53 protein-coding genes (2 of these 53 running past the window's edge) are annotated in these 57,671 nt (G+C 36.0%); 38 read left to right on the forward strand and 15 right to left on the reverse strand.

Annotated elements, in window-relative coordinates:
- Both IEV85_RS04410 and IEV85_RS04415 read left to right on the forward strand, forming a co-directional pair.
- Nucleotides 1–176, forward strand: the 3' end of a protein-coding gene (locus tag IEV85_RS04410) for an FAD-binding oxidoreductase (RefSeq protein ID WP_188460585.1). Its footprint begins 535 nt before the window's first position; only the last 176 of its 711 coding nucleotides appear in the window; the start codon falls outside the window, past its left edge; the stop codon is at nt 174–176.
- 58 nt (nt 177–234) lie between these two features.
- Nucleotides 235–1,191: a cation diffusion facilitator family transporter gene (locus tag IEV85_RS04415; protein ID WP_188460586.1), complete on the forward strand. Its 957-nt coding sequence runs from the start codon at nt 235–237 to the stop codon at nt 1,189–1,191.
- 299 nt (nt 1,192–1,490) lie between these two features.
- On the opposite strand, the gene IEV85_RS04420 is transcribed toward IEV85_RS04415, so the two are convergent.
- The gene (locus IEV85_RS04420) at nt 1,491–2,588 is read right to left on the reverse strand and encodes an L-dopachrome tautomerase-related protein (protein ID WP_188460587.1); all 1,098 of its coding nucleotides are present in this window, start codon (nt 2,586–2,588) and stop codon (nt 1,491–1,493) included.
- A gap of 2 nt (nt 2,589–2,590) precedes the next feature.
- Nucleotides 2,591–3,190: a nitroreductase family protein gene (locus tag IEV85_RS04425; protein WP_188460588.1), complete on the reverse strand. Its 600-nt coding sequence runs from the start codon at nt 3,188–3,190 to the stop codon at nt 2,591–2,593.
- A gap of 142 nt (nt 3,191–3,332) precedes the next feature.
- Between IEV85_RS04425 and IEV85_RS04430 the strand changes: the two genes are divergently transcribed.
- The 13 genes from IEV85_RS04430 (at nt 3,333) to IEV85_RS04490 (ending at nt 15,546) form a co-directional block, all read left to right on the forward strand.
- Nucleotides 3,333–3,629, forward strand: a complete 297-nt coding sequence (locus IEV85_RS04430) for a winged helix-turn-helix transcriptional regulator (protein ID WP_229712504.1) — start codon at nt 3,333–3,335, stop codon at nt 3,627–3,629.
- 164 nt (nt 3,630–3,793) lie between these two features.
- Complete coding sequence (locus tag IEV85_RS04435; protein ID WP_188460590.1) at nt 3,794–3,970, forward strand: hypothetical protein; 177 nt, start codon at nt 3,794–3,796, stop codon at nt 3,968–3,970.
- A gap of 775 nt (nt 3,971–4,745) precedes the next feature.
- Complete coding sequence (locus tag IEV85_RS04440; protein WP_188460591.1) at nt 4,746–5,294, forward strand: hypothetical protein; 549 nt, start codon at nt 4,746–4,748, stop codon at nt 5,292–5,294.
- Nucleotides 5,295–5,527: 233 nt separating this feature from the next.
- Entirely contained in the window at nt 5,528–6,868 is a 1,341-nt protein-coding gene (locus tag IEV85_RS04445; RefSeq protein WP_188460592.1) for a T9SS type A sorting domain-containing protein, read from the forward strand.
- A 172-nt stretch (nt 6,869–7,040) separates the two neighbouring features.
- Nucleotides 7,041–7,646, forward strand: a complete 606-nt coding sequence (locus IEV85_RS04450; protein ID WP_188460593.1) for a serine hydrolase domain-containing protein — start codon at nt 7,041–7,043, stop codon at nt 7,644–7,646.
- A gap of 229 nt (nt 7,647–7,875) precedes the next feature.
- Nucleotides 7,876–8,577 (forward strand): formylglycine-generating enzyme family protein, encoded by a 702-nt coding sequence (locus IEV85_RS04455; RefSeq protein ID WP_229712505.1) that lies wholly within the window; start codon nt 7,876–7,878, stop codon nt 8,575–8,577.
- 90 nt (nt 8,578–8,667) lie between these two features.
- A complete protein-coding gene (locus IEV85_RS04460) occupies nt 8,668–9,243 on the forward strand; it encodes a Crp/Fnr family transcriptional regulator (protein ID WP_188460594.1) in 576 nt (191 codons plus the stop codon).
- A gap of 87 nt (nt 9,244–9,330) precedes the next feature.
- Entirely contained in the window at nt 9,331–9,837 is a 507-nt protein-coding gene (locus tag IEV85_RS04465; RefSeq protein ID WP_188460595.1) for a cupin domain-containing protein, read from the forward strand.
- 193 nt (nt 9,838–10,030) lie between these two features.
- Nucleotides 10,031–10,456, forward strand: a complete 426-nt coding sequence (locus IEV85_RS04470; protein WP_188460596.1) for a darcynin family protein — start codon at nt 10,031–10,033, stop codon at nt 10,454–10,456.
- Nucleotides 10,453–11,190: an SDR family oxidoreductase gene (locus IEV85_RS04475; RefSeq protein ID WP_188460597.1), complete on the forward strand. Its 738-nt coding sequence runs from the start codon at nt 10,453–10,455 to the stop codon at nt 11,188–11,190. Before IEV85_RS04470 ends, IEV85_RS04475 begins: the two co-directional genes overlap by 4 nt.
- Before the next feature lie 19 nt (nt 11,191–11,209).
- Complete coding sequence (locus IEV85_RS04480; protein ID WP_188460598.1) at nt 11,210–11,662, forward strand: DoxX family protein; 453 nt, start codon at nt 11,210–11,212, stop codon at nt 11,660–11,662.
- Between the two features lie 296 nt (nt 11,663–11,958).
- Nucleotides 11,959–12,264 (forward strand): hypothetical protein, encoded by a 306-nt coding sequence (locus IEV85_RS04485; RefSeq protein ID WP_188460599.1) that lies wholly within the window; start codon nt 11,959–11,961, stop codon nt 12,262–12,264.
- Nucleotides 12,265–12,522: 258 nt separating this feature from the next.
- A complete protein-coding gene (locus tag IEV85_RS04490; RefSeq protein WP_188460600.1) occupies nt 12,523–15,546 on the forward strand; it encodes a T9SS type A sorting domain-containing protein in 3,024 nt (1,007 codons plus the stop codon).
- Between the two features lie 72 nt (nt 15,547–15,618).
- On the opposite strand, the gene IEV85_RS04495 is transcribed toward IEV85_RS04490, so the two are convergent.
- From IEV85_RS04495 to IEV85_RS04520, 6 genes are all read right to left on the reverse strand, one after another.
- A complete protein-coding gene (locus IEV85_RS04495) occupies nt 15,619–16,788 on the reverse strand; it encodes a hypothetical protein (protein ID WP_188460601.1) in 1,170 nt (389 codons plus the stop codon).
- Nucleotides 16,789–16,842: 54 nt separating this feature from the next.
- Nucleotides 16,843–18,624 carry a hypothetical protein gene (locus tag IEV85_RS04500; protein WP_188460602.1) on the reverse strand — a complete coding sequence of 594 codons (1,782 nt, stop codon included), beginning with the start codon at nt 18,622–18,624 and terminating at the stop codon, nt 16,843–16,845.
- Nucleotides 18,599–19,165, reverse strand: coding sequence for an RNA polymerase sigma factor (locus tag IEV85_RS04505; RefSeq protein ID WP_188460603.1), 567 nt, complete (start codon nt 19,163–19,165; stop codon nt 18,599–18,601). Before IEV85_RS04505 ends, IEV85_RS04500 begins: the two co-directional genes overlap by 26 nt.
- 39 nt (nt 19,166–19,204) lie before the next feature.
- Nucleotides 19,205–20,509, reverse strand: a complete 1,305-nt coding sequence (locus IEV85_RS04510; RefSeq protein ID WP_188460604.1) for an Ig-like domain-containing protein — start codon at nt 20,507–20,509, stop codon at nt 19,205–19,207.
- A 113-nt stretch (nt 20,510–20,622) separates the two neighbouring features.
- Nucleotides 20,623–21,798, reverse strand: a complete 1,176-nt coding sequence (locus IEV85_RS04515; protein WP_188460605.1) for an Ig-like domain-containing protein — start codon at nt 21,796–21,798, stop codon at nt 20,623–20,625.
- Nucleotides 21,799–22,178: 380 nt separating this feature from the next.
- Nucleotides 22,179–22,817: an NAD(P)H-dependent oxidoreductase gene (locus IEV85_RS04520; protein ID WP_188460606.1), complete on the reverse strand. Its 639-nt coding sequence runs from the start codon at nt 22,815–22,817 to the stop codon at nt 22,179–22,181.
- A gap of 81 nt (nt 22,818–22,898) precedes the next feature.
- Here IEV85_RS04520 and IEV85_RS04525 point away from each other — a divergent pair, with 81 nt between their 5' ends.
- From IEV85_RS04525 to IEV85_RS04595, 15 genes are all read left to right on the forward strand, one after another.
- Nucleotides 22,899–23,783, forward strand: coding sequence for a LysR family transcriptional regulator (locus tag IEV85_RS04525; protein WP_188460607.1), 885 nt, complete (start codon nt 22,899–22,901; stop codon nt 23,781–23,783).
- A 53-nt stretch (nt 23,784–23,836) separates the two neighbouring features.
- Nucleotides 23,837–24,694: a helix-turn-helix domain-containing protein gene (locus tag IEV85_RS04530; RefSeq protein WP_229712506.1), complete on the forward strand. Its 858-nt coding sequence runs from the start codon at nt 23,837–23,839 to the stop codon at nt 24,692–24,694.
- A gap of 99 nt (nt 24,695–24,793) precedes the next feature.
- On the forward strand, nt 24,794–25,279 hold the full coding sequence (locus tag IEV85_RS04535) for a hypothetical protein (protein ID WP_188460608.1): 486 nt from the start codon (nt 24,794–24,796) through the stop codon (nt 25,277–25,279).
- Entirely contained in the window at nt 25,276–25,812 is a 537-nt protein-coding gene (locus tag IEV85_RS04540; RefSeq protein ID WP_188460609.1) for a redoxin domain-containing protein, read from the forward strand. Before IEV85_RS04535 ends, IEV85_RS04540 begins: the two co-directional genes overlap by 4 nt.
- A gap of 194 nt (nt 25,813–26,006) precedes the next feature.
- Nucleotides 26,007–27,014 (forward strand): alpha/beta fold hydrolase, encoded by a 1,008-nt coding sequence (locus IEV85_RS04545; protein ID WP_188460610.1) that lies wholly within the window; start codon nt 26,007–26,009, stop codon nt 27,012–27,014.
- Between the two features lie 116 nt (nt 27,015–27,130).
- Nucleotides 27,131–27,760 (forward strand): nitroreductase family protein, encoded by a 630-nt coding sequence (locus tag IEV85_RS04550; RefSeq protein WP_188460611.1) that lies wholly within the window; start codon nt 27,131–27,133, stop codon nt 27,758–27,760.
- 134 nt (nt 27,761–27,894) lie between these two features.
- On the forward strand, nt 27,895–28,254 hold the full coding sequence (locus IEV85_RS04555; RefSeq protein WP_188460612.1) for a VOC family protein: 360 nt from the start codon (nt 27,895–27,897) through the stop codon (nt 28,252–28,254).
- A gap of 2 nt (nt 28,255–28,256) precedes the next feature.
- The gene (locus tag IEV85_RS04560) at nt 28,257–28,703 is read left to right on the forward strand and encodes an EVE domain-containing protein (RefSeq protein ID WP_188460613.1); all 447 of its coding nucleotides are present in this window, start codon (nt 28,257–28,259) and stop codon (nt 28,701–28,703) included.
- Nucleotides 28,688–29,170, forward strand: a complete 483-nt coding sequence (locus IEV85_RS04565) for a MarR family winged helix-turn-helix transcriptional regulator (RefSeq protein ID WP_188460615.1) — start codon at nt 28,688–28,690, stop codon at nt 29,168–29,170. Before IEV85_RS04560 ends, IEV85_RS04565 begins: the two co-directional genes overlap by 16 nt.
- 180 nt (nt 29,171–29,350) lie before the next feature.
- Nucleotides 29,351–29,953 (forward strand): Crp/Fnr family transcriptional regulator, encoded by a 603-nt coding sequence (locus IEV85_RS04570; protein WP_188460617.1) that lies wholly within the window; start codon nt 29,351–29,353, stop codon nt 29,951–29,953.
- Nucleotides 29,954–30,010: 57 nt separating this feature from the next.
- Complete coding sequence (locus IEV85_RS04575; protein ID WP_188460619.1) at nt 30,011–30,262, forward strand: amidohydrolase family protein; 252 nt, start codon at nt 30,011–30,013, stop codon at nt 30,260–30,262.
- Nucleotides 30,263–30,497: 235 nt separating this feature from the next.
- Complete coding sequence (locus IEV85_RS25200; protein ID WP_425562878.1) at nt 30,498–30,728, forward strand: amidohydrolase family protein; 231 nt, start codon at nt 30,498–30,500, stop codon at nt 30,726–30,728.
- Nucleotides 30,729–30,810: 82 nt separating this feature from the next.
- The gene (locus tag IEV85_RS04585; protein ID WP_188460621.1) at nt 30,811–31,569 is read left to right on the forward strand and encodes a matrixin family metalloprotease; all 759 of its coding nucleotides are present in this window, start codon (nt 30,811–30,813) and stop codon (nt 31,567–31,569) included.
- Nucleotides 31,570–31,841: 272 nt separating this feature from the next.
- Nucleotides 31,842–33,011: a C45 family peptidase gene (locus IEV85_RS04590; RefSeq protein ID WP_188460623.1), complete on the forward strand. Its 1,170-nt coding sequence runs from the start codon at nt 31,842–31,844 to the stop codon at nt 33,009–33,011.
- An 11-nt stretch (nt 33,012–33,022) separates the two neighbouring features.
- On the forward strand, nt 33,023–33,862 hold the full coding sequence (locus IEV85_RS04595) for a helix-turn-helix domain-containing protein (RefSeq protein WP_188460625.1): 840 nt from the start codon (nt 33,023–33,025) through the stop codon (nt 33,860–33,862).
- A 231-nt stretch (nt 33,863–34,093) separates the two neighbouring features.
- Here the strand turns inward: IEV85_RS04595 and IEV85_RS04600 are convergent, their stop codons facing one another.
- Entirely contained in the window at nt 34,094–34,645 is a 552-nt protein-coding gene (locus IEV85_RS04600) for an EF-hand domain-containing protein (RefSeq protein WP_188460627.1), read from the reverse strand.
- 244 nt (nt 34,646–34,889) lie between these two features.
- On the opposite strand from IEV85_RS04600, the gene IEV85_RS04605 reads away from it, so the two are divergent.
- The 5 genes from IEV85_RS04605 to IEV85_RS04625 all read left to right on the forward strand — a co-directional run bounded on the left by IEV85_RS04605 (nt 34,890) and on the right by IEV85_RS04625 (nt 41,726).
- The gene (locus tag IEV85_RS04605) at nt 34,890–36,056 is read left to right on the forward strand and encodes a PepSY-associated TM helix domain-containing protein (RefSeq protein ID WP_188460629.1); all 1,167 of its coding nucleotides are present in this window, start codon (nt 34,890–34,892) and stop codon (nt 36,054–36,056) included.
- Between the two features lie 239 nt (nt 36,057–36,295).
- Nucleotides 36,296–38,689: a TonB-dependent receptor gene (locus IEV85_RS04610; RefSeq protein ID WP_188460631.1), complete on the forward strand. Its 2,394-nt coding sequence runs from the start codon at nt 36,296–36,298 to the stop codon at nt 38,687–38,689.
- 13 nt (nt 38,690–38,702) lie between these two features.
- Entirely contained in the window at nt 38,703–40,043 is a 1,341-nt protein-coding gene (locus tag IEV85_RS04615; protein ID WP_188460633.1) for a DUF4374 domain-containing protein, read from the forward strand.
- A gap of 244 nt (nt 40,044–40,287) precedes the next feature.
- Nucleotides 40,288–40,869 carry a TetR/AcrR family transcriptional regulator gene (locus IEV85_RS04620; RefSeq protein ID WP_188460635.1) on the forward strand — a complete coding sequence of 194 codons (582 nt, stop codon included), beginning with the start codon at nt 40,288–40,290 and terminating at the stop codon, nt 40,867–40,869.
- Nucleotides 40,870–40,931: 62 nt separating this feature from the next.
- Nucleotides 40,932–41,726, forward strand: a complete 795-nt coding sequence (locus tag IEV85_RS04625; protein ID WP_188460637.1) for an SDR family NAD(P)-dependent oxidoreductase — start codon at nt 40,932–40,934, stop codon at nt 41,724–41,726.
- A 97-nt stretch (nt 41,727–41,823) separates the two neighbouring features.
- Here the strand turns inward: IEV85_RS04625 and IEV85_RS04630 are convergent, their stop codons facing one another.
- The 4 genes from IEV85_RS04630 to IEV85_RS04645 all read right to left on the reverse strand — a co-directional run bounded on the left by IEV85_RS04630 (nt 41,824) and on the right by IEV85_RS04645 (nt 48,894).
- Complete coding sequence (locus IEV85_RS04630) at nt 41,824–43,689, reverse strand: cellulase family glycosylhydrolase (protein ID WP_188460639.1); 1,866 nt, start codon at nt 43,687–43,689, stop codon at nt 41,824–41,826.
- Between the two features lie 252 nt (nt 43,690–43,941).
- Complete coding sequence (locus IEV85_RS04635) at nt 43,942–45,180, reverse strand: PepSY-associated TM helix domain-containing protein (RefSeq protein ID WP_188460641.1); 1,239 nt, start codon at nt 45,178–45,180, stop codon at nt 43,942–43,944.
- A 67-nt stretch (nt 45,181–45,247) separates the two neighbouring features.
- On the reverse strand, nt 45,248–46,456 hold the full coding sequence (locus tag IEV85_RS04640; protein ID WP_188460643.1) for a DUF4374 domain-containing protein: 1,209 nt from the start codon (nt 46,454–46,456) through the stop codon (nt 45,248–45,250).
- 38 nt (nt 46,457–46,494) lie between these two features.
- Nucleotides 46,495–48,894 carry a TonB-dependent receptor gene (locus IEV85_RS04645; RefSeq protein WP_229712507.1) on the reverse strand — a complete coding sequence of 800 codons (2,400 nt, stop codon included), beginning with the start codon at nt 48,892–48,894 and terminating at the stop codon, nt 46,495–46,497.
- A gap of 417 nt (nt 48,895–49,311) precedes the next feature.
- Here IEV85_RS04645 and IEV85_RS04650 point away from each other — a divergent pair, with 417 nt between their 5' ends.
- A complete protein-coding gene (locus IEV85_RS04650) occupies nt 49,312–51,408 on the forward strand; it encodes an amino acid carrier protein (protein WP_188460645.1) in 2,097 nt (698 codons plus the stop codon).
- Nucleotides 51,409–51,549: 141 nt separating this feature from the next.
- Nucleotides 51,550–52,122 (forward strand): PH domain-containing protein, encoded by a 573-nt coding sequence (locus IEV85_RS04655; RefSeq protein WP_188460647.1) that lies wholly within the window; start codon nt 51,550–51,552, stop codon nt 52,120–52,122.
- 15 nt (nt 52,123–52,137) lie between these two features.
- On the opposite strand, the gene IEV85_RS04660 is transcribed toward IEV85_RS04655, so the two are convergent.
- Both IEV85_RS04660 and IEV85_RS04665 read right to left on the reverse strand, forming a co-directional pair.
- The gene (locus IEV85_RS04660) at nt 52,138–53,130 is read right to left on the reverse strand and encodes an isoaspartyl peptidase/L-asparaginase family protein (RefSeq protein ID WP_188460649.1); all 993 of its coding nucleotides are present in this window, start codon (nt 53,128–53,130) and stop codon (nt 52,138–52,140) included.
- Between the two features lie 84 nt (nt 53,131–53,214).
- Complete coding sequence (locus IEV85_RS04665; protein WP_229712508.1) at nt 53,215–55,170, reverse strand: OmpA family protein; 1,956 nt, start codon at nt 55,168–55,170, stop codon at nt 53,215–53,217.
- Nucleotides 55,171–55,372: 202 nt separating this feature from the next.
- Here IEV85_RS04665 and lon point away from each other — a divergent pair, with 202 nt between their 5' ends.
- Nucleotides 55,373–57,671, forward strand: partial view of an endopeptidase La gene (gene lon / locus IEV85_RS04670; RefSeq protein ID WP_188460651.1) — the 5' portion only. Its footprint extends 188 nt past the window's final position; the window shows 2,299 of its 2,487 coding nt (coding positions 1–2,299); it begins with the start codon at nt 55,373–55,375; its stop codon lies off the right edge, out of view.

Raw genomic sequence — 57,671 nt, forward strand, 5'->3', positions numbered from 1 at the left:
ATGAAAAGAAAGTCAATGAGTTACCTATTTGTAAGACCACTGACTGGCTATCGGCCAATTATATTTTAACAGGAAATGTAAAGTCGGTTCAAACTTTTAGAAAGGTTTTAAAACACAAAGTAACGGGAAGAATATTTCACCAGGGGTATTGGCTTGAGGGAAAGAAGGGACTGTAATCACTGTTGTTTATGCCTTTAAATTTTACATCACAAAAAAACATTAAAACAAATTAAGATGAAACATAATCACGAACATCAACACAAGCATAATCACAAAGAACATCAGCATTCAGAAACCAAAAATGGACTCACATTAGCCTTTTGGTTGAACTTAATTTTTGCTATAATCGAAGTTGTTGGCGGGATATTTACCAATTCCACAGCGATTATTGCAGATGCTTTTCACGACTTTATAGATGCCATTGCTATAGGAATAGCGGTTTTGTTTGAAAAAATATCAGGAAAGAAACGTTCTACCAGTTATTCTTACGGATATAAACGATTTTCATTACTATCTGCGCTAGGCTTATCTTTATTTCTATTGATCGGAGCTGTTTTTATGATTAAAAGTGGAATAGAATCATTTATTCAGCCAAAAGAAGTCAATAGTGTAGGTATGCTCTGGTTAGCTGTGTTAGGGGTTAGCATCAACGGATTTGCATTTCTTAGAATAAAAAATGGAAACGGAAAACACCATCATCACCATCATCATGCTCATGGACATTCCCACAATCAAAACAGCAAAGCCATTATGCTTCACCTTTTGGAAGATGTGTTGGGTTGGGTAGCTGTTTTAATGGGTGCTGTGGTTATTTATTTCACCGGTTGGAATTGGATAGATGGGTTACTTACCCTAGCCATTGCTGCTTTTATTTCGTACAATGCCACCAAAAATTTAATTAGCACATTAAAAATAATGTTGCAGGCTGTTCCTGAACATGTGAATCTGAAAAACTTAACAACAGAACTGAATAATATTGAAGGCGTTGCCGATATTCACGATTTTCATATCTGGAGTTTAGACGGAAATTACCATGTGGCTTCGCTACACGCTGTGTTGGACAGCCCCGATAATCCTTCTGAAAATAAAGTCTATACCACTATTTTAGAACGCTTGAATAAATACAATATTCAACATCCAACGGTACAAATTGAAACAAATACAAAACATTGCAAATTCGTCAATTGTTGAAAACCAGAATCTAGCAGCGGCTAATGCAGGGCTATCCGAAGCCATACGTTATAAATCAATAGTATTGAAAAACTAAATGAAGAAAACCATATTTGAATAACCAAAATGGACTGTCCTTCGGCAGAAAGCTTAATCTGAATGAAACCGGACTGAATTTCAAGTATTGAGAATTTGGACTTTGATATTCCAAACCAAAAACTGACTGTTTTTTCACGGCAGAGAAACCGGCCAAATAGAAAAATCTGTGCTCAATCTGAATTTAGGCTGAAAAAATCTGCTATCAAAAAAGATTCGAAAAACTATCTAAACGGGACTCCTTTTGCCAGCGGTTTGAACCTGAAAATATAGAACGGAGCTTTTGCCTGGCTTTTGCCATTATGAAAGACGGCACCCAAATGTACTTGTGCTGCCGAAACATACATATAACCATCAGCAACGTTGTAGCTCACACCATCAGGCCAGAGCAAATTTTCATCAGAGAAAATGTGGTGCACGCTTTTGTCTTTGGCAAGAATTACTGCTACACTATTGGTTTCCATGGCTGTCAAATACAAATTACCTTCGGTATCGATACTCAAACCACCATTGTTAGGTTTTTCAGCGTAAGTTTCAATTCTTTTGTCCAATGCTGTTTCGTTTAAACTTTCATCCAATAAATCAACTAATCGTACACGGTAAACTTTGTTCCCATTCAAAGGTGCGTAATATAACCATTCAAAATCCTTGTCTGCCGTAATACCATCACAACCCACCAGTAAATTTTTACCGTTTACTGCTAAAGGTTTTCCACTGACAACCGTTGGCCGATTTTCGGGTAGAGTGGTGCGATGCCCTTCCAGTAATCTTCTCGTCTTGCCTGTTTTCATATCGACAGTAATCAAGCTTGCCGCACTGCCATCACCACCCTTGCCTATGCCTTCGTTTGCAATAACAAACACACCGTGTTGGGTATCTACAACCATATCGTTGGGTTGTGAAGTCGGCACAACCGCAGTTTCGGGCAAATAATAAATGTGTTCCAAGGTATCAGTAATGGTATTCCAGCCTACAATTTTTGGCGTAACCGGATTGCGCTGACCCATGTCGAGCATCCAGACAATACCATTTTCATCATTTCTGATACCTAATACATTGCTTAAATAATGGTCATCCGTTTCTCGTGGCGTGTTCCATGCTTTGTTTGGAAATGGTGCAGTTGTTTTGGTTTTGCTATCATATTTGACTACCCGAAAATTAGGATTGAAAAACGGATGATGGCTGTATACCAAATCGCCCTGATGCGTAAAAGCAATATTGCCTACCGACTGATCAACAGTTGCAAAAACTTCATTATTGACCTTTTGAGAATAAGCGTTAATACCTATTATTAAACTAAAAGCTAAAAGAGATTTTTTCATAGTTATATGGATTGAATAATGGTTGCTAAGGGCAAACGGGATTTGGGCTTAACGGACGGTTGATTCGTGTCTTCGGGATTTCTGTACCCAATAGCCACAGCAAAAAGAGAGGTGTAATGCTCCAATTTTAGGGTTTTATCGTATACTTCTTTCTCAATACCTTCCATAGGTGAGCTGTCAATCTCAAGACTTGCACAGGCAGAAAGGAAAAAACCAAGTGAAAGATACACCTGATGCGCTAACCAGGATTTGATTTCCGTTTCGGGTAGCGGTTTTAGGAAATTGTTATAATAACCAACTGCCCCTTCCGGCAAATTTTGACGAATTTGTTCTTCAAATTTTTCAATGTTGTCAATGACACTAAACACCACCAAATGACTTGCGTCATTGATTTTTTGTTTGTTGAAGAAAGAAGCACTTGCTAAGTCCTGTTTGGTTTTCTCGTCCGAAACGAAAATAAATTGCCAGGGTTGGCTGTTGATAGATGATGGACTCAACCGCAAGATTTCTTTTAACTGCTGTATTTTCTCAGCGGAAATTTTCTTGTTTGCGTTGTAACTTTTTGTTGTATATCTGCCTTTGGCCAGGTCTAAAAAACTCATTTTTATATCATTTTAATTAACTATACTTTTTATAGTTACAATATTAACTACAGTATGTTATCTTTGCAATAACGGTCAAAAAGGATAGTATCAGATGTATTGTATAGACAACAAGCAATTTCCTTGCAGCACGAGCCTGACAATGAAATACATAGGTGGAAAATGGAAAGCGGTCATCCTCATTCATTTAATCGAAAAAAAACGATACAATGAATTGAGAAAGGAACTTTCAATGGTAACGGAGCGGACTATAAGTTTGCAACTGAAACAACTTGAAGCGGATGGGTTGATCAAGCGCACTGTATACACCACCAAACCGCCATTAAAAGTAGAATATGAACTCACGGAATTTGGAAAAACACTCATTCCGTTGCTTAAAGGGATTGCCCAATGGGGAAAAGAAACGGCCAAAAGCAATAAGCGCATTAAAACGGAATGATAGGCAGCACTAACATTGCCTGCCTAATGCGGGATAAAATGCTATTTTGGAAAGACGCAAATAGGAACAAACATTTCGTCAACCGAAATTTAAATACTTCAAAGCCTGCACCAGGCGTATACTTAACCGTTGTGCACAATCCTTAGAAAAAAAATTAGCTCCGAATGAGCATTAAGTTAAGGGAACATATTGAAGAGATAACATCAATTACGGATTCGGAATTTGATTACGTGCTCTCTCATTTCACAATGAATAAATTGAAGAAACATCCATTTCTCGTTCAGAGTGGTGATTGGGTCAAAAACGACCATTTTGCTCCTAAAAGCTTACTATACCAATGATAGGGAAAAGAACACATCTTACAATTTGCCATGGAAAATTGGTAGTTACCAATTATCAGGCATATTGACATCGAGAAATATAACCCTATCAGTTCTCGCAAATGGGAATTAACTTCAGATGGAAAAAGGATTTATTTCTTAAACAGGTTTTTAGAAAATGAAGGATCATGGAAGCTACTTGATTTATCGGATTCCTCAATGACAGTTAGAATAAATAGACAATCAGGACTTAAACAAGAAATAATAAGATTTGAAAAAACAAAAAAAGAAAGGTAAAAGCATGTAGCCTCTGGGATTAATGTGTTTCAGACAGGTTTTTGTTTCCTTATCAGCTACAGTTAGTTAGCTGTCAATCTGTCGTTTGATTAAAAAGCGTTGATATAATTTTATATCATAGCAATCAATTGCTAACTCACTGGCTTCCTATAATTTTACACTTGTCAACTGGGTAAACTTATTTTACTCATATCCCTTTACAGCACTGTAAATGACCGGCTTTGTGGATATCTATTCCTACATCAATATTCATTGAAAAATCATTAACTTGTATTTCCATAAGTCCTTGCTCCTTATTAGTTTTGTTCTCAAACCTTAACTTAAGGGGTTATCTGTTAAGTACTTATACTATTACATACGAACAATAAGTGATAAAATGGTCTGTGCTTACCTGGAAAATCCTGCGGACTTTCTAAAGCCCTTTTTATTTGGAAAGGTTACTGTTAAAATACGCCACAGCTCATATACCAACTCAATAGCACAAACTAAAAAACTGCGAATGAAAATAATTGCCACTAAAGAAAATAAGGTAAATTTTAAATTATACAGCAATTTTGAAAATAGACTCTTTTTGCCGATTGGCAAATATGTAAATTGGAAATTAGTAAATAATTGGGATGATTATAATGAACTCTATCACGCTATAAAATATATTGAAAGCCTTAATAAAATTGACGAAGTTTGGTATGAGATACATACTATAGAGGAAAAAGAAGAGATTAAAGGAGTAGTAACAATTGTTGGTGGAAACCTAAATAAACTCGGAATCAAATCTTTTATAAATGAAGAAGACACACTTTTACTGAAATACTTTCATATTGTTGAAAAAGGGAAAGGATATGGAAGTTATTGGCTCAAATCCATTATCATACCCTATTATTCAGAGAGAGGGTATAATAAAATTCAAGTAAGTAGTAGCCATCCAAAATCTTTTGATTTTTATAGAAAAATAGGGACTGAAATTGAAAATTATACGAAGAAAAGTGACAATAAACTTTACGAGAGGAAATGTAAATCTTTTCTAATTTCAATTGACGAACAAAAATAGTAAGTGGCTTAAATGCTGCTATAAAAGCCAAAAAAATAGCGGCCAATCATAAATAACAGGTGTCTTCTATCAATAATTTCGGCTATTAAAATTAAATAGCGTCTTTTCATATTGTCCTATAGTAACTAGGATTTTTTTTCAGAACTAAAAGCAAAAAAATGAGATAAGTTGACTTGAGGCAACTTCACTTCGAATAATATTCTACTATTTTACGAGCATATAAAAATAGTAGAATGAAAAGACAGTACTCATTTTTGATTATTATTTCTTGTTTCTGTTTATCCGCTTTAGGGCAAGAAATGCGAACTTCAGTTTTAAATGAATATTCAGTTAGAGGGTTGACAGATCCGTTCTCCGCCAATAGATTGGATCCGCAAAACTTAAAAACAAAACATGTCTACAAAGAAAAACTAGATAGCATTATAGAGTATAACTATGATGAAGTAACAGGGAGCTGGAATAAGAGATTTACAAAAAAGACCTTTACATACGATGATGATTTAAATGAAATATTATGGGTTTTCTCATCCTGGAACGCTACTGATACTATATGGGTAAATCATTTAAAAGAGGAAACGCAGTATAATGAGATAGAAAACAAAACGGTTAATACAAGATTTGTTTGGGCAAGAGAACAATGGAATAAAGAGACAAAATGGGAATTTACATATAATCAAAACGATGAATTGATTCAAAGGATCAGCTATCAATGGAAGTATGATTTGCAAGATTGGTTATTGACTGAAAGGTGGGAGTATAGTTATAATGATCAAAGAAAACCGTTAACCGACAGTTTATATTGGTGGTATCCCAGTTCAGAGGAATGGAAATTACAAGAGAAGGTTGATTACGAGTATATAAATGACAAAGAACTGCATTATATCTTTTATTCTAATTGGGATAGCAATACCAGGCATTGGATAGAGAGCAAAAAGGACTGGTATTTATATGACTTGCAATGGCGGTTATACACTTTATCAAACTACGTATGGGACGATGCACGTGAAGATAACTGGAAATTGGCAAATAGACAGTACTATAGTTATGATAGCAATGATTATTTAAAGAAATATGCTAACGTAAAGTTCAAAGCTCGTGACGATGGCTCTATTCAACATGAGCTGATGTATGAAAAATATGAATTCGATTTTTCCATGGTATTTAATGATATTTTATTACCCAATTATTTAAATCAGCAGGAGTTTAAGTATCATCATAAGCTTTTAAGTACAAGCCTAAGTCAATATAATCATGACACAAAGCAAGAAGAAAAATACAGGAATGTAGCGTTTTATTATTCCCCTATAGATGTAAAAGTAACCGATAATGATGACTTTTTATCGGAAAACATAAGCATTTATCCGAATCCGGCTATGGAAAGCATACATATAAATTATCCAAATGAATTTGCCCGGGTATTGTTTGAATTATACGATATTAACGGAAAAAAAATAATCTCGACAAGCGTCAATAAAGCTGAAAGTATTGACATAAGCACTTTAAGAAAAGGTCTTTATTTGTACCATATTAGGTCTGATAAATATAAAAGCGTAGGTCGGTTAATCAAAGAATAAGCACTTTTTCAACAAGCATTTCACTTACCTAAGAACAGCTATTAGGTATAGAAGGTAGAATTCATTCATTAAAGAAAACAGAGGAAGTAAAATTTAGGTATGGTGCTTTTTAAGCAATCAAAGATAAAAGTCAGTATTGCAATTGTCTCAACAAGATTTTATATAAATAATTGTGAATAGCACATTTTTAGATTTTACAGTTATCATTGGTAGCACAGTAGATTATTTTATTAGTATTTCATTATTAGTATCCCCCTTTTATAAAAATCGCGCAAATAAATACCTTTCTGTTTCATTATTCATATTAGCAAGTATCACTTTATTAGGTTGGTACAATGCAGAAAAAGGAATTTTTAGACTACTACAAATGATAATATATGACAAGAATACGCCTTTACCAGTTTACGGTTTAGAATCATTTCCTGATGGCGGATTAAGAACCTCTAATGAAGATATGATGAAATATATGATAGCTATGATAGCTGGCCAGAGAGGAGAAGAAAGCCTTTTGTTTAAGGAAAGCTATTATGATTTATTATTTGCAGAAACCTCTTCTAATTATTCTATATTTTGGGATATTGACCCGGGAGTAAATGCTTTCGGTCATAGTGGTGGAGATCCTGGTATTAGTTCTGAATTTCATTTTAGTGGGCCGGGAAATGCAGGTTTTTTTATATTGAGTAATTATGATGGCGTCTCTTCAGATAAACACTACGAACATTATGATGCGGTAATGGATGATATTAACGAAAGTATAAATATGTTCTTTTCCAATTAGATATTTTTTTAGGTGCAGATGAACTACTGCCAACAAAATTTAAAAGCTAGAGGGCAGCTTTAGCAATAACCTAAAAGTTCAGGTCTATTTGTAAAGTTGCTTTTTGTTTTACTTCTTAAAAATGTAAATTGTAAATCAAAAAAAGACCATTGGCTCGAGCCAATGGTATAAATTTCCTAAACCTAATGTTATTATACACCACCGTTAGCAGTTATATATAAAGACACCAGTGAATACGATAGATGTAAAAATAGATAAACAACTAATTAACAAAATGTTAGTGACCATTCCAGCAGGAACGGTAGATATGAGAGACGACAGAACTAAAGAAACCTGGTCGGTTGAGATAAATTCTTTTGAGCTCCTAAAATTCCCAATAACACAAGATTTATTCAAAGCGATAACAAACGAGAATCCTTCAACATTTAAGGGTGAAAGACTACCAGTAGAAACCATTTCCTGGATTGATGCTGTAAATTTTTGCAATAACCTATCTGAATCTTTAAGTAGAGACAAATGCTATGCGATTGACCTGGCAACAGAAAAAGTAACTTTCATTCCAAACTCTAATGGATTTCGATTGCCAACAGAAGCGGAATGGCAATATGCCTGTCAAGCAGGAGCTAAAGACATTCGGTACGGGGAATTGACAGAAGTTGCCTGGTTTAAAGACAACTCCAATAACCGGACACAAGAAGTCGGACAAAAAACACCTAACCAGTGGGGACTTTACGATATGTTGGGAAATGTTTGGGAATGGTGCTCAGATATCTATGACGAAACTGTTTACGGAACCTACCGTGTTTTCCGTGGTGGCGGCTGGTGCGATCAGGAAAGAAGCGTTATGGCGACAACCCGAAGAAGAAGTCATCCTTTCTCGTTCAAAATAGACGATCTGGGTTTTAGAATAGCAACTAACTCTAAAAAGTAAAAAACATCAGCTAATGAAAACTGCTATGAGAAGCCCTAAATGCCAAACTGGTTAACAGGCTTACTGAAACAGTGAGATATATTAAAAGTAATGATTGATTTAAAAACATTTTTCAATAGTTTATCACCAACCTCAACAGAAAGCCTGGAAAAGTTTTCGTTACTTTTCACCCCAAAGATTTTAAAAAAAGGTGACTACTTTATTACGGACGGACAAATAGCAAAGGAAATTGGTTTTTTAGAAAGTGGCATTATACGCGCCTTTTACAGAAACAATGAAGCCATTGAATACAACAAACATTTTTTCATAAACCCTTGCTTTATTGGAGGTTATGCTTCTCTCATTACTGGCACCCCCAATCAAATTATTCAACAGGCATTAACCGAATGTAAAATACAGGTGGCAAAGTTTGCAGACATACAAAACCTGTATGAAACCTCCCCTGACATTGAACGCTGTGCAAGAGTTTTAGCCGAACAGTTTTTTGTACAAAAAGAACAACGGGAAATTGAAATTGTATTATTGGATGCTGATAAGCGCTATGAAATATTTCAAAAAGCCTTTCCGCAGCTGGAACAAGAAATTCCGCAATACCATATTGCTTCTTATTTAGGCATTACACCAACTCAATTAAGCCGCATAAGAAAAAAACGTTCAGGCAAATAGCATTTATCAACCTATGTAAATGTTTAACTGCTCCCTATGTAGAATCTTTGTTTTTCAATAAAAAGGTTCTACATAAAAAAAAGCAGTATGAAAACAGATTTCTTTAACGACCAACTGGAGAATAACGCAATCCTTATTTCTCCTAATCAGGGTGAACGCTACGAAATAGGAAACAACTCTTTCACTTTTAAGCTAACCAGTGAACATTCCAATGATCAACTAGGGGTTTATGAAATTGCACTTGCACCTATGTCAATTGGAGCAAAGTTACATTATCATAGATATATGGATGAAACATTCATTGTTAAAAAAGGTATTTTGACATTTGAAACCTTCGAAAACACATTACAGGCAGAGGCCGGCTCTGTAGCCTATGCTCCACGATTTTCACCGCATGGCTTCAGAAATGATACAGAAGAGGAAGTTATTCTACTACTCATATTTAATCCCTCCTCTAAAAGAGAAGGATTTTTCAGGGGTTTACACGAAATACTTAATGATACACCTATCGATGCTGAAAAATACTTGAAACTCTATAACAAGTATGACAGCTACCCGGTGGACTGTTCTGATATGATTCCGACCAGAGAATAATTAATTTTTGATCGCCAGCATTTATCAACCTATGTAAATGCAATTGACTTTTTGTTTCCACAACTTTGATTATCAATTAAACAGAGCCTGTCAGGCAATTACGCGAGAATCAATGATATACATCTGGAAATCAGCAACAAACGATTACACCATTGTATAATCTAATTTTAGGTCCCATATAAAACAAAACAAAATGAAGAAGATAATTTTAATACTACTAGTGGCATTATCGCTAAACGCCCATGCTCAAAAAAAACATAATAATATGGAAAATCAGAAACCTTATACCATTTTGGTATTGATGAACGCAACACCACAATGGCTTACACTAAACAGAGATGAACGAAGTGATTTTGTTGAAAAAGAACTAACACCCATTTTCGTTCGAGTTAGCAAAACCGTAACTGTACAATTGTTTGACAGTGAGTATTTTCATGCGTCTGTTTCAGATTTTATGATTGTAAGTACTACCGATTTAGATGATTACAAGTTGTTCATTGAATTACTTCGTGATACTAAAGTGTATGGCGCTCCTTATTTTGAAATTAAGGACATTATTGTTGGGCAGGAGAACTTGTTTGAAGATTTTAACGAACGATTTAAAAAGGAAAAACAATGAGAACCACAGGAAACACAGTTTTAATTACAGGCGGTTCATCAGGAATTGGCTTGGTGTTGGCTAAGCGTTTTCTGGAACTCGGCAATAAAGTCATCATTACAGGAAGAGACAAAAACAAATTGGAAGAAATACATAATGATCTTCCGGAAATAAAGACATTTGCTGGCGATTTAACGGACAAAAATTCATTAGACGAGCTCGTTTTATTCATTGAGCAGCTACATGCTGAGCTGAATATTCTCATAAACAATGCAGCGGTTCAATACAACTACAGTTTTATTGATGAGCCAGAGCTGATTTACAAAATTGACTATGAGGTTTCCACAAACATATCAGCCCCCATAAAACTGACAGGTTTGTTGCTTCCATTATTGCTAAAAAACAATAATAGTGCAATAGTAAATGTTAGTAGCGGACTTTTTATTGCCCCAAAAAAATCCGCTTCGGTTTATTGTGCCAGTAAATCTGCTATTCATACTTTCAGTAAGACTTTGCGCTACCAGTTAGAAAATACGGGGACAAAAGTTTTTGAAATTATCCCTGCATTAATTGACACACCTATGACTAGTGGGCGGGGCAAATCCAAAATATCGCCTGAACAGTTAACTGATGAATTTTTCAAAAACTTTAAAAAAGACAAGGTTGAAAGTTATATCGGCAAAACGAAGCTGTTGAAATTCATCAATCGGCTTTCGCCTAAGCTTTCAGACAGCATCATGAAGAATGGATTATAAAATTTAAATACAACAAGTTATGAAACCTCTTATAGTATTACTTTCAGTGTTTGCTATTTCAATAGCAATAAACAGGATTTTTAGTGGAAACTATGAAATCGCTTTGTCGGCTAGAATCGCAATGTCCGTAATGCTTGTATTTACGGCAATAGCACACTTTGCTTTTACCAAAGGGATGTCTATGATGTTACCTGATTTTATTCCTTTCAAAACGGAAACAGTTTATGTGACGGGGATTATTGAAATTGCTGCAGCCATCGGCCTCTTTATTCCTAATCTCAGAATTATTACAGCGTGGTTATTGATTGCTTTTTTCATTCTCATTTTACCGGCCAATATATACGCAGCCCTAAAACATATTGACTACCAAAAAGGCACTTTTGAGGGTAATGGATTGGTGTATTTATGGTTCAGAGTACCCTTACAGGTTCTTTTTATTATATGGGTGTATTTTTCTACAATAAAAAGATAACAAAAGCCAGAATTGCTATAAAGACCTAATGTTAAACCGCCCTACAAGATAGCCGGCTTGTACTATCTAATCGCTACTTTAACAGTTTACAGCTATTAAAGTAGTGATTTGAACTGAGAGCTTGTTATTGTACTTACTAAGGATCAAACATTCATCATTTGTAAACCATATTTCAAAAAAAGTAAAGGCCTGCTATTTTCTGAGGCAATGACATATTAAATATTCATGTATTTTTAAAAAAACATTCCAACCTTTCTAAGGTCATTTTTGTCATCATTAAAACAAACACAAAAATTATGAAAACCAAAATCTACCTATTACTACTACCAGTAGTAATGTTTATGTCGTGCACTCAGGATGATGATTCCTCTCAGACCAAAACACTGGAATATGCCGATTTTGAATTAAAATTAAATCTAGAAATGACTTACAATTCTTTGCTAGAAGAATTTGGCGAACCTTCTAAGGATATTGGGAGCGGCATTCACATATATGTTTACCAATTAGTAGATGATACGGAAATATGGATCGGGTACACCAATAAAATTGAATATGCGAGACACATGGATAAAGATCAACAAATCATTAAAGAAATAATTTAAAGAGAAACAGCTTATACTCTAAACCATTCATTACATGATTGATAGAGTTACATCATAGAGATAACATATAGCTGAATTCATTTAGTCTTTTTATACGTTTTTCTTAACAGCTACCCCTACCTCGATTGTATTATCTTTTTTTAAACCGCAATTAAAGTTTGCTAAAAGTTAAAAGTTAAGAGTGAATTTTTAACTTTTAACTTTTAGCAAAAAAAGGGGATGGTGAAAAAAAATTTCTACAACTTTTAAAATAGAATCATGAAATTCAAAACTTTAACATTATTCCTTTTACTGGTAGCAACCAGCCGTTTATTGAGTCAAATTAGTTACGAGCCTATCCCCGGCTCATCCTCTGAAACCCTTCCCCCATTCACTGCAGTGAGTTATTCTTCTGTTGCCTGGGCCGATGTTGACAGTGATGGAGACCAGGATGTACTCATTACTGGTTTGGGTGCAGATAATAATGCGAGTGCCAGTTTGTACCTCAACGATGGCAACGGCAACTTTGCGCAAGTTAAAAATACCTCTTTTGAAGGAGTTGCATTTTCATCTATAGCCTTTGCAGATGTTGATGGTGATGGTGATCCGGACGTGTTAATCACGGGTAGAAATGTTAATAAGGTTCCTCTTGCCACATTATACAAAAATGATGGGCTTGGAAATTTTTCCAAAGTTGAAAACACACCCTTCGGAGGAGTTTACCATTCTTCCATTGCCTTTGCAGATATTGACGGTGATAAAGATCAGGATTTGCTGATTTCCGGAACCAATGACATTTCTAATACTTCCATTTTGTATTCTAATGATGGAGAGGGTAACTACACTATAGCAGATGACTCTTTTCCTGGTTTGGTCTATTCTTCCGTAGCATTTGATGACCTGGACGGAGATAATGATGCAGACCTAATTTTAACAGGTGCTGATTACTCAACTGGCCAATATATACCCAATACTATTGTCTATACCAATGATGGTAAAGGAACATTTAATGAATTGTTAAACTCAGGGTTGCATAATTTTGCCCATTCTTCACTGGCTATTGCAGATGTGGATGGAGATGATGATCTGGACGTATTTATCAGCGGACAAAATCTCAATCAGTCAATTTACTCATTTTTATATCTTAATGACGGAAATGCAAAGTTCACACATGTCACTACTAACAGTTTCATAGGTGTAATAGATCCTTCTATTGCTTTGGCGGATATCGATCTTGATGATGACGTAGATTTGATTATTTCAGGAACAGACACTGATAATATTACTCATCAACTGCTTTACACTAATGATGGTAGCGGTAATTTCACAATTGTTAACAACACTCCATTTGCAAGTGTGGGCAACTCCTCCATTGCTTTTGCAGATATAGATGGCGATAATTATCCGGATTTACTATCTACAGGTAGCCACGGACTTACAGAACCACCTAGCGCTGTGCTGTATAGAAATACTGGAAAAGGTATATTTAAACGTGTTATAGGCTCTTATTTTGCAGGCACTTCCAGCTCTGAAGCAAACTTTGTAGATGTTAATGGAGATGGCCATCAAGATGTGTTTACTAGCGGGTATAATAGCCAACTAGGTTATGAAGAGTTTTCATCAATGTTATATTTTGCCGATGGAGATGGCAATTTCACTGCTAACAGCAGTAATGATATAAAAGGTTTAATCCGTCCCTCCTCTGCATGGGGCGATGTGGATGGGGATGGAGATATGGATTTATTCATCTCGGGAGAAGGAGACTTCTCTTCTGCTTTTACTGCGTTATACATAAATGATGGAAAAGGTAATTTCACAGCGGCAAAGAACACATCCTTTGAGCAAGTACGGTATTCAAGCCTGGATTTAGCAGATATAGACGGGGATAAGGATCTGGATTTAATTGTAACCGGCATGAACTCATCTTTCCAACCAAGCACCACACTTTATACCAATGATGGAGCAGGTAGCTTTAACCGTGTTCAATTAACCACGCTTGAAAACGTTCAGTTTTCTGCTGCTGCTTTTGCTGATATAGATAATGATCAGGACAATGACCTTCTTATCAGTGGGTTGAATATCAATCAAAAACCAATTACCAGGTTATATACCAACGATGGTAAAGGCGTTTTCACTGAGCAGGAAAGTGCCGGGCTGGAAGGGTTAGTACTCTCTTCTGTGGCATTTGCGGATATAGACGGAGACCTGGATATTGACCTGCTTATAAGTGGAGATAACCGGAACAGCAAATGCAAAGCGACTCTTTACAAAAATGATGGGGCCGGACATTTCACTAAAGTAGAGAACACTCCCTTCATTGGTGTACAGCTGGGCTCCATCAAATTTGTAGATGTTGATGGAGATGCAGACCAGGATGTGCTCATCGCCGGTATGGATTATGATGAATTAGCAGTTACTGAACTGTATGCTAATGATGGCCAAGGAAACTTCACTAAAATGGAAAATACCCAATTGGAAGTAGTTAAAAATCCTTCGATTGCGTCAGCAGATATAGATGGTGATAAAATCCCTGAGCTTTTAATTACCGGACTGAGTAAGCGTGGCTCTGTGGCAATTCTTTACCGTAGTATAAACTCACCAACACCCTGTGGAGCCCCTATAGCCGATGCAGAAAATTTACCTACCCTTATGGGTGTTTGCCAGATTGAAATGCCTGAAGCCCCCACAGCAACCAACGGGTGTGGAAATATAATAACAGGAGTTGCCGATATACAGTTTCCCATTACAGATGCCAGCATTAAAGAAGTCACCTGGACTTTTGCCAATGGAAGTGGGGCACCGAGCTCGCAAACGCAAGCTGTGAAACTTGCCGGGTTATCAGCATCAATTACTTCAGATAATGGAACCCTGTCAGTAGATGTAGATAACGCTATCTACCAATGGCTAGACTGTAGTAACAACATGACTATTATTGATGGAGAAACTAATCAAACTTTCCAACCAGTTAAAGCAGGCAGTTATGCCGTAAAGGTTACGGTAGATGGTTGTTCTGTTATATCTGAGTGCGAGGAAATAGTAGTAACAAGTATAGTTGAGAACACTTTCTCAGGTGAGGCTAGTATTGCCCCTAACCCTACCCAAGGCAGGTTTAAAATTATACTGGATAAGCCATATCCATTAACTATGGTCACTGTATACAATGCTAATGGGCAAGTTGTAAGTCAAAAACAATTTAGCTTTCAAAAACAGGAGATGCTCAACTTAGAACAACCCAGTGGATTGTATCTTGTTAAGATTTCTAATGGAGAAGAACATGCACTCATTCGTGTAGTAAAAGAATGATTTGATAATGGCCGAAAAGATGAACCTGTTCGGCCATTATTTAAAAATTTGATTTGAAGCTATTTAAAAATTTCACCAGTCGTCATCACTAACAATGTTAGCAGTTATTTGAAGTTTAGCAGGTTCAAGTAAGTCATCACTATCATTATCCTGAAATATTCTAGTATAAAAAACTGCAGTGGACTTATAAATGCCTTCTGGATAATATTGAGATACTTGAACGTTTACATTCGCACTTTCACCGGGTTTTAAGCCTCCACCAGGAAGACTTCTATCTACAGTAATTGGCCATTCAGAAGGCGCAGGTGTAATTACCGGACTTACATCTTCATAGGTTGTGGCTTTTTGGAAATTTATGATATGATTCCCCTGATTAGTCCATTTTGTTATGCCTGTAAAATATGGGGAAGTACCTTGTGTAACATCTGGTGTAGTAACAGAAATAGCTTCTAATTTCACCGGATTTATCACATCTACAATTACTGCTGTTGTTTTCCGCTTATCGCCATTTCTATCCTCTACTGTCAAATTAAAAACTTTGGGGTATTTAAAATCGAAACTTGTATCCTCTGCAGGATATTCAATACCTGGCCCAGGGCTAGACGATTCCTGAGAGTAATATAGCTTAGTCCCATCAAAAGCAACAGTGGGGATCAAATCTGTAAAATCTGTTCCTGAAGGCACAAACAAGTATATCTTATCTAGCCCTGAAGCTTCTACTGTTTTTGAAATTGTTACATCATCTGGCAAATTTGGATTTTTACTCTTCTCAAAAGTAAAACTTGTTATTCTAAGTGTTTCAGGAACAAGCACTTCTTCCTTTACAATGCTCACCTCATAATGCAGAATATCTGTATTAGTAGCTATAGCACTGATTGTAAATACATGTACTTTTTCATTTTCGAAAGACAAAAGCTCGTCATTACCCGGAGCTATACTAAATTTACTTAAATCAAGTTCCTGGGATGTTATGGATGCGGCTATTTCGTCCAAAGAAGTTCTAGCAGGCACTATTATTTTGATCTCTCCAAACTTTGTTTCTTTGTTATTAATAATTTCCGGGTCAGTAATATTAATTTCAGTAACATCAACACCAAATAATGGAAAATCTGATAGTTTGGCTTCTTCAATATTGACCTCCGGTGGAGTAATATCTGTATCATCTGAAGAATGGCAACTCACTAGTAAAAATAAAGAGAAGAAAGTGATAGATAAGAATAGTGATCTGATGTTTGATATCATGCTATTTAATATTTGTGTTGATTGATTTATTGTAAATATTGTGAATGTTTGACATTACTTTTTATGACCAATTTTTAATGGTATTCCAAGGCTAATCCCAATACGCGATCCTTTCATTAAGTATACAGCCCTATCGTTGTACATTGAAGTAAAAGGTAATTCCAGGTAAGGAGACACTACCATGAGGAATCCATGAATATTCACTGGGTTTTCAACCCCCATTTGTACAGACCCCATTATTATATTTCTGTCAAAAACATGGCCTGATTGATTTAAGTTGGTTTGTGATGATATCAACTTCATGAGCCTAAAATCAGCAAAAAGGCTCCTATCAACAGAAAATAGTTTCAGTCTATGAAGAAAGCCTATATTTATTCCCACATATTGTGTACTATTTTGAACTTCATTTTGTGAGGCATTCATAAATGTGTTTACCTCAAATCCTTCGGGGGTTACATTTATTACTTCTGCACTATCGGCTATAAGTGGAGTGTAGCTATAAACAATATTATCTCTCAAATTTAACCAGCTAACTCCTCCGGAAATTGATGTCCGGTTACTTAACTTATACCTTGCGGAAAAGGAAAACTCATACCCCACATTTCCCATAGAAAACTCATTTAGGTTATCCAGTGATGATATATAAAGCAGGTCATTTTGAGGCATAATACGCTTAAAGTTATAATTAACATCAGCTGCCAGCAACAAAGACCAATTTGATTCATTTTCCTCCTTCTTGTCCTCTACTTGATATTCTTCTTTTGTTTGTTCTTCATTTGTAATGGACTTTTCAAGCGCTAATGAATCATTCGTTAAAAAAGATTTTTTGTCTTCTAATCTATAGCCCTGTTGTTCATTACTCTTACTTTCTTCACTATTGGCTGTTCTAAGATGAGAGGTATCATTAATGCCTAAAATTGCTGAATTTGTTTTATTTAATAGAATAGTTTCTGATGTACTGTCATTATATAAATCAGAGCTCTGCCTATTGATAACTTCCTTATGCTTAAATTTGATAGTATCCTCTTCAGTATAGGAAGTATCGTTCACATCTGATTTAAAATAGTCATTCGAATCGTAAATTCTATTTACTCTATTATCGTCATTCTCTAATTTTGTCATTATAATTTTATCATTGTCTTTCCTGTCAGTTATATCTCTTTCATTTATAGAAGTAGCTTGTTGTACCATTCCTTCTTCATCAACATCAGTAAATTGCTCCTTTTTTGGAACAACTTCACTTGAAGTATTCCCGGTGCTGTCATCTGAACTATTTCCACGAACCTTCTTACTTTCAGTTAGTTCATCGCTAACATTGGTTTTAGATGAAAAACTCAAAGACTTAGAAACCTGATTATACGATGACAGCGCTTGTGCCTTTTCAGGAGAATTTGCGATGCGATCATTAACCGAAGCCTCATTACTTTTTTGAGACTGAGTATCTACAAATTGACTTTTCTGAGAGTTGATTTCTCGGTAGTTACTATCAGTTAAATACGCTGCAGAATCAATGGTTCTATTATGGCTAAATTGGGATTCAGAATTATTTACCTCTTCATTTGATTGTTGATTATTACCAGCTACCTCATCTGTAAAATCGATTTTCGGTTTTTTTTCTAAATCCGTAAAACTGGCATCAATGAAATAGTAACCTGCCCCTGTTAATAATAATAGAAGCAGTGCCGATAAAGCATACCATCTTTTGTTGAAATTATCTTTAGCATCTAGACGCTGGTTTAATTTTTCCCAACCATCGGCAGGCGGAACATCTTCCCAGCTCTCAAATCTATCCCTAAAGTGATTTCCGAATTTATCCTCTTCGAGCGATCGACTCATAGCTTACTTTATTAAAATGATTAATTCTTAACTTCATAAGGTTCTTCGCCCTGGAAAGTTGGGATTTTGAAGTACCTTCAGAAACATTCAATTTCTCTGCTATTTCCTTATGACTATAACCTTCTATGGTATACAAGTTAAATACAAGCTTGCAGCCAATAGGCAGATCACTTATTAACTTTAGCAACTCCTGCATACTTAACTTGCTTAATATATTCTCATAGTCCTGATTATGACTCTCCTCGTATACATACTCAATGGACAGATTATCAGTATACTTTTTATGCTTATGATAATAATTAATGGCAGTATTAACAGTAACTCTTCTTACCCAGGCATCTAAAGATTGTATCTCATCATTTGTCTTTTTTAGTGAAGAATATATATTGATAAAAGCTTCCTGAAAAATATCATCAGCATCCTCTCTTGCTATAGCATATCTTCTACATACTCCTATAACTTTAGGGGCATATAGATGGTACAAAGACTCCTGAGATTTACGATTGTTTTTTCTGCAACCCTTTATCAGCTCCTGTTTCATGCGTAAAAAAGGTAAACCAATACCTTATTTCTTTTTTGTTTATTGTTCAACTTTAATAATTACAGTCGCTTCGCTGCATACATTATTGTAGCATATGCTATAATAAAAGGTATCAACACCGGAATTTGCGAAACTCTCGTTTGGTGTATATCTGATCATCTCTAAATCGTAGTAGGTCACATTCCCGTGTGCTGCCTGGTCATAAACTGAAATATACAGTTGATTATAATTAAGACCTTCCAGGTCATCATTACCAAAAATATCATCCATCGTAAAATCAAGGCTTAGATAGGTAGAATCCATAGCTGCGTAGAACTCCTGCCAAGTAGCAAAAGTGATCGTGTCATTAATGGCCTGAATCTGCCCATCATTATACTCTGGCACTGAAATGTTTACTATAGCTGTAGAGCAGATATTCTCATAACATATTTGGTACTCGAAACTTGCAGTGCCATTAAATTCAGATGAAGTAGTAAAATTAAAGACTCCATTTTCATAGCTTCCAGACCCATTCACAGAATTAGACATAGTTACTGATAAGTCAGCAGCAGGGATAGTAAATAATTCATCATTAGAAAGTATTTGTTCAAGCGTAAAAGTGAGAAGTGCTTGATCTCCCCAATCGTCAGTTTTAGTGATATATTCTTCATAAGTGTATTCGAATATGTCATTATTAGCTTTCAAGGCGATAACCTGCTCTTTCACAATATCTACAATGCCGTACTTTATCAGTTCCGGATTCTCGTTTGTTGCCACCCCATAGATAAACTGATCGGTTTCAACGTTTTCATTAGTGGCAGTATATAAAACTTTACCATCACTTATTTCTACAGTTCCTTGTACAGGTGATTCTTCAATTTTTAAAGAAGTAATATCAAAGGTCTCATCACAGGCTATATCATTAGCTAATACATCAATTATAATTGAGTTCTCTAACAAAGTAGATTTATCATATACAGCCCTGGTTATACAGCTACTCCCGGCATCAGCATACTTGAACTCTACTTTACTCTCATCGCATTTAGTATTGATGCAGGCAGTGTAGTTTAAGGAATCAGCTCCTGTAATGAAATCCTGATTTGGAATATATTTCAGTAACCCTGTTGAAGTAATTGAAGCAGTACCTTTTAGAGGTTGCTTTGTAATACTTATAGAAGCATTGCCTGTAAGTTGGGTGGACTGCAGCAAGTCCAAAATAACAGGAGAACCCGGTGTAAGCGACATAACCACATCACTTGTATTTTTCAACTGATCCTTATCAGGGTAAACATCATTCTCAAAGGAATCACACCCTGCGAATACTAATAGTATTAGAAGTAAACTCCAAGTAACTTTGTTCTTCATCAGCATAGAAAATGATTTAAATGAATTTAATCTCTTAGCCCTATATCTTTAGTCAGTTAGAAAGACAAAAAGGTTGGAATAGATATTAAAATAGTATTCCAACCTTTAATACTTTACCAACCACTGCCCCAGTCCTCCCTCTGAACTGTGACGATTATACTAGAGTTATAAACTTTGCCTTCATATTTTATACTGTATTCAATAGTTACCTCGTACCCGTTCTCACGCGCATCTTCATAACTATACTCTCCTACAAAATTTATAGTACCTTCGCTATCTACAGTTACTTCACCGTTAGATGGCTGCTGAACCTCTAATTCAATATCGTTAAAAGATAAGCCTCCCAGTTCATCCTGACTTACAAAATCCGAAAACTCATATGATAATGTCGCAGTTATTTCTCCCATAATTATTTGAGTATGGTTCCTGTTAAATTCATTATATCCATATTTAAAAGAATCCGGAGATAAATGGATGGTGCTCTTATCAAAATCTTCCACTCTTATAGTTATAGTACCATTATAGCACTCATCATCCTTACATATCTCGTATTCAAATGAATCTTCCCCATCAAAATCATCATTAGGATAATAGGAAATATAATAAGGGAAATCCCAGGAAGATGGATCATTGTAAATTTTAGTGCTACCAAAAGAGGGCTCAGAGATTACTCTTAGCTTTGTAATATCAATACCTTCAAATTTACTTTTATAAACATTTAATTCTTTAGGGTATATGGAAAGCTCCTCACCATTGGTTTTCTCGAACCATTCTTCATTCGTAAACTCTAAAATATCCTCAGCCACTGGTGTAGGTTCTTCATCGGGAGTTTCCTCTCCTTCAGGCTTCTGATAACCATTTACCTTAATAGTTACTTTTGCCTTACTACATTCACCATTTTTACAAATCTGATATTCAAAAGAGTCTTCTCCGTTAAAATCATCATTAGGAAAATAAAACACTAAGAGCTGCTCTGACTTGTTTACCGTGCCAAATGAAGGTTGGGTCACCAATTCAAATTGTAGGTTACTACTACCACCCTCAAGTAGCTCATCATTTTCAAGTAACTTTTGTATATCATATGTGGCATAATAGATATCCGCTTCTTCCCATTCAGTAAAATCAATCCATTCTTCATTGGAATATTCGAAGGAATCATCTACTGCTAGTATACTTTTAGATTCTGGCGTTTCAGGTTCTATTTCATCATCATCACATGAAGTAAACAAAAGAGAACTGAATATGAAGCCTAAAAAAAATATCTTATTAAGATTATCTATAATTTTCATTGTTTTTTAATTATGCTTTGGAAGATTATTATTTAATACAATGTGCGCACAATAATATAGTCAGAGGTTAGATTCAAAAGGTTGGAACAAGTTGTGATTTTATTATCTTTTTATTTTAAAAATATATCATTAATGAGTACTGATAGCCAATAAACTTCTAAAGTTATTTCCACCTAATCATAATAATTATCAGCAATAGCTGATAATTATTACCGACATTAAAATAAAAACAGTTTGAACTAAGAGGAATCGAAAACTAATTAATAAATTTCTATAAACGAATGAAGATACTGCAATGCTAAAGTTGAACTAAAGAAATATAGGTATCTATACAACAGTTTATATTACCTAAACTAAACGCTCAAAACGCATAAGTAATTTTACAAAAGCACGTTAGTATTACCGGGAAACCACCTATCAGTCAAATTTTTTATTTCCAATTTTGCATTCTCAAGAATAGAGTTTAACTGATCTCTATTTTGGTCAACCCCAAAAGCTGAAATCTGTTCCGAAGAAATACCCATAAAATCATAATTCTGTTTGAGGGTTGAGGAAGCATACTCTTTAATATTATCAGAAAGGCTATAATCAAACCCACTTACCATAATAGACAAAGCTTTTTTGTTATTGCAAAGACCTTTAAAACCTGTTTCAGGGCTAAAAGAAAATGTTTTATCTTTTACAACAATTGCGTCTATCCAAGCCTTCACTGTGGCAGGCATGGTAAAATTGTAAATAGGAAATGCTAATACAATGTTGTCCGCCTCAAGCACATCTTCAATCAGTTTGTGATGATTAGATAAAATTGAGAGCTCAGTTTCAGAAAAATCTCTTTTGCCCATATTCCATTCCATAATCAAATTCAGGTTTTTGGTCAGTAATAAATCTGGTGGAGTCTCTACTAAATTCAGGTATTTAATGGTCGTCTTATTTTTAGCTAGTTTAACAAATTCGTCAAATAAAACTTTGGTGTAAGAACCGTTACGAGGAGTGTAATTAATTACTAGTGTTTGTGTCATAATTGTATCATTTTCAACAAATATAAATCGAACCTATTAATAATATTAATTATTTTTGTTTGCTCATTAATAACATATATTATGATTAATTTGGAATGGATAAGAACTTTTAGCGCTATTTATGAATGCAATAACATTACAGAAGCGTCAAAAAAGTTAAACTTAACTCAGCCTGGTGTTAGCAAGCATTTATCTGCTTTGGAAAATCATATAGGTAAAAAATTATTTGAAAGAACTACTCGAAAGCTAATACCCACCGAATATGGAAAATTCTTATACCAGCAAATCAGCACGCCATTACATCAATTAGAAAAGGTAGAGAATTATGCAAGTCAAAGAGCCAAAAAAGTAAGAGCTGCGATAACCATTGGTTGTACCAGAGATTTTTTTAATCAAGAATTAAGGAATAAAATCTATTCTTTTGATATGTATATAGTGACTCATTTTGGCAGTGAAAAGGAGCTTATTGAGGCACTTGAGTCAGATAAAATTCAATTATTGGTTGGAATAAAAAAGCATAATATTTACGACCATCAATTCACTTTTATTAAGAATGAAGTTTTAGAGTTAATAAGCTCAACTGCTATTGATATACCCATTGAAATTAAAAATAATGACAATCAACTGATAGCATGGTTGCAGAAACAAACCTGGTTTGTGTATGATAATGATCAGGCAGATCTTAAGAAATTTTGGAAAACTCATTTTAATACCAAGCCTAAAGTAATACCAAGATATATATTACCCTCTTATATAGATATAATAGAAGTTTTAAAAAACAATGCAGGATTAGGTGTTGTACCGAGCCAATTATGTGAAGAAGAATTAAAAAACAACCTGATTAAGAGAGTTATTAAATCTGCTAAAATCACTGAGCAAAATTTGTTTTATTCTTACAAACTTAAAAATAGTAATTTACGTGAAATCAATCAATTTATGGAAGGACTTAATAAAACTAATAAATAATAGAATTGTTCAAAAAAAATCGTTTTAAATTTATTCTTTGAGGAATAAATACAATGATAAAAAACAGATTTCATATTGACTTAAAGGGAAGAACAGTTATTGAGAAACTAAAAGTTATTCCTCCTTTGCGTCAAAATCCGGTTTTTCAAAATGAAGCTTGTTTCCTGTATTTTAATGAAGGTGGTTCTCATGTCTCTGCCCCAACAGAAAAAATTACCCTTAAAGAGAAGGAAAGTGTTTTACTAAAATGTGGAACCTACTTCGCTGATCTTTTTCAAAATAGTGCTACGGGTATTTGTGAAGTATGCGTAATTCACTTTTTCCTTGACATCCTTGAAAGAATATTTAAAGAAGAAATTCCATTTTTTCTGAAACAACAAAAATCCAGTAAATATACGTACAGCCTTTCCCGGAAAAATGTCATTGACCATTTTATAGAAAGTCTTGATTTTTATTTCGACAATCCTGAGATGGCAAAAGAAGAAATACTCTATCTCAAAATCAAGGAACTTGTTTTACTGCTGCTACATACTGAAGCGGCAGATACCATTCTGGAGTTGTATAGTTATTTATTTACCCCCCAAAAAGCCAGCATTGCCGATGTAGTAGAGTCTCACCTTTATTCGAATCTAAGTTTGGAACAGATGGCGCTTCTGGCTGGCCAAAGCCTTTCTACTTTTAAAAGGGAATTTAAAAAGCATTTCGATGATACTCCGGCCAATTATATTCGCAATAAACGTCTAAAAAAAGCAGCAGACTTGTTGTCTCATTCTTCGCTCGCAATAAGTGAAATAAGCTTTCAAATTGGCTATGAAGACAGAGCTCCTATTTCTCACGTCTTTTCTATCAGAAATTTGATATTCTGCCTTCTGATTTCAGGAAAGCTCATAAAAAATAAGTCGCTCTCATGAATTGAACCATAAGTCCTGTTATCTGGACTTTTCATCACAGCTGCAGGGAATACCTAGACTATATCTTTGTTAAAGTTATTAATCTTAAACAAAAATGATATGGATTACTTAGTCGTATTAGGCATACAATGCACTTTCAGCATGTTATTATTTTTTCTGACTATCAAATGGTATGTGATTCCAAAAATCACGAAAGATACAAAGTTTGATATTCTAGCTCTGCTACTTTTAGTTAACGCATTTCGCTACCTGCCTCTTTCACTGTTCATGCCAGGTCAGGTCTCGGCTGACTTTCCTCTCTACTTAAAGGAAATTGTAGCTCATGGTGATTTTCTGTCAGGAATACTGGCATTAATTGCCCTGATTTTGCTCAAATCTCATAAGAAACCAGCTGTAGCTTTTACCTGGCTTTTTTCAGTGGTAAGTATCATTGACATATTAGTGGTTTTAACATTGGCAATGTCTGAAAAAGTGTATGAGTTGCCCCTTGGTGCCAACTACTTTACAGTCTCGGTTTATGTGCCACTACTAATGGTAATACAAGTGGTTATATTGAAAATTCTCTTATCAAAAGCTTACAGATGAAAAGAATGCTAAAACAAGGAGATATTGCTCCGGCTATAAGCACCCTTGATTTATGGGATAAAAAGATCAATGTTCCGACACAAGAAAAATGGGTTTACTTAACATTTCATCGTTTTGCCGCCTGCCCATTTTGCAATTTGAGAACTAATGAATTGATCCGTCATTACGATAGCTTCGAGAAAAATAATCTGGAAATCATATCCATTTGGCCGTCTGATAAAGAAAATCTGTTACGCTATGTAGGAAGCAAAAAATCGCCTTTTCCATTGTTATCAGATAAGGATAAAACCATCTATAAATCTTACTGTGTTACGGAATCATCATTTGTTGGGGCGATCAAGTTATTGCTTCATCCCAGGTTGATAATGAATGCTGTAAAGCAAAAGCCTAAAGACATAGAGATTGATGGTGATCTGAATCTAATGCCAGCCAGCTTTCTGGTAGATGCATCCGGAATTATACAAATGGCCTATTATGGAAAACACTATGGAGACCATCCCAGCATTGAATATATCTTTAAAAACATAAAATGAATATTATGAAAACAATTTTGATAGACATTATACTGCTCTTTAGTCAGCCCATAACTCAAAATCACAGATTGACTATTCATACCGAGGCATTTTCAAATTCAATTCCATAAATTTTGTTAATTCTTTTACCTCCTGACATAAGGCTGTCATTTGCTGCCTTTACGTTTGTGCAATTAAAATTTAACATAAAAAAAATGACAAGCGTAACCAAAACAGAACTTAATTCAATTGATTTTCCTAAGGCTAAAATGATTTCAGTTAATGGAGTAGAACTGGAAGTTTTCGAAGGAGGAAAGCAAAACACTAAAAAGCCTATTGTATTGTGTCATGGTTTTCCGGAACATGCATTTTCATGGCGCTATCAAATTCCTGCACTTGTAACTGCAGGTTATCATGTTATTGTCCCTAACCAAAGAGGGTATGGAAACTCATCTCGTCCAGCCGAAGTAACAGCGTATGACATAGAGCATCTAACCGGAGATTTAGTGGCGTTACTCGATTATTACGGGTACCAGGATGCCACTTTTGTAGGCCATGATTGGGGCGCAAATGTAGTTTGGAATCTCGCTCTATTGTATCCAGAGCGGGTGAACAAGGTGATAAATTTGGCTTTACCTTATCAAGAGCGAGGAGAAAAACCCTGGATTGAATTGATGGAAGAAGTATTGGGCCAAGATTTCTATTTTGTTCACTTTAACAGACAACCAGGAGTGGCAGATGCTGTATTGGAAGAGCATACATCCCGGTTCTTTCGTAACCTGTTTCGCAAGAATGTACCTCCTGTTCCACCAGAACCAGGAATGTTAATGATCAACCTGGCCAGAGCAGATGAACCCCTCGGTGAACCCTTAATGAATGAAAATGAACTTTCTATTTTCATTTCTGCCTTCCAATCATCAGGATTTACGGGGAGCATAAATTGGTACAGAAATCTGGATCGCAATTGGCATTTAATGGCAAATGTAAAGCCCAGAATTGAACAGCCAACATTGATGATATATGGTGACCAAGATTCGATTCCGAAATCACACGCGTTAAAAGATTTTGCTCCGAATTTAGACATCATTAGCTTAGATTGTGGACATTGCATTCAGCAAGAAAAGCCAAAAGAAACAAATAATGCTATTATAAAATGGTTAGAGCAAAAGGGCACTATTCAGAACAGAAAGTCATTAGATAAACATACAGAAACGAAAAGCTAATTCATCGACACTATTTTATATTTAGTAGATTTGTAAAACTCACTTTTTATTATTTGGTAACTATAAGTAAGCTACTTCGTAATAGTACTTTTCTATTTATTAAAATTTAATATAAAATGAGTTTAGCAGAGGATTTACAGTGGCGTTATGCAACTAAAAAGATGAACGGAAAACCTGTTCCTCAGGAAAAAGTAGATTACATTTTAGAAGCAGCAAGGATGGCTCCTTCTTCATCAGGCGTTCAGCCTTATGAAATATTTGTGATCACCAGCCAGTCTTTAAAGGAAAAAATTAAGCCAATAGCCTGGGGGCAGGAGCAAATTACTGACACATCCCATTTATTAGTATTTGCCAGCTGGGATGGTTACTCTCTTGAACGTATTGAGAAAGTATTTCAGAAAACCCTGGAAGAAAGAAAGCTCCCACCCGATACGATGGATGCCTATAAAGAAAGACTATGGAGCAATTATGAGCCGCTTTCTCAGGAATGGCATGCACATCATGCTGCCAAGCAGGCGTATATAGCTTTTGGCATGGCTATAGCAGCTGCTGCAGAACAAAGAGTAGATGCTACACCAATGGAAGGCTTTATTCCTGATGAGCTTGATAAAATTTTAGGATTAAAAGAAAAAGGATTGAAAAGTATTTTATTACTGCCTTTGGGTTATAGAGATGAAGAAAATGATTGGTTAGTAAAAATGAAAAAAGTAAGAACTCCTAAAAAGGATTTTATTACTGAACTTTAAAAGTACATGTCTATTAAATTAAATGCTGGCTCTGTTGGGCCAGCATTTTTTATTTGAGCAAAAAAATATATTAAAAATTAATTTATTGTTGTCGCATATACTATATTTACGGCAACAATAAAATTTAGTGATATATGAGACAATTAACTTTTGCTTCACTACAAGTGAAAAACCTGGAAAAATCTATAGCTTTTTATACACAAAATTTAGGTTTTGAAATAGAAAATAGTAATCCACAGGCATGCGTGTTTAAATATGGTGAGGGAGAGGCAAGTTTTGCCATTCGCACACCGCTTGAACCCATTGAAGGTAAGGAATTAGGTGTGGGGGTAGCCATTTGGTTTGCGGTTAAGGAAGATGTAGATGCTTTAAAAGAAAAATTTATAGCAAATGGAATAACAACTACCACGCCTGTAATGGATACTCCATTTGGCAAGGCATTTCACGTAAAAGACCCTGATGGTTATAAATTAACCTTTTTGGAAACAAATTAAGCATGGAGAAAGACAGGAGATATTGGATTATTGTTGCTTCAAAAGACCATGTGAAGTCTGCTATTCAACAAGGAATTGCACAAACGTGTCATGGAAAAACTGCTCCGCTAAAACGGATGAAAAAAGGAGACTTAGTACTATTTTACTCTGGTAAGGAAACAATGGGAAATCCTGCAAAATGCCAGGAATTTACAGCTATCGGAAAAGTAGAAGATGAACAAGTGTACTCAGTACAAATTACAGAAAATTTTTGTCCTGCCAGGCGAAAAGTATACTTCTACAATAGTGAAGATATCTCCATACTTCCTCTGATTGATGATTTAAACTTTATACAAAATAAAAAAAAATGGGGTTTCCCATTTCGATTTGGTTTCTTTGAAATAAATAAGCACGACTATAGTATTATTGCTTCTAAAATGCTCAATGAAAAAACATGTCAGATAAAGTAAAATTTCATTTTTCCGGTCCTGAAGAAAGCCCAGGATATCTTTTAGCGCAATTAACAATTCTGTGGCAACGCAATCAGAAAAAAGTGCTGGACCCTCTGGAATTAACCCATACCCAGTTTGTAATACTTTCTTCTATTGCCTGGCTAAGCAGCATACACACTACAATTACACAGGTAGAAATTGCCAGGTTTAATAATTATGACAGAATGATGGTTTCTAAAGTGCTGAGAACCTTACAGACTAAAAAGTTGATAGAAAGGAAAGAGCACGCCACAGATACCAGGGCCAAGATTGTAAATCTTACTTCCAAAGGCAGTCAAATACTTCAAAAAGCTATTGTACAGGTTGAAAATGCTGATATTGACTTTTTTTCAAGTTTAGGAAGTAATCTGCCCAACCTGAATAAAAGTATGAAAAAACTGATTGAAGCACATAGATCTGACAATTCAGAATTAGAAAACGAATAGTCATGCTTTCTTATAGAATGAGCATATTCTAATCTTTAAACTATTGAATTAATTAATCAATAATATTTTCTCTAAAATGATGATTCAATTTGTTAAATTTATCATATAGTCAATGTATCTTCAAGTTTTTAAAAGCACCATTTTTTATATTGCACTTTTTAATTAGGTATTAAATCAACCATGAATTCTGCAGATCATCAGATGGTATTTGAGTTTTTCAATAAGATAAGTCCAGTTAGCACTTATCTTCAAACCGAAATAAGTCACTTACTTAAAACAAAATCTTTTACAAAAGGACAGTCAATTTTAAAAATGGGAGAAGTAGAAACACACTCCAATTTTGTTTTAAAGGGTGTTGTTCATCAGTTTGTGTATGATGAAGATACAGTTATTACAACTAACCTAACCCCTGGTGGTTTGCCTTTTAACAGTCTCAAAAGTTATATTGAAGGTTGCCCCTCTCTTGAGGTGCAGGAAGCCATTACAGATGTGGATTTACTTTATCTGGAAAAGAATGATTTAGATGCTTTAATGGCAAAGAGTCATGAATTCAGTTACCTCATGTACAAAATACACGAGAACATTCTGCTGGACAGGGAAAACAGAATGTTTTTACTGCAATACCGGAATCCTTCAAAACGGTTCAGACTATTTTATGAAAATGTAGAGCGATCTAAAGGATTAATGGGTTGTACTCCGGAAAAATTTCTGGCAAGCTATCTTAATATGACCCCGCAGCAGTACAGCAGGGAAAAACGAACATTAAAAGATTTCACTTTTTAAATTAAAAAAAAGTAACTTAACCTGAGGCAATTCTTAATTGACAAATATACCTCTCATTTGGATTCATTAAATATCTCTGTGCAATATTACGGAGGTATAATTATAGCTGACAGAGGAAACACTCAAAGACAGGCGAGCCGGAATGATAGAATAATTAAACTTTCACATGTTAACCCAAAGCTTATTCCTATCTGCTCTGTTCACCCTTATGACTCATTATTTGCATTAAAAGAGATAGAAAGGCTCAAGGGAAAAGGAGTGGCTATAATTAAGTTACATCCTTTTTCTCAAGAAATTGAAGGTAGATGACGAAAGGGTTTTAAAATTACGCAAAAAAGCAGGAGAAATTGGAATCACAGTTCTAATTGATAATGCTAATATTACCTCTCCTGGAGATGTAGAGCATCTTTGAAATTTGGCTCTGGAGTGTAAAGAAACAACTTTTATTTACGCGCACATGGGAGGAATGTCTTTCCGTTCCTGTGGAATATTCTCAAACTTATAAAAACGAACGAAGACTTTTGTAATAACTATATACATTGACATTTCTGGCATTATATCCCTATTAGCAGATTCGCCAATTGAAGATGAATTTGTTTGGATACTAAGAAACATTGGAATAGATAAAATACTGACGGGATCAGATTTTCCTCAACGGACGCTTGAAGAAACTGTTAATGCCGTAATGAAACTCGACTTAACACCTACTGAACAAAGTAAAATACTTTATGGCAATGCGGCATCATTAATAAATATTAAAGAACAATATTCCTAAGTCTATCTGGCTTCTTGCTAAATAAAGTGATTGCAGATGCCACTTATCTTCACTATTTTAGTTTAACATTCATTCATAAACGATGTGCGTAAGATGTATTAGTTCAATTTTAAACTCCATTCACATAGAAGCTGCAAAGTTGGTCTGGATTAAGTTAAGCTTTGTAATTTATATATTATTACTAAGTAGTTGCTCAAAAGAAATTTCCATTATCAATGAGTCGGATGCTTTTGCGATATGCAACGCCAACTTGTCATCATGCGCCCAAAGTCCTCAGGCGGCTTATTGTCTTTTCGGATACAAATGGGGAGCAGATCAGAATTTTGATCAAAGTGGAATTAATGCAGTTGGCCCTCAAACATCCGGAGGTACAATTACATTTTCCTTTCAAGAAAAAAATGGGACTATAAATACACACAGGCAAATTAATGTACCTTCTGAATCGTGGAAAGAGATATTATCTTGTGCTCAAAAAGAAATTAGAAAAGCTATACTTGAATGGCAAGAGGTAGCCGATATCACTTTTCAAGAATTACCACAAAACAGTAATAGTGACATCCAATTTTATACTGCAGCCATCTTTCAGTCTGCAGTGGCCTTTCCTAATTTTACCGATACAAGCTGTAAAACATTGAGTGGAGATGTGATCTTCAATGCTAATTCGAAAGAAAAATCCTGTAACGCATTTTATATTAATGCACTACATGAAATAGGCCATGTTTTAGGACTTGGGCATGTGAACTCCTCAAATATTATGGCACCTGATGAATCAAAGTTTGATTTACCTGGATTGCAAAAGGGAGATATTTCAGGAATTCAACAGATTTATGGAAAAAATTGAAAAGTTTTTTTCAAAGATTTTAAAAGGTTCATTAATTAGGTCAAGAGTCGTTTATATTTCTATTAAACTCCAGCAAATCTTTCCGGCATATCCTGTATATAGAAATATTCTAAAAGCCTTTTTAGGAAATTAAAAACTGCACTTAAATCATCTGGAAGCTAATGGCGGGTGAATGGCGGGTAAAGTAATGCCCTATGTTTTGATTTTTTTTCAGCCTGTTGTGAAATTGCTTGCAGTTAAAATCAATCACAACATTTTAAATTTATTGAACAATGAAAAAGTATAAAAGCAAACTTACCAACCAGATCATAATTACCCTAATTATATGTTTTCTATTGTATCCTTTTTCAAACTTTGCTTGCACCACCGTAAGTGCCATTGCCAGAAATGGTCATGTTTGGAATGCTAATAATGAAGACGGGCCGAAAGGAATTGCCAACTTTCTAAACGTATTTCCAAAATTAGACAACACTAAATATGGCTACTTCACGCTGTCTTATATGTCTCCTCGTAATGGCACAGGTGGAAGTATTCAGGGTGGAATGAATGAGGCCGGACTTACTTTTGACTTTGATGCGATTGACTGGGTAGAAGATTTTGATCCATCGAACAGAAAAGTTTTTCCATCTGGTAATGATGCTATATTACCACACATACTGGCCAACATGAGCACAGTAGAGGAAGTTATTGCTTTCTTTACAACCTACTGGTTTCAGAATGGCTTTAGAGGTGCACAAATGCATGTGGCAGATAGAAACGGTAGATTTGCAATTATAAGTGCATCTGGTATTCAATTGGTAGAAAAAGGTGAAAACTTAGTTTCTACTAATTTTGATATCTGTGGAAAGGAAGACGGTTCATCTTGCTGGAGATATCCAATTGCTAAAGCCAAATTAGCTGAATATGGAGCCAGTTTAGCTACTATGATGGATATCTGCCGTGCAACTTCCCAAAAAACAGGAGGAACAATGTACTCTAATATTCAGAACCTTAGCACCGGAGAAGTTTGGCTTTTCTCTCAACATAATCCTGGAATTACAGTACACACCAACATTCATGAAATGCTGAGAAAAGGTCAGAAGTCTTATACATTTAACGACCTAAAATCTCTTATAGAAGAAAGACCAATTACACAATGGACAGAACCTCATTCTGCCAAATTAGCTAAAGAGGAAATAAATCAATTCTCAGGTGTTTATCATAATTACTATATTGGTAAAATTATAGTTGAAGAAAAGGAAAATACAATTGTTCTTACTTTTGAAGATGGAATGTCCTTACCATTAATTCCTTCATCAACCAATATATTTTATTTACCAAAGGAAAGGGTAAAAGTAGAATTTGAACATGATGATGAAAGAGATAAAATGGCTATTAAACTCTATGAGGATAATTATTGGTCTTTTACCGCCTGGGATAATTCTTCGCAATCAAATAACTAAATATTATTGGCATGAGACAACCTAAATTAGGTAAAAAGATAGCTGAGCTTAGAAAAACAAAAAGACTTACACAAGAGGAGTTAGTGGAGAAGTGCAACATCAGCATAAGAACCATTCAAAGAATTGAGGCGGGAGAAGTTAGTCCCAGAGATTACACAGTGAAAACAATTCTGAATGCTTTGGATTATGATTGGGACCAAGTAAGCAAAGAGAAAGAAGAAAACGTGGAATCAAATTGGAGCCTCAATATTTTGAGGATATCTGCAAACAAACCTATCAACTATTATATTAAACAAATAAAAATAGCCTGGGTTAGTGGAATCCTCTTCTTCATCATAAGATTCCTTGAAGGAGCTGTAGAGTATTCCAGAATTGTTGATAGATCATTATTTGATCCTCTATCATATATTTTAGTTAAAATAGCTATTGTGCTGGCGGCTGTTTTCTTTTTCCGGGGATTTGTTGTTATTGGTTCATTAGTTGGCAATCAATTACTCAAAATGATTTCTGCAGTAAGCATCAGTCTTTATTTGATCATCATTGGGTTGGATGTTTTCTCTATTTTAACAGGCTTAATTCCCACTGATTTTATGGTTTTGTTATATTCTGTAAGCTTCGGACTCTGCGGATTAATTTTTGGATTCTCACTAATAAAGCTTAGGTCACAATTTGGAAGGCTGGCAAAGCTTGCTGGAATATTAGAAATACTAGCAGCATGCTTATCATTATCCATTATTTTAGCTTTCATCAGCCCTATAATTTTAATTCCTGCCGAAATACTAGAAGTAATTGTAATTTACAGAGTTATTGAGTTCTTTAATAATAATGAAAAAGCTGAGGAATATTTATAGCAATTATTTCACCTATCTACAACTTATTGTGTGGTGACTAAAATTAAAAAACAAAATACTATTTCGATAAAAATAAAGCCTCAGTAATTTATAATGAAACAGCTTTTGAGGCTCATTTAGTCAACATAATACTCTCTTTAATAGCAGTTTATTATATCCAATTATGTTACCTATTATTAATAGCATAGTAAATAACAGTATCGAATTAAAAATATTTAACTAATTCAGGCTTTACATATCATAAGTACTTCCAAATCTGTCATATTCCTCATTATCAATAGAGTTATCACTATTAGTATCCCAGGTATTATAAAATCCATCTTGAACTTCATTATCGTCAAATCGATTATCATTATTAGTATCCCAATCATTATACATTCCTGAATTACTCATACCTGTGGAATATTCATTATTATCTAAAACTCCGTCATTATTTGCATCCCATGCTTCAAAATTATCATCACCCCAATTGGAATTATTGTATTCATCTACAGTAAGTCTGCCATCATTATTTGAATCCCAGTCATGATACAGGCCTTCGTTAATTTCACTGTCATCATAATAACCATCATTGTTTTCATCCCAGTCACTTCCAAACTCATTATCAGAATACCAGGAGTTAAATTCACTTCTGTCAATATTGTTGTCTTCATTGACATCCCATGTTTCGTACTTTTTTGTTACATGCGCAGAAACAGATGAGACTGCAACTGCTAAAAATATTGCAGAAAAAAGAGTTCGCATTAAGCCTTTTGAGTTGATCGTTTTATTCGTTTCCATCATTAAAAAATTTTAGTTTATGAAAAAGTAGTTCTAAGTAAGTAACGCCACTACAAATTAGGAGGATACCTAAAAAGCACCATTTGTTTTCCACTCAAGCCATTCATCAGTAAGTGCTTACGAATATCAGCTGATATCAATTGGATAATATTTATCAAAACAAAAATTTGCTTTTAATTCCATGGAGCCTATATTTGTGAACTATTTAAAATTAGTCTAAATACAAAGACTCTTCACCTATACAATCATGAGCAAGGGCAAATATTCAGTTAGAAAATTCTTTAATGACATTCATTTATGGATGGGAGTAGCCAGTGGTATTATTTTATTCATTGTGTGTTTAAGTGGCACAATTTACACTTTCAGGCATGAAGTAGAGCATGCTTTGGAGCCTGAAAAGTATGAAGTAAAGAAGCCTGAAAACAGCTCACTCCTCTCTTCCAATCAGTTAATAGCGCTGGTTGAAAAAGAGACCTCAGGAAAAGTGACCTCTATCTCTATTCCCGCAGATGAAACTTCCTCTTATGAATTGTCGGTAAAATCCTCTCCTGAGGAAAGAAGAGGAACTGGTTACTATGTAAATCCTTATACCGGAGAGATACTGGGAACACAAGGAGGCGCAGTGTCAGATTTCTTTTTGGTAATAATGAGGCTACACCGATGGTTATTAATTGAGGGTGATGCCGGTAAAATCATAGTAGGTGTTTCTACTATCATTTTTGTATTTCTAATTATCTCAGGAATAGTTATCTGGATGCCAAAGAAATGGAAAAACTGGAAACAAGGGTTCAAAATAAAGTACAACGCCAACTGGAAGAGGGTAAATCATGATTTACATAATACCCTGGGCTTCTATTCAGCAATTTTACTTCTCATCATGGCTTTAACAGGCCTCTGCTGGTCGTTCGGGTGGTATCGGGATGGCTTAAGCAATGTGATTGGCGCCAAAGTTTTTGGAGGAAGAGGAGGTTCGGCAGAGCAGGTTCAGGTACCAGCAGACTCCACAAGGCTGCCATTGGCAGCATTACTTGCTACCGCTAACGATGAATTTGATTATGAAGGAAACTACAGAATTTCAATTCCATACAATGCGGAGGAAGCCATAACAATACAGAAGTCTGGTGTCGGCTTTTTTGCTTCTTCAGGCTCAGACAAAATTCAGCTGAACCCTTATAATGCAGAAATTATTAAGATAGAACGTTTCGCAGATAAGCCTTTCAATGAAAAAATAGCTTCTTCCATTAAACCACTTCACACGGGAGAAATATTTGGGCTATTTAGTAAGATACTCTACTTCATCAGCTGTTTAATTGCCACCAGCTTACCTGTAACCGGTATAATTATCTGGATTAATAAATTGAAGAAGAAAAGGGCAGCAAAGAAAAAGAAAAACAAGGTTTTAGTTCAAAAATAATTTTTAAGGTCTTTGTAAGAGCACACTTTAACATATATAAAGTGCTATAAGCAAGTGTATTGAACATTCACAGAGTGTCAAATGAAGTTCAATAAATTTCATTTAATTTTTATTTAAAATTAATCTAAATAGAATTAGGTTTTTCTAATGGAGGAATATATTTTTGCTTCCAGTTATAATTAGTCTAAATAAAGAAAGTGAAACGATATCTCTGCTCCATCTTACTTCTTTTTTTTCTTATGGCACCTTTCCTGCTTTTAGCCCAGGTAATTAGAAAAGGAGAATGTGCTATTTCAGGTATCATTCGTTCAGAAGCAGGAGAAGTTCTTCCGGGAATTACAGTTGTTTTGGAGGGTACCACAATAGGAAATGCCAGCAATTTTGAGGGGAATTACCAAGTTACGGGTATAGCTCCAGGCAGCTATAAACTTCTTATTTCAGGTATAGGTTTCACTGCTCAACATCACGCTATTTCTCTGCAGGAGGGTCAGCAACTAAAGTTAGACATACAAATGAAAGAAGATTTACAGCAGCTTAATGAGGTTGTTGTAGAAGGAAAATCAATAAAGGCTGAAATAGAGGAGACAGGTTTTGCTGTCAATGTAGTTGAAACAAAAAAGGCCTCTCTTCAATCCATACAAACCAATGATCTTCTTAACAGGGCAGTTGGTGTGAGAGTGCGACAAAATGGTGGTTTAGGCTCTTCCGTAAATTATAATCTCAATGGCATGTCAGGTAATTCTGTGCGTATTTTTATTGATGGAATTCCTATTTCTACTTATGGCCCATCATTTAGCTTAAACAGCATCCCTCCTTCTTTAATTGAGAGAATAGATATATATAAAGGCGTTATACCCGCACACCTCGCAGACGATGCCTTGGGGGGTGCTATTAACGTAATCCTGAAGAAGGAAATGACTAATAACCTCACTGCCTCCGTTTCATATGGCTCTTTCAATACACAACAGGCTTCAGTTAGCGGAATGTATCGTGACAATCATTCAGGCTTTACGGTAAGAGCGTCCGGCTTTCATAATTATTCAGATAATAACTATGAAGTATGGGGTAAATTTGTTCGAAACATCCTCGCCAATGGCCGATATGATTATGTTAGAGCAAAAAGATTTAATGATGCTTACAGGTCTTCAGGAGGACAAGTACAACTTGGTTTTACGAATGTTAAGTGGGCAGATCAATTCTTTATTGGCTATAACGGATCTGATGATTATAATGAAATCCAACATGGTCGCTATATGTCTATTCCATATAAAGGAAGGTTTTCAACATCACAGGCCCATGTACTTAATCTTAGCTATCAAAAAGATGATTTCCTTACTAAGGGACTTAACCTGTCCTTCAATGGTATGGTGAGTGATAGAAATGAAATTATAAATGACACGGTAAAATGGAATTACAATTGGTTTGGAGAAAAAAGTATAGGGTTAAATGGTGACCCCATATTAAGACCTGATGGCGCTCAGCAAGGAGCTCCCACCCTTAACCACATTGATAGAAATGTTAACACTTTCCGGTCAGGTTTAACTTATACTTTCAATACAAATCATAAAATTGTTTTTAGCCACATGTTCTATTCTATTGACAGAAATCAACAAGATATGAGAAAATCAGCAGTAGAGAGAGAATTTATTGGAACAAGGGACTTAACTAAAAACATATCTGCACTGGCCTATGAAGTAGAGGCTTTTAACTCCAATTTAAAAGCAAATATATTTGGAAAATTTTACCAACAAAAAATTGATAGAATAGACCCTATCTTAATAAAAGAAAACGGAGAAAGCAGAAAAACAGAAGACAGAGTTCAAAGTAATAGAAATACTTTTGGCTATGGTTTTGCATCTTCATACACTATTAAGCCCAGACTTTTATTACTCTTTTCTGCAGAAAAAGCGGTAAGAATGCCCTCAGAAGGTGAAATTTTTGGAAGCCCAGGTGATAATATAGTAGAAAATATTGGAATCAGGCCAGAGATAAGTAATAATCTTAACATTGGATTCAGAGCGGGGCCTTATGGTAATGGTCTCCATAGGTTTAATATATATGCCTCAGGATTTCTCAGAGACACAAAAGATAAGATAGTTCAAAGAATTAATCCCAGGCTAAACGATGCCGTACAGACAGATCCTTTCGAAAACCTGGGTAAAACAAAATCAATTGGTTTTGAAGCAGAATTAAAGTATGAGCTGGACAACAACCTTAATATTTTGCTAAGTGTTTCCAGATTCAACTCAGTATATAACCTTCGGTACGATGCCAATGGAAATGAATACAATAACTACAATCAGCAATTACCAAATGAGCCTTTCTTTACTGTAAATAGCAATGCACAATATACCCTTAATGATTTAATCCAAAAGAATTCCGCTATTAATTTCAATTATAGTTTTGGCTTTGTAGATAGATTCTACACTACCTGGTTAGAAATTGAAGATTTTAGAACACCTCGCCAGTTTATTCAGGACGTGGGAGTAAGTTATGTATTTCCTAATAAAAAATTTGTGGTAAGCGCTGACGCCAGAAACATATTTGACAAACAAGCTTATGACAATTTTGCTGTGCAAAAGCCTGGAAGAGCTTTTTACCTTAAAATCAATTACACAATCAATAATTTCTAAATATATCTTAAAAATGAAAAACAGATTTTTAAACTTTTTAATGTGCGGAGCTATATTTTTAGCTTTTACATCCTGTAATGAAGATGATGGAGCTACAGGACCTGACCCCACCAACGATGAACAATGGGTAACTGTGGCAGGAGCTGCTATGGGTGAAAACCCCGGGGATGGAAATGGAGGAACATTAATTTATGCAGTAAGCTATGAAGATGCTATTAACCCGGAAGTTTCAATAGATGTTTATGAGGATGGGGAGCCGGTAAAATCCAACAGAACTGCCAGAATACAGGTTTCAGAAGATGGAAATACACTTTTTAATATCGCTTATGCAGGTGAAAACGGTGGAGAATTTTCAAGATTTGCTGTTGGAGGTGGAGCTAGTTATGTTGAGGAAGATGTTACAGTAAGTATTGCTCAATATGCTGGTACAGCACCAAGATGGGGGAAATTATATGATGGTGACAAAACAGGTATTGCAGTAAATATTGCAGATATATCTGCAAACAATGCACCAGTTGACGAAAACTCTGATGAGAAAACCGGTCCTTTTGAATACTATAGAGGCACAGCAACAATACTGGCTTTAGATTTACAGAATGTTGAAATTTCAGGATACCAACAATACGAAATTCCACTATCTCAAGAGGAAGAGTTAGCCGGCCACACTATTTTCCGCCTAGATGCTCCGGTATTAAATCAGGTAGGAAACAAGCTGATCATTGGTACCTGGATGCGTAAGTATGATCCTGAATCAGGTGATAGAGAAAGCGAGTGGGATAGGTTAGGAACTAAATCAGTTGTGGTAGACTATCCTTCTTTAAAAAACGCTAAAGTAATTACATCTACAGTAGCCCATGGCGATTGCTCAGGATACAGAAGTAATGTAAATTTCCTTGCTGAAGATGGCAACATATATCAAGCTACTCAAAGGAATCCTAATGGAGAAGGATCTTATATCCTTAAAATAACTCCTGATAATGAATATGATAATTCCTATGTATTCAGCCTTGATGAGGCCTTAGGAGCAAACGATGTGTATGTGCAAACCTGGAGATACGTAAGAAATGGTAAAGGCTATGTAGTTTACAGAAAAGGGGAATCGGACCAAAGCTTTGTTGCTCTTGTAGACCTTAATGCAAGAACTGCAAAGGTTGTGGAAGAAATCCCTAATGATGCAGATTTAAGTTTACATCAGTACCAGGGCTTCCATGTAAGTGGCGATAACTTATTAATGGCTGTTACTCCTATTGGTAAAAACGGAAATATCTATGTGCTAAACAGCCAGACAGGCGAAGTAACCAAAGGTGCTCAATTGATTAACAAACCAGGTAATCACTACATTGGTGCTTTTTAAATAAATATCTATAGTTGAATCGTTAGTTTTCTTTAAATCCAGATTAAGCATGAACTGTTTAATCTGGATTTTTTATTTACCCCCAGACCAGCTCCACAAAAGCAGCCTTTGCAATTATAGGCTTATCGTGATTCACAGCTAAAGAAGCTACTGTTCCTTTAACGCTTTAATACATTAAAATCACCATTGCTATTTTAAAATAAAAGATATTTTTCTAATTTTGTAATGATCAATACAAAATTAAATGAGAGGAAGGCCATCCATATTTAAGGAAAAAGAAGTTTTACAAAAAGCACAGCAGGTTTTTTGGTCAAAGGGATTTACCGCCACTTCACTGGAAGATATCCTACAAGCTATGGGTATGGGGAGCGGAAGCTTTTATAATGCTTTTAAAGGTGGGAAGAAAGAAGTATTCAAAAAAGCATTAAACCAAAGAAGAGAAGCCTTTAAAGCATTCCAGGAAGCTGCAGCAGTAAGTGAAAACCCTGTAGAAATGATCAAGAACTTTTACAGAGACATTGCAAAAGCAGATTCTTCTACTCACATGAAAGGATGCATTATAGCAAATACTATTGTTGAAATGGCATCTCTGGATGAGGAATTGGAAAAAGAAGCCGTAGCCATTCTTAAAGAGGTAGAACAATTTTATACGGAAACCTTTGCGAAAGCCCAAAAAGAAGGCAAACTAAAAACCAGAACTGCTCCTGAAATTTTAGGAAGATACCTCATCACCTTATGGAATGGCATTAATGTAACAAGACGAATGTATCCTGACAATAAATTGCTGGCAGAGCAGATTGAGATGCAACTTGAAATAATCAACTAATTTTTTTATCAAATTTTGTAATGATCAACACAAAAATAATTTCATAACTAAAATAATATATAATGGATTTACAATTACAGGGAAAAACTGCATTTATTAGTGGCTCTACGCAGGGAATTGGTTTTGCTATTGCTAAGCAACTGCTAAAAGAAGGTGCTCATGTCATCATCAATGGAAGAATCAGCCAAAAAATAGATACTGCAATGTTCACCCTTCGAAAAGAATTTCCGTCAGCCACTATTTCAGGAATAGCAGCTGATTTCACTAAAGGGCAAGAGATTAAAGAATTAATAGAAAGGCTACCAGCAATAGATATTTTGGTAAATAATGTAGGCTTATTCGAACTTAAGGAATTCACTGAAATTACAGACTCCGATTGGCAAAACATATTTGAAGTCAACGTATTAAGCGGAATACGCCTGTCCCGAGCCTTATTACCAGGAATGCTAAATAATAATGAAGGCAGAATTATCTTTATTAGCAGCGAAGCAGGAATTAACATTCCTTCCAACATGATCCATTATGGAATGACAAAAACCGCTATGATCTCTGTTAGCCGAGGTCTTGCTGAAATGACTAAAAACACAAAAGTAACAGTCAATTCAATTATTGGAGGCCCCACTTATTCAGAGGGTGTAGCTATTGCTGTAGAACAGCTTGCAAGCTCACAAAATCAATCCATAGAAGAAGTAAAGAATGGTATTATGCAGCATTTAAATCCTACCTCCTTATTACAAAGATTTATCGATACTTCTGAAATAGCCAGCCTGGCAACTTACTTATGTAGTCCTATGGCAAGCGCTACCAATGGTGCTGCTTTAAGAGCAGATGGGGGTGTATTAAATAGCATTCTTTGAAAAGCTAATTCATTTACGTGTACTAAAGCTGTAAGCGCAAAGTTTACTTCGATTATAAATGGCCGGATAAATAAGTCCGGCCATTTCACTTTTATAGTTATTTTATAATAGTATTCTGATCTATCAATATTTTTTGGTCATTGGCAACTCTTATTCTGTAAACTCCTGAAGGAAGTTCCGTATGAACCTTAATATTTAAACTTCCGGAAATATCTTTTTGATACACTACATTTCCATTAGCGTCAAATATATTAACATTCAGTTGTTCATTAGATTCCTTTTCATCTATCTCAATATTGATGACTCCAGAAGATGGTGTAGGATAAATTACAGATTTACCAGACTTCGTCTCAATTGCACTTGTAGTATTATTACTACTTCCACTCATTTCAAAATGCCCCCAGCCTACGGTAGAGCTATAACGAATATAATATTTACCATCTATTTTAGCAGGCATGGAATTGGACCACTTATTGGTGAAATCAACACCGTTAATTTCAAGAAGGTCAACACTCCACGAGTTGACAAATGAAATGTTTCCGGAGGTTTCAAAACAGGCCTCATCAACTCCTTCCTTAGTAAAGGGAACAGATACGCTAGTGGGATTTTGGCAAGTTTCATTTCCGCCTCCCCCTGCTCCATTAACTTCTATTGAAATAGTTTCCTGCGAATTTGTTCCACAATTATTAGTGTATGTGACCGCATAATTACCTGCCTGGCTTTCCTGAACATTAGAAAATGAAACAACTCTTGTATTTGATGTAAAACCGGAAGGCCCTGTCCAGCTCCAGGTTCCTCCGGAAGCAGCAGTTGGTGCTAATTCCAGATTATCTCCAGCTGTAACACTTATCTGGCTGGAGGTAACAGCAGAGGCACCATTTATTCTATAAACAGGTGTAATAGCTGTAGGGTCACATGAATTTCCACCACCATTACTTCCATTCTCCCAATTCCTCGTAATCTCTCTAACAAGTAAACCAGATTCGGTAAGCATTCCATCTGACCAGCCACCGTTAACGCTTGCTCCCGGCTTCAATACAGAGGCACCTTCCACCTTATCATTAACTGACCAATTTGCATTGCTAAGATCATTTTCCTCCATAAAGCTTACCCATTCTTGTGTGGAACTCTGTGCTACAGCCCCATCTCCGGAAGCATTTACTGTACCCCATTCTGTCACCATTAAAGCTGCTCCATTATTCAAAGCTGTGGTAGCTTTATCTCTTAAGTATTGGGTATGTGTACCAGCATAAAAATGTAATGTATAGGCAATATTATTTCCATTGATGGGATTAGCTGATGCAACATCAACATCCTGCGACCAGGTAGGTGTGCCTACTATGATAAGGTTGTCAGGGTCTATGGCTCTGATGGCACTTATTACTGCTTCAGCATATGGTTTTATATCATTAGACCACGATGAACCTCCCAAAGGCTCATTATAAATTTCATAAATTACATGATCAGTATTTCCATATTGAGTGGCCATCTCCTGAAAGAAGCTTATTGCCTGAGCCTGGTAATCTTCCGCATGATGCGAATGCCAGTCAATAATTACATAAAGTCCGTTGGCAATAGCCGCATCTACTACAGTAGTCACTTTATTCTTATTGCTTGTTGGGTTTTGAATGTAACCTCCGGGCTCTTCAACGCCCATAGCTGCTCTGATTAAGCTTATTTCCCAATCCTGCTGTAGCCAATCAACCACGTCAGCATTGTAATACTTTTCTCCTCCCCACCCATCGTTACTCCAAAATAAACTGGTACCTGAGAAGCTTACTACTTCATTGTTCTCGTTCACAATCCGGTTACCATTTACAGATAATGCACCATTAGAAGAAACCGGTGTTTGTGATAACAGAGGAAATGAAAGCAAAGTGAAAATTAGAAAAGTCCACCAATTACGCATATTGAATGCACTGGGGAATAAATAATGACTGTTTTTAGGGTTTTGGTTTTTCATAATATTATTATTTATAGATTAAAAAAATAAGAGATTTAATGGGCAGATATGCCTCTTGCAAACCTCTTTATCAATGCATGTTACTTCTAATATACTTAAAATCGAGGGGAATTAATTATTATTCTCATTAGTTTTCCTCATTTCAAAAAATCTCTTGATTGTATCTAATAAAAAAAGATGATTTCACAATTTCTCTTTTCTTTGTGAGCTATGATAGCTTATTAAAAATAAGCAAAATAATTGGTGCGTTTATTAATATACCTTTTCTGCTATTTTAGTCTCAGTTCTTTTTGATTTAAATAGAGTTGCTGGTTGATTTTTACTCTTTTTTCTCTTCTTTTTATTCAGCCACACCAAAAAGCCGGTTACTGGTAAGCTGGCACAAATCAGGCTGATAAAGAAGGCCAACAGCTTACCAGGAAAACCCAAGACTGCGCCAATATGGATATCATAATTCATCATAGATAGCTGATCCGCAAAGTCTGCTTCTTTAAAATCATCTCCCTGCACTCTAAATCTTTCCAAGGTGTACTGATCATAATAATAGGTAGTATGATTATACCAGGAGCCATGGTTTTGGTAAGCAATAATTTCAATGGCATCATCTTCGTCTTCTATTATAGGTGTCATATAAAATCCCTGAGCATCGCTTTCATGTGCCAAAGTTTTGTACCAGGCACGATCCAGCACCGGAATGCTATCATTGGCCAATAAGCCGGCTTGTGAAGTGTCAGAATGAGGATGATGATGACCCGGCTTCTCCTCTCCTGCCGAAGTAACATAATAAAGAGAATCTTCAAACCATTCAAAACTCCACACTAAACCTGTAACGGCTATCACAAAAGCCAACACCAAAGAGTAAAAGCCTAAAACATTATGGAGATCGTAGTTTACACGCTTGAAGGTTCCATTCCATTTAATTTTAAAGCTCTTATTTATGTTTGACTTCTTTAGGTTTTTAGGCCACCACATGATTAAACCTGTTATTAAGAGCACAACAAAAACAAGGGTGCCTACTCCTACAATCGGCCTTCCTATATTATATGGGAGCCACAAAGCCCTGTGTCCATCAACAATAAATCGGAAGAAATCAAATTCATCGCCCCCTATTGACTGCTGTTTTTTAAGGAACTCTCCTGTATAAGGATTTAAAAATACTGCTGTAAAGCTTCGCTTCCCATCAGTAAAAGAGCTAAACCCCACTGCAGCTGCTCCTTCTTTATTACTGTAGGTCAAACCTGTAGGTTTTGAATCTGGCATGTAAGTTTGTGCCGTATCAAGTATTTGACTGGGAGGTACAAATGCTTTATCCTGCACTTCTACAAAACGCCATGGTTCTAAAGCATCTTTTATTTCCTGTTGAAAAACATAAATGCAGCCAGTTAAACTCACTATAAAAACAATTAAACCTGATCCTAGCCCTAACCAAAGGTGCAACCAATCATTCAATCGCCTTATACCGCTTTTCTTCTGCTGTTTCTTATTTTTCATAGGAAGCTATTTTAACAGTAAAAGTAAATATCAGCGCTTAAGGCCGATATTTACTTTTATTCAATTTCTAAAATCTAAAAAAACCTGCAACAAAATTAGCTTCTACCCTGGCTCCTTTTGTGGCAGTTAAACTCTGTAGGTCAATCCTATAAACAAAGATCCCTTCTTCCTCAGGAATACAGGTATAAACAAAATTGCCGTCATGTAAGGCAGCTAACCTCCGGCCTAGTCCAGCATGTTCAGGTACATCTGCTATGTAGTTAACTGTTTTAGCTTCCAAATCCACAATAGCTGACTTTAAAGGACCATCAGACCAACGCGCCTGCACATCTCTTTCTTCCTGATTAATTTCTGCAAAAGCTTTTCCATTGCCTAAATACTTTAGGTGGGCAGTATTTAATCCATCTGTTGCTGCTTCTATGTCAAAGAAATATTCCTTGTCGAATTCAGTTTCTCCTCTTTTTATTTTCAAAATACCAGCAGGCTTAGTGCTTTGACTATAGCCATTGGCTGGATTAGAGTGAGAAACTGCATAAATATTGCCATTCTCATCTTCTATTAAACCTGACTTTACACCAAAACCACCAATTGGCCCTACTCTTGAATCAGTAATGATTTTTTCAAATTCTAATTCCGGATAAGAAAATACAGCTACACTTGCTTCATTAGTATAATCCGTAGCGAAGTCATCCGGATCACTGATATAATAACTTAAAAATAAATGATCTCCGCTAATTCTCATTCCAGAATAAGAAGGCCCCGTTTTATCTGTGAGTAGGGAAACCGGGTGCTCCACAGTATCCATTACAATTATCGAATTAGAATTAAACTTTCTGAATGTTACAACCTCTGAATCATTTGAAATAGATACAGATACTAATGTGCCATCATCCGCTTTTACAATGTCAGATAAACTATTGGCAAATGAAACATCTCCTACCTGATTTAATTGGTCATCTGCTCCTTGAGTAATGGCTACCACATTAACATCATCCAATCCGCCAATGCTATAAATTGTGCGATCAAATTGTGTGAAATCATAATAACCAGGTTGCTCAATACCTGTTCCGACAGCCGATAAGGTACCTGTCATTACATCGGCAAAAGGTACTGTATAATAAGTGAAGCCTCCTTCACTGCCTTGAATAGCTAAAGACAAAGCATAGTCACCTGCTGGTGCGACTTCATCATCATTATTACATGCTGTTACAAAAGCAGTAGCACTTACTACTAATATGGCCATAGCCCAGCTTCTCATTTTATTTAATGTAATCATATTGTATTTGCTCTATCTATTTATTGTTTAAAAATGAATTATTTTCCGATGGAATATCTCAGCTTTAGATAAAAAGCCCGACCTGGTTTTTGTAAATAAAATTTATCATATAATCGCTCATCGGTTAAATTGCGACATTCAACAGCTATATTATATTTTCCATTTGTTAAGCTGTAGCTTAGTTCTACATTATGAGAGGATTGACCAGGAATTATAAGTTTACTATCCTTAGTACCAAATCTCGCCCAACTCAGGAAATATTCTTTATTAAAGTTGTAGAAGTAGTTTACTCGAAAGGAAGAATTGGCAAAAATCAAATTCTCCTTATGAAAACCAACTCTTCCATTTCCAAACAGATACGGCTTATTTGGGACACGAAATCCTTTATTAAAATTTGTCTGGTAACCTGCATAATCACTGTAAACTTGATCTGCCTGATCTGTAATGTTTTGGTAGGTAAGGCTGGCTCCGGCATTTATAAGGTTATTCCATTCGTAGTCTACACTCCCCTCTACGCCTAAAGTCCTTACATCAGCCAAGTTATTATACCTGGTTTCCGGATTAGCCACAGTAATGACCTGATAAATTAAATCTTTTGATTCCCTGTAAATAAAACTGCTCTCAATTGCTAAGCGATGTTGACCGTTTAACTTCACCATATAAGAGCCCCCGATATTTAAATTAGCACTTTGCTCAGGACCTAAGTCTGGGTTGGGAAGGATAAATTGACCATTTCCGAAAACTTCATTAGCCCATGGCAGCCTGTAGGTATGTTCATAGGACGCTTTTATTTGAATGGAAGGGATTATAACGTAAGATGTTGCTATTCCATATCCAAATTCTTCGCTCTTATTCTCATAAGCATCAATTCTTCTGGTATCTTCTCCAAAATCAAATTCTTTGGAAGTATTTAATTGAAGAAAATATCCTTTACCAAATAGGGTGGTGCTCCAATTTTTATCATGATCATACTTATAAGCCAACCCTAATACTGTCTTCTCTAAAGTATTATCCATCTGATTACTTATATTATCAGGATCTTCAGAGTCGTAAGTTTCTCTGCTAAAATATTGATAAGAATAATTTAAAGACAATGAATGCCGAGAGTTCAGTTGGTAGGATAAATTCATTTGACTGGTAAACTCTGTATCATCCATGTCTATATTGTTAGGTTTACCACTCTCGGCTATTTTACTATCTTGTGAAGGTATCTTCTCGCCTAACCAATTAAAAGTGAATGAGGTAAGCGTATCAATATTTTTGGTTTCAGTAATATTAAAGGAGCTATTGAAACTAATATCCAGACCTTCTGTTAAAAAATTCTCTTTACGGTACTTCAGTGTTGGAACAAAAGTCCTACTTGTGTTTGTCATATTACCAAACGGACGGGACATGGTAGCTCCGTTTTGCAATTCGTTTTCGTCAACAGATGCTATAATTCCCAACAATAACTGATCTGCATATTTTCTATTGACAAACCCTGTTTCCAGCCTTGCCATTCCTGATCTATAGGCATCATGAAATCTTTCTGCATTGACCATCTTATTCTCTGAGTTGTTACCTAATGCATCAGTTAGCGGCACATGCACTTTGTAGTTATTGTCCGAATAATTGTAGTTTATACTTCCTCTTACAGTAAACCCTGTTTTATCATTGGTTTGTGCTCCATTAAGGGATGCCCTATGAGTATTGAAAGAACCAAAGGAATAAGAAGCATCCAGGAAATCACTCTTCTGATGAGTGACAATATTGACCGCACCACCCAAAGCATCTGTTCCCAGCCATACCGGCACTACTCCTTTATATACCTCAATACGCTGAATAGAATTGATAGGGATTGTACTTAAACTTAAAGAAGATCCGAAGTTGTCCATAGGTATGCCATCCATAAAGAATTTTACCTGATCACCAGAAAAACCGTTGAGTGAAAAACTTAAATTTGACCCTAAACCACCCTCTTCCAATACCCGAACTCCAGATACTCTGTTAAGTACTTCTTTTACATCCGTTGTGCTATTATTGAATTCCTTTGCAGCGATAGCCGTCACAGCATAGGACTGTTCATTCACTTCAGTAGCCATTGACTTTCCTTTTACTTCCACAACATCCAGTACAAGCTTGCTCTCACTTAGCTTAATTTGAAGCACCTTTTTTTGAGACGCCTGAAGTGATATTGTTTGTTCCTGTGGTTCAAAACCCAGAAAACTAATTTGTAATGTATAAGTCCCTGATTCAATATTAAGCAATTCAAACTTTCCTTCTAAATCAGTTGTGGTACCTTGATTGGTTTCTTTCAATAATACCACTGCCCCTATCAACTGCTCTCCTGTATTAGACATAACGGTTCCGGATAATGCAGCATTATCTTGCGAAAACACACCCAGCGGAATGTAAAACATCACCAAGAAACCAACTATCCTTACAAGATGCCTGCTCAAAATTTTAACTGTATTTAGATTGAATTTAAATAGATTGCAAATGTAAGTGTAGATACATTATAATCAAATTTATTAAGATCAATTCTAAACAGATTTCGATGAATAAAAGCTTATGCTTAATTATGCTCCTTTAAGAGTTGCTTTAATTATTCAAAACAATAAATACTTGTTCCTGTTACTTTCTTACAATATATTTGTTGTTTTAACTCAAAAATCAGGATTATCGAATACGAAACGTCCTTCTATACTACTCTCTCCAATTTTAATTTAAGCCTGCCCTTTTCATTTTTACTGAGCAGGCACTTCATTCCCTTTTTTTTAATCAACCTTGCAGTCGGCTTATTATCTACTACTGACAATTTCTTTTACTTTCATAAAAACTTAATCGTATAATATCAAAAACTATAAATTATAGCTATGAGAAAATTTTTACTTTTATTTTTAATAGGGTCATCTTTATCACTTTCGGTACTTCATGCGCAGGAAGCAACAGATGAAAACGATGATTTTGAAGTAAAAGCTACTATTGAAAACCCAACTAAGACAATAAATGACGGTATTATTAATTTGGAGGTAATTGGCGGTACACCTCCTTATACTTACAAATGGACTGATCAGGCAACTCCCTTAAAATCGAACGAAGCTATTGGTTTAGTGGAAGGTATTCAATACGATGTGGTTATCACAGATAGCAGACAGCATTCAGTTTCTAAATCCTACAAAGTAAAGGCTTCATCAATAACTGAAAAATTCAATGGCGTTTTCAAACCTGTGGTTGATATTATGGGACAGGTATTATTCTGGGATCCTTTTGCCGCCATCAGTTTGTATGATCCGGTTATTTATGCCGAAGAAAAACTAATTCCTGCCCCTAGCTGGAATGCTACTACAAACCAATCTTATACTTTAAGCAAAAGATTGGTAGAAAACGGAGCACACGTAGAAAAAGGCCAAAACATAGCAATAATTACTATAGATGGTACAAAAGAAGAGAAGGTAAAAGCACTGGCAACAGGTATAGTAAATTTTAGAACAGAAGAGGGGGCTTACATTTTCAATCCTGAAAACAGTGAACATCTGATTGAGCAAGGTGCACAATATCTGGCAAGTATAAAATATGATGAGCCTGTACCATTAAAATATCCTAATGGTGATATTCAGAAAAAGGAAATCCCATTTATTGTAGTGTGGCTCATTTTTGGTGCGGCATTTTTCACTTTCCGAATGGGCTTCATTAATCTTCGTGGTTTCAAACATTCCCTTCAACTGGTGCGGGGAAAATATAGCGATCCGGATGCGCCAGGTCAGGTAACACATTTCCAGGCCCTGGCAACTGCCGTTTCCGCTACAGTTGGACTTGGGAATATTGCAGGGGTTGCAGTAGCTATTTCGCTGGGGGGTGCAGGCGCTACCTTCTGGATGATTTTAGCTGGCTTTCTGGGAATGTCATCAAAGTTTGTGGAGTGTACACTTGGTGTAAAATACCGATTTATCAATAAAGAAGGGAAAATTTTTGGTGGCCCTATGAATTACCTTCGCTACGGACTGGAAAAAAGGAATTTAAAGCAATTAGGACAGTTTCTGGCCGGCATATTTGCCGTTTTGTGTGTAGGTGCATCCTTTGGTGCAGGTAATATGTTTCAGTCCAACCAATCCTTTGAGATAATGGCTTCACAATTTTCTTTTCTGGAAGGTTATGGATTTTGGTTTGGTGTAGGAATGGCTGTTTTGGTGGGAGTTGTAATAATTGGAGGTATCCAGAGTATTGCAAAAGTAACAGGTAAAGTGGTGCCCATCATGGCTTTTGTATATGTAGTGGCGGCTTTAGTAGTTATTGGAATCAATATTGAAAATATCGGACCTGCATTTTCTGCCATATTTAATGGAGCATTCTCTCCTAACGCCCTTAAAGGAGGCTTTATTGGAGTACTCATCGTAGGTTTCCAGCGTGCCGCATTTTCTAACGAGGCTGGAGTAGGTTCTGCTGCCATTGCCCATAGTACTACAAAAACGCATCATCCTCCTTCAGAAGGTTTTGTGGCCTTACTGGAGCCTTTTATTGATACTGTTGTTGTTTGTACGCTCACTGCATTGGTACTTATTTTCACAGGAATGCACGAAGTACCCGGTGTGGGAGGAGTTAAACTTACTTCTGAAGCATTCGGCACTGTAATCTCCTGGTTTCCACTCGTATTGGCTATCGCTGTATTTCTATTTGCCTTCTCTACTATGATTTCCTGGTCTTATTACGGAATGAGAGGATGGACCTATCTTTTTGGTAAAAGCAAGAAATCTGAAATGTCCTATAAAGTAGTATTCCTGATTTTTGTGGTTGTGGGTGCATCTGTAAGCCTTGGTTCTGTTCTTGATTTCTCTGACATGATGATTTTAGCCATGTCACTTCCGAATATTGTGGGGCTTTATATTTTATCAGGCGAGGTACGTTCCGACTTAACCGACTACCTCAAAAAATTAAAAAACGGAGAGCTGGGAAAGGCTTCCAAAGAAAGTTAAGGAATCTGTTACCAGCTGGCGAATTACACTACTTGGTTTAATTATATTTCTTTAAAAAACGGAAAATAAGTACATTTTAAAGCCTGTTTAAATTATTTGACCTAAATTTGCCAGCTTTAGCAGAGTTTAAATCAATCAGAATTGAGTAAACCCTTAAAAATAAATAAAGCAGAAACCTTTAATTCTCTTAAATACCTGAGAAGAAATGTGCTATTGCTGCCACTTTTAATGTGTCCCCCTCTAATTATTGCCCATTTTATAAAGGGTTATGGATGGATGGAGGCAATTAAAATCGTGCCTCTCATTAATTTGTTAGGATTTATGGCATTGGGAGTTTTGCCTACTCTCATTATGCACTTATCACATTTCTTTGCCAATAGGAATTTTGAAGTGCTTATTGATCCGCACGCCAATCAGATTACTTTTAAAGAGAAAGAAGAGTTTCAGTATGCTTATGAAGACCTTACTGTAACCAGGCATTTACCACTTTACCACAAGAAGAAATTGGATGGAAATCATCGCATGCTTACCCCATGGTCCAACTATTCTTTCATAAGAGTACGCACCAATGACAATAAGGAGTTCAATATCAGTTCCACCTTATTAAACTATGAGGATTTCCCTATAGAGCCTTCCCAAACAAATTATAGCCTTTGGCCTATGATGAAGAAGGCCTACATTGATCATGAGGAAGGAGACAGTCTTGGTCAGTAACTTTTAAAACAGCAGTTACACCAAATGTCCTGCATCAATAAGCCTGCTACCCTTCTTCTGATCCAGTACAGCAAAATTAAATCCCTTTTGTAAGCAATAGGAGCCATATTCTCCTGCTTTATTGAGTGCTATAAAACCAATTTGCGTAGTGGAAAAATCCCTGCCCCTCAGCTTAAACTTTTGTAAAATCAATTTAACCGCAGCTTCACAAGCTTCCTGGGGAGATTTTCCATGGCGCATTTGTTCTACAACAAGATGAGAACCTACCACTCTTATTATTTCTTCCCCATGGCCTGTTGCAGTAGCTGCGCCTACTTCATTATCCACATACAACCCGGCTCCAATAATGGGTGAATCGCCCACTCTTCCGTGTAACTTATAAGCCATTCCGCTTGTGGTACAGGCACCTGATAAGTTACCATGAGCATCCAAAGCAATCATACCTATGGTATCGTGGTTTTCGATATTTACCACAGGCTCATATTGAGATGTTTTTAGCCACTCCTTCCATTCCTTTTCAGAAGCTTCTGTTAATAATTTCTCTTTCTGAAACCCCTGCTCTAAGGCAAACTGAAAAGCACCTTCACCTACCAACATCACATGCGGACTTTTCTCCATAACCGCCCTTGCAACTGAAACAGGATGTTTAATATGCTGTAGACAGGCTACTGATCCTATATTTGCTTTTTCATCCATTATACATGCATCCAAAGTAACTTTCCCATCACGATCAGGCCTACCACCATATCCTACACTTCTCTCATTAGGATCTCCTTCCACCAGCTTCACTCCTTTCTCCACAGCATCAAGCGCTGTTCCATTTGCTGACAATACTTTCCAAGCTTCATTATTGGCTTCAATTCCAAACCTCCAGGTGCTTAACACAATAGGTTTATTCACTTTTTTATTCAAAAAAGGAGCTTCTGCTAATCCTTTTAAGGGTTTCAAAGCCACTCCGGCAGCAAGTGCCAATCCGGATTTTAAGAAATTTCTTCTTGCTGATTTCATGTATATATATTTTTTTTTTATGGTTACATGGAATATAGTTGATAAATGCTTTTTTTTAAAATTTTTTAAGCCAACAGCTCTCTATCATTCTTCTTTTGAACGAAAAATTTCAAATTCAACCCTTCTGTTGAGGCGCCTGTCATCGTCTGTCTGCTCATCTTTCACAATAGGACGCGTATTTCCGTAACCTGTGGCTTCAACTCTTTTAGGTTCAATCGGGTGCAATTCTATAATGTATTCGCGAATAGCGTCAGCACGCTGCTGTGACAAGTTTTTATTCCTGTTTTCTGTACCCGAAAACGAAGTATGGCCTGAAATTTTTAATCTGAATTCAGGATAATCCAGCAGAAAGTCTACTATTTTATCAAGATCAGCATACATATCAGGCCTTAACTTGGCAGAGTTTTCAGCAAACTCAATAGATTTAAACCTGATTTTACTGGCCATGGGATCTACATTTTTATTAATTGTAGTATCTCCGGAAAGGAAGAACATTTCTTCAATTTTGAAGAGCTTATCTGCCTGCACCACCATTACGTAATTGGTATTATTAATCAAATCAAACTCGTAGCTTCCATCTTCCCGAGTAAATTTAGGTGCTATTTCAATACCATTCTCAAGGTCAATGATTGAAACTATTCCTCTGAAAGGAACGCCTGAAACAGTATCCTGCACGGTACCGGAAACACGGGTAGTGGCTCCCGGTTGCGCTTCCATAGGCAATGGAAATGAAAATAAATCAAGGTTGGAGCTTCTCATAGAAGAGCTACCTGCATAAAACAAATCTTTGGATTCTGAATCAATAGTGAAGTAGTACTCATCTCCTTCATTATTGATTAAAGGACCAATATTCTTAGGCTCTTTCCATAAAAAGCCTTCTGCCATAGTTTTATAGATGTCGAAGCCCCCAAAGTTAAGTAAATGACCATTGGAGCTAAAGTATAAAATTTTATACCTGGGGTGGATAAAGGGACTCACCTCATTACCTCTGGTATTTACCACCGGCCCCAGGTTGGTAGCTACCCCCCAATTGCCCGCTGCATTACGTACTGAAAAGTAAATATCGGAAAGTCCAAAACCACCAATTCTGTCAGAAGCAAAAAACAAAGTATCCCCCGTAATGCTTAAGCTCGGGTGGGAATCCCAGGCTTTGGAGTTAAGGTTAGCTCCTAAATTCACGGGCTTACTCCAGGTGCTGTCCTCCTGCATTCGTGTTTCATAAATATCGCAATTACCATAGCCATCAGGTGCCTCGCAGCGGGTAAAAATAATAAGATCTCCCTTAGCACTTAAGGTTGCCGAACCTTCATTATAGCTACTGTTAATATCCTTCAGGGGAACCGCTTTCTCCCATTTCCCTCCACGTTGGTGGCTAATATATAAGTCTTCATTGTTTTTATCGGAGAAAAACAAATTACCCGTAATGCTTCGCTGGGAGGTAAAAAGCAGCGTCTGGTTATCTAATGTTAAAGCAGGTCCATAATCAGCCATATTTGAGTTTACTGCAGTTCCCATACTGAGCAAAACTCCACGGGGAGGAATCAGAGTATCTATGGATTTCCTGAAGTCAACCAACTCATAATAATAATCTATGGGCACATAGTCTTCTGTCTGCTCCAACTTCACAGAATCAAGAAAAATCTCCATCTGCTTCAGGTTAATCTTGGCCTGGTGATGTTTCAATGCCAAACGGTACAGCGATTTTGACTTTTCTAAATCGCCATACAGCTCCTCCAACTTGGCTAATTGCCAGATAAGTTCGGTGTTTTTATAGAAGTTTTCAATTCCAAATTGCTGAACATATTCAGTAAGTAACCCTCTTAATCTTTCCCACTTTTTCTCCCCTCTCACCCTGTTAATTTTCCCCATGGCATCAGCATCCTGAAAGAAATTAATTTTATTCACATTAGGGAAATAAAAAGGGAAAAGTGCTTCAGCTTCTTTCTTACTTAAATCAACCTGAGGATTTACCTGAGCGTAAATAGTACTGGTTGAAAGAGTGATTAAGAGCGCAATAACGGTATGTGAAAAATACTTCAAGACAATTTGGTAGTTTTACGGTAATTATGTCAGTATATTAATTAAATATTAACTAAAAATGCAGGAAATATTTTGATTATAGACTACAAAATTAGATAATTATTGTTTGGCATAACAATTGAATTATCCCTGCACCAATATTTTGCGAAAAATACAGATATAAATAAACGCCATTTTGGCGCAAAGAATATAAAAAAAATTTATGGATTCTATATTTAAAGATGCTCAATTTCTTTCTGAAGTAAATGATGATGAAACTGGTGAGTTGATCCAGCTTATCTCTACTGATGAAGAAAACAGCATGAAGGAAGACGATTTACCTGACACCTTACCTATTTTACCCATCAGAAATACCGTTTTATTTCCGGGAGTTGTTATTCCAATTACAGTAGGAAGGCAAAAATCCATCCGACTGGTAAAAAAAGCTTACAAGGGAGATAGAATTATTGGAGTAGTAGCGCAATCCAACAATAAAGTGGAAGATCCGGGCAAGGATGATATCTACAAAATTGGTACTGTAGCGCGTATTCTGAAAATGATTGTTTTGCCTGATGGAAACACTACTATTATTATTCAGGGAAAGCAAAAGTTTGAGGTAAAAGAGGTTACGCAGGAAGATCCTTTTTTGATTGCTACTTATGTTGAATTGAACGAGCAGGAACTTAACGCTTCTTTAAAATCCAATAAAGCAGTTATCCAATCTTTAAAAGATGCTGCCAGTAAAATTTTAAAGTTAAATCCTGAAATACCTCAGGAGGCACAGGTAGCTCTGGACAATATTGAAAACCCGAACTTCCTTACTCATTTTCTTTCTTCCAATATTAATGCGGAAGTAAAAGATAAGCAGAACCTTTTGGAAAAAACTGATGCCAAAGAGCGGGCTACCCTCTTGCTTCAGTTTATGTTAAAGGATATCCAGATGCTGGAACTAAAGCAGGAAATCCATAAAAAAGTACATACTGATATAGACCAGCAACAGCGCGATTACTTCTTAAGGCAACAAATAAGAGTATTGCAGGATGAGTTGGGACAAGACAGCCCTGACCAGGAAATAGACAACCTTCGTATGCGAGGGGAGAAAAAAAAGTGGACTGAAAGTGTTAAAAAGCATTTTGAAAAAGAACTGGATAAATTAAGCCGTATCAATCCTCAGGCGGCTGAATATCCTGTATCAATGAATTATGCTGAGTTTATGGTAGATCTTCCCTGGGGTGAATATACGGAGGACAATTTTGACCTTAAACATGCCAGAAAAATTCTGGACAAAGACCATTTTGGTCTGGACAAAGTAAAAGAGCGGATCATCGAATACTTAGCTGTTTTAAAGCTGAAAAATGATATGAAAGCCCCTATTCTTTGCCTTTATGGCCCTCCGGGAGTGGGTAAAACTTCTTTGGGCAGATCTGTAGCTGAATCATTAGGCAGAAAATATGTGCGAATGTCATTAGGCGGTGTACATGATGAAGCTGAAATTCGTGGGCACAGAAAAACTTATGTAGGCGCTATGCCTGGAAAGGTGATTCAGAACATGAAAAAATCAGGGACCGGAAATCCTGTATTTATTTTAGATGAAATTGATAAGGTAAGTTCTGATTTCAGAGGAGATCCATCTTCCGCATTACTGGAGGTTCTTGATCCTGAGCAAAATGAAACTTTCCAGGACAATTACCTGGAAACAGAATATGACCTTTCTAAAGTGTTATTTATCGCTACGGCTAATACTTTAGATACGATTCATCCGGCTTTGAGGGACAGAATGGAAATTATTGAAGTAACGGGTTATACTTTAGAAGAAAAAGTAGAGATCGCTAAAAAGCACTTAATCCCTAAGCAGAAAAAAGACCACGGTTTAAAAGCCAAGGATGTAACTTTCAGTAAAAAAGCAATTGCTAAGGTTATAGAAGATTATACTCGTGAGTCCGGAGTACGTGGGTTAGAAAGAAGAATTGGGAAGATTGTAAGAAATGTAGCCAAATCCATTGCTATGGAAGAGGAATACAACAACAAAATTGAAGAAGAAGATGTAGTGAGGATTTTAGGTGCCGAAGTTTTTGAAAAAGAGATTTATTCAGATAATAAAACTGCCGGAGTGGTAACAGGACTTGCCTGGACACAAGTAGGTGGTGAAATCCTGTTTATTGAATCAAGTTTAAGTCGCGGTAAAGGTAAATTGACCTTATCCGGTCAGTTAGGAGATGTCATGAAAGAATCTGCTATTACTGCCCTCTCCTACTTAAAGTCTCATGCTGAAGAACTGGGAATCCATTATAAAACTTTTGACAATTACGATTTGCATGTTCATGTGCCTGCGGGTGCAGTGCCTAAAGATGGACCATCAGCAGGTATTGCTATGATCACATCATTGGCTTCTATTTACACTCAGCGTAAGGTCAAGGACAAACTGGCCATGACAGGAGAAATAACACTCCGCGGGAAAGTTTTACCAATTGGCGGGTTGAAAGAAAAGATTTTGGCTGCCAGAAGAGCAGGGATAAAAGAGG

It is taken from the genome of Marivirga lumbricoides (assembly GCF_014636295.1).
In the GTDB taxonomy this organism is placed as follows: Bacteria; Bacteroidota; Bacteroidia; order Cytophagales; family Cyclobacteriaceae; genus Marivirga; species Marivirga lumbricoides.

Bases quoted from the DNA above. Each gene is read 5' to 3' on its own strand.
- IEV85_RS04640 (WP_188460643.1), bottom strand. From the start codon at position 46,456: ATGATTACATTAAATAAAATGAGAAGCTGGGCTATGGCCATATTAGTA.
- IEV85_RS04480 (WP_188460598.1), top strand. From the start codon at position 11,210: ATGAAACCTCTTATAGTATTACTTTCAGTGTTTGCTATTTCAATAGCA.
- IEV85_RS04605 (WP_188460629.1), top strand. From the start codon at position 34,890: ATGAGCAAGGGCAAATATTCAGTTAGAAAATTCTTTAATGACATTCAT.
- IEV85_RS04540 (WP_188460609.1), top strand. From the start codon at position 25,276: ATGAAAAGAATGCTAAAACAAGGAGATATTGCTCCGGCTATAAGCACC.
- IEV85_RS04570 (WP_188460617.1), top strand. From the start codon at position 29,351: ATGAATTCTGCAGATCATCAGATGGTATTTGAGTTTTTCAATAAGATA.
- IEV85_RS04595 (WP_188460625.1), top strand. From the start codon at position 33,023: ATGAGACAACCTAAATTAGGTAAAAAGATAGCTGAGCTTAGAAAAACA.
- IEV85_RS04620 (WP_188460635.1), top strand. From the start codon at position 40,288: ATGAGAGGAAGGCCATCCATATTTAAGGAAAAAGAAGTTTTACAAAAA.
- IEV85_RS04650 (WP_188460645.1), top strand. From the start codon at position 49,312: ATGAGAAAATTTTTACTTTTATTTTTAATAGGGTCATCTTTATCACTT.
- IEV85_RS04430 (WP_229712504.1), top strand. From the start codon at position 3,333: ATGAAATACATAGGTGGAAAATGGAAAGCGGTCATCCTCATTCATTTA.
- IEV85_RS04635 (WP_188460641.1), bottom strand. From the start codon at position 45,180: ATGAAAAATAAGAAACAGCAGAAGAAAAGCGGTATAAGGCGATTGAAT.
- IEV85_RS04560 (WP_188460613.1), top strand. From the start codon at position 28,257: ATGGAGAAAGACAGGAGATATTGGATTATTGTTGCTTCAAAAGACCAT.
- IEV85_RS04535 (WP_188460608.1), top strand. From the start codon at position 24,794: ATGGATTACTTAGTCGTATTAGGCATACAATGCACTTTCAGCATGTTA.
- IEV85_RS04465 (WP_188460595.1), top strand. From the start codon at position 9,331: ATGAAAACAGATTTCTTTAACGACCAACTGGAGAATAACGCAATCCTT.
- IEV85_RS04415 (WP_188460586.1), top strand. From the start codon at position 235: ATGAAACATAATCACGAACATCAACACAAGCATAATCACAAAGAACAT.
- IEV85_RS04515 (WP_188460605.1), bottom strand. From the start codon at position 21,798: ATGAAAATTATAGATAATCTTAATAAGATATTTTTTTTAGGCTTCATA.
- IEV85_RS04435 (WP_188460590.1), top strand. From the start codon at position 3,794: ATGAGCATTAAGTTAAGGGAACATATTGAAGAGATAACATCAATTACG.
- IEV85_RS04545 (WP_188460610.1), top strand. From the start codon at position 26,007: ATGACAAGCGTAACCAAAACAGAACTTAATTCAATTGATTTTCCTAAG.
- IEV85_RS04440 (WP_188460591.1), top strand. From the start codon at position 4,746: ATGAAAATAATTGCCACTAAAGAAAATAAGGTAAATTTTAAATTATAC.
- IEV85_RS04485 (WP_188460599.1), top strand. From the start codon at position 11,959: ATGAAAACCAAAATCTACCTATTACTACTACCAGTAGTAATGTTTATG.
- IEV85_RS04660 (WP_188460649.1), bottom strand. From the start codon at position 53,130: ATGAAATCAGCAAGAAGAAATTTCTTAAAATCCGGATTGGCACTTGCT.
- IEV85_RS04625 (WP_188460637.1), top strand. From the start codon at position 40,932: ATGGATTTACAATTACAGGGAAAAACTGCATTTATTAGTGGCTCTACG.
- IEV85_RS04470 (WP_188460596.1), top strand. From the start codon at position 10,031: ATGAAGAAGATAATTTTAATACTACTAGTGGCATTATCGCTAAACGCC.
- IEV85_RS04445 (WP_188460592.1), top strand. From the start codon at position 5,528: ATGAAAAGACAGTACTCATTTTTGATTATTATTTCTTGTTTCTGTTTA.
- IEV85_RS04550 (WP_188460611.1), top strand. From the start codon at position 27,131: ATGAGTTTAGCAGAGGATTTACAGTGGCGTTATGCAACTAAAAAGATG.
- IEV85_RS04555 (WP_188460612.1), top strand. From the start codon at position 27,895: ATGAGACAATTAACTTTTGCTTCACTACAAGTGAAAAACCTGGAAAAA.
- IEV85_RS04600 (WP_188460627.1), bottom strand. From the start codon at position 34,645: ATGATGGAAACGAATAAAACGATCAACTCAAAAGGCTTAATGCGAACT.
- IEV85_RS04610 (WP_188460631.1), top strand. From the start codon at position 36,296: ATGGCACCTTTCCTGCTTTTAGCCCAGGTAATTAGAAAAGGAGAATGT.
- IEV85_RS04590 (WP_188460623.1), top strand. From the start codon at position 31,842: ATGAAAAAGTATAAAAGCAAACTTACCAACCAGATCATAATTACCCTA.
- IEV85_RS04505 (WP_188460603.1), bottom strand. From the start codon at position 19,165: ATGAAACAGGAGCTGATAAAGGGTTGCAGAAAAAACAATCGTAAATCT.
- IEV85_RS04525 (WP_188460607.1), top strand. From the start codon at position 22,899: ATGATTAATTTGGAATGGATAAGAACTTTTAGCGCTATTTATGAATGC.
- IEV85_RS04585 (WP_188460621.1), top strand. From the start codon at position 30,811: ATGTGCGTAAGATGTATTAGTTCAATTTTAAACTCCATTCACATAGAA.
- IEV85_RS04565 (WP_188460615.1), top strand. From the start codon at position 28,688: ATGTCAGATAAAGTAAAATTTCATTTTTCCGGTCCTGAAGAAAGCCCA.
- IEV85_RS04615 (WP_188460633.1), top strand. From the start codon at position 38,703: ATGAAAAACAGATTTTTAAACTTTTTAATGTGCGGAGCTATATTTTTA.
- IEV85_RS04530 (WP_229712506.1), top strand. From the start codon at position 23,837: ATGATAAAAAACAGATTTCATATTGACTTAAAGGGAAGAACAGTTATT.
- IEV85_RS04495 (WP_188460601.1), bottom strand. From the start codon at position 16,788: ATGATATCAAACATCAGATCACTATTCTTATCTATCACTTTCTTCTCT.
- IEV85_RS04510 (WP_188460604.1), bottom strand. From the start codon at position 20,509: ATGAAGAACAAAGTTACTTGGAGTTTACTTCTAATACTATTAGTATTC.
- IEV85_RS04520 (WP_188460606.1), bottom strand. From the start codon at position 22,817: ATGACACAAACACTAGTAATTAATTACACTCCTCGTAACGGTTCTTAC.
- IEV85_RS04500 (WP_188460602.1), bottom strand. From the start codon at position 18,624: ATGAGTCGATCGCTCGAAGAGGATAAATTCGGAAATCACTTTAGGGAT.
- IEV85_RS04630 (WP_188460639.1), bottom strand. From the start codon at position 43,689: ATGAAAAACCAAAACCCTAAAAACAGTCATTATTTATTCCCCAGTGCA.
- IEV85_RS04490 (WP_188460600.1), top strand. From the start codon at position 12,523: ATGAAATTCAAAACTTTAACATTATTCCTTTTACTGGTAGCAACCAGC.
- IEV85_RS04475 (WP_188460597.1), top strand. From the start codon at position 10,453: ATGAGAACCACAGGAAACACAGTTTTAATTACAGGCGGTTCATCAGGA.
- IEV85_RS04420 (WP_188460587.1), bottom strand. From the start codon at position 2,588: ATGAAAAAATCTCTTTTAGCTTTTAGTTTAATAATAGGTATTAACGCT.
- IEV85_RS04425 (WP_188460588.1), bottom strand. From the start codon at position 3,190: ATGAGTTTTTTAGACCTGGCCAAAGGCAGATATACAACAAAAAGTTAC.
- IEV85_RS04460 (WP_188460594.1), top strand. From the start codon at position 8,668: ATGATTGATTTAAAAACATTTTTCAATAGTTTATCACCAACCTCAACA.